This window comes from Mesopusillimonas faecipullorum, assembly GCF_020539505.1.
Lineage (GTDB): Bacteria > Pseudomonadota > Gammaproteobacteria > Burkholderiales > Burkholderiaceae_B > Mesopusillimonas > Mesopusillimonas faecipullorum.
Genome location: NZ_JACDXW010000006.1, coordinates 56,483 through 113,112, shown reverse-complemented (window position 1 = coordinate 113,112; position 56,630 = coordinate 56,483). Strand labels below are relative to the sequence as shown.

The window sequence follows — 56,630 nt, the reverse complement described above, 5'->3', positions numbered from 1 at the left end:
ATTCGGCGAAGATTTGGCCGTTCTGGAAGCCCAGCAGAAAAACCTCGAGGTTTATCCTGATCGGCGGCTGCTCATGCTGAACATCGATACCGGTGGGGTGCAATCTCGCCGCGTCCTTGACCGGCTGATCAAAGCAGAGCAAGCTACGAGCGTCGAACCTGCCTGACTCATGAACTGAACATGCCAAGGTGGGCCGACATGTTTTACGGCCCACCCCAGTTTGGGCATTTCTCAAAGTGTAGAAGATCAATGAGTCAAATTACTGTCAAAGTAGTCCGTAAGGCGCAGGAGGCCGAAGACATCGTCAGTCTCGAACTGGCAAGTGTAGATGGCAAGCCGTTGCCGGCATTCAGCGCCGGCGCTCACATCGACTTGCATATCCGCGATGGACTGATTCGCCAATACTCGCTGCTTAACGACTCCACCGAGCAAACGCGTTATGTCATTGGTGTGTTGCGCGATCCCGATTCGCGTGGGGGTTCCGTTGCCGTTCACGACGACATCAACGAAGGTGATGTCGTCCAGATCAGCGAACCGCGTAACCATTTCGAACTAGTACCCGCGCCACACAGCTTGTTGCTGGCGGGCGGTATTGGTGTTACGCCCATTTTGTGCATGGCCCGTCGTCTCAGCCATACGCAGGGCAGTTTCGAGATGCATTACTGCGCTCGTTCGCCTTCGCGCATGGCATTCCACGACGAGATAAAGAACGCCAATTTTGCCGATCGCGCGCACTTCCACTTCGATGATGGCGACGCCTCTCAAAAGCTGGATTTGCCTGCTGTACTCGCCTCGGCGCCGGCTGGTAGCCACATCTACGTCTGTGGCCCTACGGGCTTTATCGACTACGTGGTTCAAAGCGCCAAGCAAGCTGGTTGGAGCAGTGATCGCGTGCACTTCGAATACTTCGGTGCCGCCGAGATCGATACCAGTGGCGATAGCGGCTTCCAAGTAAAAGTTGCCAGTACCGGCGCTGTTTACGATGTACCAGCCGATAAGCGCATTACCGAAGTTCTCGACGAGGCAGGCGTATTCGTGCCAGTGTCTTGCGAAGAAGGTGTTTGCGGCACTTGTTTGGTTCGTGTCCTTGAAGGCACGCCCGAACACCGTGACCTCTACCTGACCGATGCCGAACACGAGGCCAACGATCAATTCACGCCTTGTTGCTCACGTTCCAAGAGCCCGATGCTCGTACTCGACCTGTAAGGGTCGGTGCGTTACCAATCAAATCACAAGCCTGTAAAAGGCTATTCACAAAAAAGGGGAAACCATGACTCAACCCGTCAATGCCCAGCGCCGTCAGCTGGTTGTGGGTGGTGCAGCCGTCGCGGCAGCCGGCATGTTGCCGGTCGTAGCCAAGGCAGACGACAAGGTCGTGAAAGTCGGTCTTATCGTTCCGATGTCAGGTCCATTTGCGTCCACCGGTCGTCAAATCGACGCTGCCGTCAAGCTTTATCAAAAGACGCATGGCGACACCGTTGCCGGTCGTAAAGTTCAGGTCATTCTCAAGGACGATACCGGTGTCGCGCCCGACGCCACCAAGCGTATCGCCCAAGAACTGATTACGCGTGACAAAGTCGACGTGCTGGCTGGTTTCGGCCTGACGCCTTTGGCCTTTGCCGCTGCGCCTTTGGCTACGCAAGCCAAGAAGCCCATGGTTGTCATGGCGGCAGCTACCTCGGTCATTGTTGATCGTTCTCCCTACATCGTCCGCACCTCTTTCACCTTGCCTCAGGCGACTGCGCCTTTGGCCATGTGGGCGGCTAAAGAAGGCATCAAAACGGTCATCACCTTTGTGGCCGACTACGGCCCTGGTATCGACGCCGAGAAAGTATTTGCCAAGCACTTCACCGAAGCAGGTGGCGAAATCATCGACAACGTTCGTACGCCTCTGATGAACCCCGACTACGCGCCGTTCTTGCAGCGCGTCAAAGACGCCAAGCCCGAGGCAGTTTTTGCCTTTGTACCTTCTGGTGAAGGCGCCAACCTGATCAAGCAGTTCAACGAGCGTGGCTTGGCACAAGCCGGCATTCGTCTTATCTGCACGGGCGACGTGCTGGATGACGACTTGATGGCAAGCATTGGCGAAGTCTCCCAAGGCGTGGTCAGCAGCCATCACTATTCGGCTGCCCATGATTCGGCCGCTAATAAAGCTTATGTTGAAGCGTTCATGCGTGACAACAACGGCCAGCGTCCCAACTTCATGTCGGTGGGCGGCTACGACGGCATGCACCTGATTTACGAAGCCCTGAAAAAAACCAACGGCGATGCCGATGGCACCAAGCTCTTGGACGCCATGAAAGGCATGAGCTGGGAAAGCGTACGCGGTCCGGTTACTATCGATCCCGAGACCCGCGATATCGTTCAGGACATTTACATCCGTAAGTCCGACAAGGTCGACGGCCAAATGTGGAACGTTGAATTCGACAAAGTTTCGCAATACAAAGACCCAGGCATCTAACTTCTGGGGGCTGTTACGTTTCTGGCTTTGATCGCCGCAGGGGGATCAGGTATGCTGCCCGACTAATGGGCGGCAGCCTGCTCTCCCTTCGCCGTCTGGGCCTTCAAAATTTATCGTTTGTTTAATATTACCGGGAGATTCCTCCAGTGACTCCATCCGCTACGCGTGGCGCGGACTGCCTGGCGATCGGGCAACGCCCCAGGAGAAAGCGTCATGCTTAATAATTTTGTTGGTGTCATCTTTGATGGCATTGCCTATGGCAGCCTGCTGTTTCTGATCAGCGTCGGGCTGTCTGTCACCATGGGGTTGATGAATTTCGTCAACCTTGCGCACGGCGCATTTGCCTTGCTGGGTGGCTACGTCTGCGTAGAGTTGATGCGCCAGATGGGAGTACCGTTTCTTGCAACCCTGCCGTTGGCTTTCCTTGCGTCAGCTCTGGTGGGTTTCATCCTCGAGCGCACCTTGTATCGACGTCTATACCAAGCCGAGGCCCTTGATCAGGTCTTGTTCTCCATCGGTTTGACGTTCATGGTGGTTGCCGGCGCCACGTATATCTGGGGTCCGTCGCAGCAACCTGTGCATATCCCAAGTTGGCTGCGTGGGCAGGTCGTTGTGTTCGGCATAGGACTGGGCATCTATCGACTATTTCTTATTGCCACTGTGGTTGTCGTTACGGCGGCCCTGTTCCTTATCATCGAACGCACTCGCTTCGGCGCGCAAATCCGTGCTTCGGTGGATAATCAGCAGGCTTCTGCAGGCTTGGGTATTAACGTTAGCCGTGTTTTCAGCCTTACGTTCGCGCTTGGCTCTGGCTTGGCAGGGTTGGGCGGTGGTCTGGGCATCGACGTCTTGGGCCTCGATCCAACATTCCCGCTCAAGTACATGGTGTACTTCCTCATCGTTGTAGCAGTGGGTGGTGCCGGCACCATTAGTGGGCCCTTGGTGGCCGCACTGTTGTTGGGCGTGTTCGACGTCGCGGGTAAGTATTACGTACCCGACGTAGGCGCCTTCGTCATCTACGGCATGATGGTCATCCTGCTGTTGTTGTTCCCATCCGGACTGATTGCGAGGCGCTCATGAGCAAGTCGTCCCTGGCTTCCCTGAATATCGTGCAGGCTTTGCCTGCACCCAAAGTCCCCAATGCACGTTGGGCCAAACTTGAAATCCTGTTTTGGCTCCTGCCTTTTGTGGTCTATTTTGCCTTCCAAGGCTATCTGGTTCTTGCCAGCCAAATCATGATCCTGGGCCTGTTCGCCCTGTCTTTGGATCTTATCCTTGGCTATGCGGGTATCGTGTCCCTGGGGCATGCCGCCTTTTTCGGCTTGGGTGCCTACACTGCCGGCTTGCTGTCGGTGCATGGTTGGGGCGAACCCATTAGTGGTTTGCTCGCTGCTGCCGTCGTTGCGGCTATCTTCGGCTATCTCACCAGCTTTCTCGTCGTGCGTGGCCACGACCTGACCCGCCTGATGGTTACCCTGGGCATCTGCCTGATGCTCTACGAAGTGGCCAACAAGGCTTCCTCCATTACTGGTGGGGTAGATGGCTTGTGGGGGATCCAAATGTGGAACCTTCTCGGTATCTTCGAGTTCGACCTGCAAGGTAAAACGGCTTTCTTCTACAGCTTCGTTGTGCTGTTTATCTTGTTCTGCTTGGTGCGGCGTCTCACACGTTCCACCTTCGGGCTTAGCTTGGTCGGTATTCGTGAAGGTGGCAAGCGCATGCCTGCCATCGGTGCCAACGTCAATCAGCGATTGATCGTCGTTTATACCCTTGGCGCCGCGATTGCGGGTGTGGCGGGCGGTCTGTTGGCTCAAACCACGCAGTTCGTTGGCCTGGACGTCTTGGGCTTCACGCGGTCCGCCGACCTTCTTATCGTTTTGGTATTGGGTGGAACCGGTCGTTTGTATGGCGCACTCATCGGCGCAGCCGTTTTCATGATCGCGCAAGATCAAATCGCCAACATCAATCCCGTTTACTGGCAGTTCTGGATAGGCTTTTTCCTGGTGGTTCTTGTCATGCTGGGTCGGGGCGGTATTCTTGGCGCCATCGACAACTATCGTGAGCGCCGCCGTCAGCGTGCAGCTCGCGTAGGCGGAGGACAGCAAGCATGAACACCACTTTGCGTACAGAAGGTCTTAGCAAGCAATGGGGGGCGTTCAAAGCTAATAGCGACGTTTCCCTCACGTTTGAGCCGGGCGGTCGCCATGCGCTGATCGGCCCTAACGGTGCCGGAAAAACGACTTTCATCAATATGTTGACTGGGGCTTTATCCCCTACATCTGGCCGGGTTTATTTCGGCGATCGCGACATCACCAGTTTGCCGCAGCACGAGCGCGTAAAGCTGGGTATGACGCGCACCTTCCAGATCAACACCTTGTTCTTGGGCCTTACCGTTCTTGAATCCGTTGTATTGGCCATCAGCGAACGCGAAGGTTTGTTCAAGGCCTGGTTCAAGACGGTCGAACAGCAAAAGCAAGCCATAGACGAAGCTATGGCACTGTTGGGCACGCTCAAACTAGAGAAAGACGCCAATACCCTTACGCGCAACCTGCCTTATGGCAAGCAGCGCTTGGTCGAAATCGCTTTGGCTTTGGCCACTAAGCCGCGGGTGCTTCTGTTGGATGAGCCTGCGGCAGGCATTCCTTCTGGTGACAGTGCAGAGCTATTCGAGGTTATCGCCGACTTGCCGCGCGACGTCACTGTTGTGTTCATCGAGCACGATATGGGGTTGGTGTTTCGCTTTGCCGAGACCATTACTGTGCTCGTCGGCGGCAAAGTGCTGACGCAGGGCACGCCGGCGGAAATCTCGTCGGACAAGCGAGTCAAGGAAGTGTACTTGGGCGAGGCAGAGCATGGCTGACAAGCAAGAACTATTGGTATTGAACAAAGTCACGGCGGGTTACGGCGAAGCCGTAGTGCTCGAAGACGTGTCCTTGTCCATCAAAGAGGGTGATAGCGTCGCGCTGTTGGGGCGTAACGGTATGGGCAAGACCACCTTGCTGCTTACCATGATGGGGCTGACCCATCTGCATAAGGGCAGCTTGTCCTGGGAGGGTGGGGATATCTCCCACATGCCAACCTACAAGCGAGCCCATGCAGGCTTGGGATGGGTGCCGCAAGAGCGCCATATGTATCCTTCGCTCAGCGTCGAAGAGCACCTCACGGTCGTCGCGCGTCCTGGGGCCTGGACGGTAGATAAAATCTACGAAGTCTTCCCTCGTCTGTTCGAGCGGCGCCAGAACATGGGTAACCAGCTGTCGGGTGGCGAACAACAGATGCTGGCTATCGCCCGTGCCCTGATGGTCAACCCCCGCCTGCTGCTGCTGGACGAGCCTATGGAAGGCTTGGCTCCGATTATCGTGCAAGAGCTCATGGGTGTGCTGCGTCGTCTTATCGATGAAACGGGCTTGTCCGTCATCATCGTCGAGCAACACGCACGCATGACTTTAGGCTTGACCGAGCGTGCCGTTGTCCTCGATCGCGGTCGTGTCATTTACGATGCAGGTAGTCAATATCTGTTGGATAACGACGAAGAACTCAACCGTATGGTTGCGGTCGCCTGATCGTTTAGTGCTCGAACAAAAAAGCTGCGCAGCCAAAAACTGCGCAGCTTTTTTTATAGGTGCAATGCCTTATCGAGGCAGGTGCTTGTCCAGCCAGGGGCCGACGTCTTCAGCGGGCATAGGTCGGGCGATTTGATAGCCCTGCGCATAGTCGCAGCGCATGCGGCTGACCCGACGCAGAATATCGTTGTTTTCTACGCCTTCAGCAGTGACATTGATTTGCAAATAATGTGCCAAGGCGATGATGGAAGTGACGATCGTCATGGTTTCGTTGCTTTGCAGCATCTCTTTGATGAACGAACGGTCTATCTTGAGGTTGTCAACGGGAAGCTTCTGCAAGTAGGCCAAGGAAGAGTGCCCTGTACCGAAATCATCAATGGCAATGCGCACGCCTATTTGATGGATGCGCTCCAGCACGTCCAGGGCACGCCCTGGATCTCGCATGATGGCGCTTTCCGTAATCTCCAACTCTAGGCTGGCGGGAGCGAGCTTATGTCGCTCTAGCACTTCACGCAAGCGCTCGGGTAATTCAACATTTACCAGGTTGCGGGCAGAGATATTGACGGCGATGCTGATATCGAAGCCTTGAACTTGCCATGCCTTGCACTGCTCGACGGCATTTTCGAGTACCCATAGCGTCACAGGATGAATGAGATCGCTGAACTCAATTGCGGTAATGAACTCTGCCGGAGGCATCAAACCATGCTCGGGGTGCCGCCAACGTAGCAGTGCCTCGAAGCCCGTGACACGCCCATCCGGTAAATGTATCTTGGGCTGGTAATGCAGTACGAATTGATCATGGTTCAGGGCATGACGCAGTTCGGACAGCAGCAGGATACGGTTGGACTCTGCTCGTTTGGCGGGCTTGTAGAAGGCATGACCGCGGCCTTCTTGCTTGGCCAACTGCATGGCGCTGTCGGCGTGTCTGAGCAAATCAGACGGGTCGGTGCTGGATTCGGGGTATATGGCTATCCCTATGCTGGCGCTGATACTGACTTGCACACCATCCAGCATGAAGGGGCGGCGAATTTCTTCCAGCAGCGACTTCACGACATCGTCTATAGGGGATTGTGAACGAGGCTCGGGCAATAACAGGGCGAACTCATTACTGCCTGAACGGGCGACATCGCTAATGGTGCCGTATAACGACTGTATACGCTGGGCGACTTGCCGCAGCAGTTCGTCGCCCACGTGATGCCCCAGCGTCAGGTTGATTTCCTTGAAGCCATCAAGCTCTACCAACATGACGAACAAGCGCGTACTGTTCTTGGAGGCCTGGCGCACTGCATGCTTTAGGTGACGGTCGAGCACGTTGCGATTAATCAGGCCGGTAAGGGGGTCGTAGCGCGACTGATAACGCAAGGCGTCGTATTGCCGCCGGTGCTCGATGGCCATGGAGGCCAGCTCGGTCACCATCTCGCTCAGTCGTAAATCTTCTGAGTCGGGAACATGGGGGGTGGGTCGGTAAATGGCCAGACAGCCCAAAATATTGCCGTCTGGTGCCAGGATAGGATGCATCCAGCAGGAGTTCAGCTGATGTTGCCGCGCCAACTGTTTGTAGGGCTGCCAGCAAGGGTCTGCAGAGATATCGGGCACTACAACCAATTGGCGCCGGCTGATAACAGACTCGAAGGGGCTCACGCGCCAATCGGTGATACGCTGCTTCATGGGGCCCAGAAATGAATCGGGCAGGGTAGGCGCAAAACAGGTTTCTATGCGTTTGCCTGTAGTGTCGAGCAAAATGATGCACGCATTGCTTTGCCCCGAGAGGCTATGCAAAAGCTGGGTCAGCGCATTAAGTGTGGCATCTAGCGATAGATTCTGCGCAATCATGCGCAAGATACGGTTTTGTCCGCGTTGGCGGTCTATGGATAGCGCCCATTGATGCTCTTGGAGCGCCAGTTCTTGTGCCATTTCATCGAAACGCCTGCCGATTTCGTTGAATTCCTTACTGTGCAGGGTATGGGCGGTACGAGTATCGAAGCGTCGTTGCGCAAGCTGACGGACGGCCTCGGTAAGTTTTTTAAGCGGGCGCCCCACCACGCCTTGTATGCCCAGCCAACCTAAAGCCACCGCGACAAACGTCAGTAGGGCCGTCAGCAGGCAACCTATCCAGAATGCCCGGTTGACGTCGCGAAAAATAGCGTCGGTAGGGTGCCTGTAAATAATGGTGAGCGCATGCGGGTCGTGAGCGGGCCCAGCCGGTTCGTAGCTGACCAGCCACTCGCCGTCAGTGTGTTCGTGGATGAAGCTCCCGCCGTGGCGTGATTTTGCCAACCGATCGGTCAGGGCCATCTCGTTGAGCGGTTGCCCGGTAAGACCATTGTCGGGGATAGTGCGTAAAACTATGCCATTGCGGTCCAGAATGTCTAGACGAGCTTCGGAGGGCAAAGTGCGCAGCGTACTGCCGCGCCCCAGCACTGAGACATCCATGGAGGCATAGAGTATGGATTGCAGCTCGTCTTTTTCGTTACGAAAACCCAGCGCGGTGACGATAGTGGGACGTTGAGATATCTTGCCGATAAGAAATTGGCTAACAACAATACCGGGTTCGCTTTTGGCTTGTTGTGTATACAGCCTGTCTGCCATGCCTTGGTCTACGGCAGGCAAACCAGAGCAAAGCAGTTCGCCGGAGGGCGAGAGCACGCCAAAGTTGAGATAGCTGGGGTGCTGCTCAAGCAAGGCAGCCAGGTAGGTGTTGCACTCTGCTTTATTCTTATTGCGAACGGCCGCGGTGAGGTAGGTGGTGCGCAGTATGCTTTCGGTGCGATACAGCAGTTGCCTTTCTTCCTGCGCGACTAGGCGGACGAAATGCTGTGCGTTGCTGCGAGTCAGTTCGATGAGATAATCGTGCTGCTGGAACAGATACACGCATAGTCCGATGAAAGTGGGTGCCACCGCTGCGCATATCACGAGAAACATCCGCGTGTATATGCTATTGAATGGTGGGCGGCTAAGCGACATTGTCCAGGTACTCCCCTGTTCTCGGGATACAGGATAATACAAAAATAATGGGGGTGATTACGCCTTTCATGGAATTATTTCTATTAGGCGAGTAAGGCTTAGTGTTTAACGACACCAATCAGCAAGGATTTAACCGAGGTAAGAATGATATTGTGGCAATTAAGGTCCGCTGCGACCCCTGGCAGGCTGGCTAAACTTCAGCCAGTGCCAGTTTCAAAAAGCGGAAACATCAGATGATTGACTGGTTGATATGGCTTCCTTACATCGAGCGCTTGGCGCTCGACTTACTTGTTGCAGCAATGATCATGCTGGGCGGGTGGGTGGCCTCGCATATCGTGGCACGCATGGTGCGCCGTGTGGCTCAGCGTTCCCAAGCGTTGGATCCTACCGTGTTGCCCATGGCGCTTTCGGTGGCGGTCTGGGCTATACGCATCGTAGCCATCGTGGCGGCGCTGGCGCGTCTTGGCGTGCAAACCACCAGTATTATTGCCATGTTGGGCGCGGCCGGCTTGGCTGTTGGCCTGGCTTTGCAAAATACACTGCAAAACATTGCTGCCGGCATCATGTTGCTGGTGCTGCGGCCTTTGCGCACCGGTGAAAGCATTTCCATTGTAGGTAAGGCGGATGGCACCGTAGAAGAGGTGGGCCTGTTTCTGTGCAAATTGCGCCAAGCCGACGGAACCAGCATCACCTTGCCCAACAGTTTGGTATGGGGTAACCCGATTATCAATCTTAGTCGTAACGGTACTCGCCGGGCCGAGGTGCGGGTGGTGGTCATGTATCAAGAAGACCTCAAGGCCGGCCTGAACGCCTTGCTCACACTCGCCCAGCGACAGCCTAACGCACTGGAAAACCCGGCACCCGACGCTTGGGTGGTAGAGCATCGCTTGGATACCAGCGTATTGGGTTTGCGTGTTTGGGCGCTGTCGGCCAATTATGGCGCCTTGCTCAACGAGTTGCAGCGCGACGCGCCCCAAGCCCTATGTGAAGCCGGGCTCAGATTGCCCAGGTCGGAACCCCCGGCCAGTGCCTAGAAACCGCTACGCCTATTCAGTTAGGTGTAGCGCCAGCCGTCTTGATCATGGCGGTGCAAACCCCACGCAGCATGTCGGTCTCGTCGCGAGTCAGGTCGCTGCGGCTAAGCAGATGGCGCATGCGTAGCATCAACTTTTTGGGATGAGCTGGGTCTAGAAAATCCACAGCAATCAAAGCTTGTTCCCAATGTTGAATCAGGTCTTGGACTTGCTGATGGCTGGCTGGCAAACTGCCGGCAGGTGTTTCCGCCTTGCCTGTTTCCGGCAATGCGGGGGCGGCGTCCGGCGTGATCAGCGCATAGCGTAGTTCCCAGGCGGCTAGCTGCAGGGCCTGGGCGACATTCAAAGAGCTGTATTCAGGGTTGGCCGGAATATGACACACGCGTTGGCATAATGCGATATCCTCATTTGCCAGCCCGGTGCGCTCGGTGCCCAAGATGATGGCGACACGATTGCTCGTGTTGCTGCACAAATGGGCGTGGCTCAGGGTGGCGGCCTGGCGAATGTCGCAGCTGGGAGGACCCAGGTCGCGTGGTCTGGCGGTTAGTGCCAATGCCAGCGTGGTAGAGGCCAGAGCGTCGGACAGGGTCTCGAAGCATTGTGCTTGCTCCAGCACATCCGTGGCACCGCTGGCCAATGCGATGGCCTCGGGATGTGCTAGTACATCAGGGTCGCGGGGCTGGACCAAAGCCAAGTACTTAAAGCCCATGGTTTTGATGGCGCGCGCCGCTGCACCGACATTGCCAGGATGGCTGGGGCGGTGCATGATGAACAAAATATTTTCAAACTGATGTGTGACTTTGTCGCTCATTTCGGGATTATGCGCTACGTCATTTAAAATAGGGCTAGCCATTGTTTTTCACGGAACCGTATGCACCCCATGCTTAATACCGCCGTCAAGGCGGCCCGCCGCGCCGGCACCATTATCAACCGTGCCAGCCTAGATCTGGAGCGGCTGCAAGTCGCCCGTAAAGGCCCCCGCGATTATGTCACGGAAGTCGATCAGGCGGTCGAGGCAACCATCATCGATGTCCTGCGTACGGCTTACCCCGACCATGCTTTCTTGGGCGAAGAATCAGGTGTTCACGAAGCGCCTGGTCAGCAGGGTACAGAGGTGCCCGAATACCAGTGGGTGATTGACCCCCTAGACGGCACCACGAATTTCATCCACGGTTTTCCGGCGTATGCCGTATCCATCGCTTTGTTGCACAAAGGTCAGGCCGATCAGGCGGTCATTTACGACCCCAGCCGCAACGAGTTGTTCACTGCCAGTCGCGGTGCGGGCGCTTTCCTGAACGACCGTCGTATCCGGGTTTCGGGTCTGGCGCGCTATCACGATGCCTTGGTGGGGGCCCATGTGCCCGGTTCAGCCAGCACAGTCACCACCTCTACCGCGTTCGGCCAAATGCTGTCCGACTGCGCAAGCGCCCGGCGCATCGGCGCTTGCGTGCTCGATCTGGCTTATGTGGCCTGCGGTCGTTTTGACGGCTTTTGTGGCACCAACCTCAAGGCCTGGGATTTAGCCGCCGGTACCTTGCTGGTGGTTGAAGCCGGTGGGCTTGTCACTGACTTCAGCGGCGAACAAGATTGGCTGAGGTCTGGCCAAGTGTTGGCCGGCAGCCCCAAGATACTCGCCCAGATGTTGGGCTATTTTCAGTCTTGATACCTATGGACGAAGAGCCTAGTACGGGCGCGCAGGCACAGCGCGTCCCATATACCGCTATTGTTCCCGCCTTCTCCAAGGAGCCCAGCTCATGGAGTGGCTGATGGAACCCTCCGCTTGGGTGGGGTTGTTTACGCTTATTGTCCTCGAAGTCGTATTGGGGATAGACAACCTCATCTTCATCGCGATTCTCGTCGAAAAACTGCCGCCCAAGCTACGCGACCGGGCGCGCATAATGGGCTTGTCTTTGGCGCTTGTCATGCGCTTGGGGCTGCTCACGGTGATGTCCTGGCTTATCAAGCTGACAGCGCCCATCGTTTTTCTCGGGCCATTGTCATTTTCAGGGCGCGATCTCATTCTCATCATTGGCGGCTTTTTCCTGCTGTTCAAGGGCACGCTTGAACTACACGAGCGCATAGAAGGCCGCACTCAGCATGGATCCGGCGACAGGTTGCACGCCAGTTTCGGCCTTATCGTCACGCAGATCGTCATCCTGGATGCGGTCTTTTCCATTGATGCCGTCGTAACGGCGGTGGGGATGGTTGAGCACTTGCCTATCATGATGGCCGCAGTGATCATCGCCATGGGGGTCATGCTGTTTGCCTCCAAGCCGCTCACCAAATTCGTCAATGCACACCCCACGGTCGTCGTGCTGTGTCTGTGTTTCCTATTGATGATAGGTTTTTCGTTGGTGGCGGAAGGCTTCGGCTTCCATGTGCCCAAGGGTTATCTGTATGCGGCCATCGGCTTCTCGGTGCTGATCGAGGCGCTGAACCAGGTCGCCAGACGCAATATGCGTAAGGTAGAGGCTCGCCGCCCCATGCGTGAGCGCACTGCCGAGGGCATTATGCGTATGCTGGGTAAGCGACCTCTGGCTGCTTCCGAGCCCGCGACTGCCACCGGTACTGTTGAGGCGGATCAAGAAGTTTTTGGCGATACAGAGCGCAATATGGTCAGTGGTGTACTGACCTTGGCGGATCGCAGCATTCATTCGGTCATGACGCCGCGCAACGACGTTAGCTGGCTCAATCTTGATGATGACCCACAAGCCTTGCGCCAGAAGATCACCAAGGCGCCACACAGCTTTTTCCCTGTTTGCCGCGGGTCGCTGGATGACGTTATAGGCATAGGCCGCGCCAAGGAAATGATCGCCGACCTGATCACCCACGGGGCCATACGTCTTTCGCGTCTACGTGATCCCATCATTGTGCCTGACTCTGTCGAAATCCTGCACGTCATGGAAACGCTCAAGCGCGCCCGAGGTCAACTGGTGCTGGTCGCGGACGAGTTCGGTGCCATCGAGGGTATTGTGACGCCCATAGATGTCTTCGAGGCAATTGCCGGAGAGTTCCCCGACGAAGACGAAACTCCCGACATCGTGGTTTTGGATGAGCATCACTGGCGTGTCGATGGCGGGGCAGACTTGCATCACCTTGAGCAAGTGCTTAACACCGACGGTTTGGTGGATGAGGAAGAAGGCTATTCCACCATGGCGGGCTATTTGCTCGAACGCTTCGGTCATCTACCCGCCATTGATGACAGCTGCGAACTTGTTCAGCCGCATGCCACCTTCCTCTTTACGGTAAAGCAACTTGAGGGCAGGCGTATCGCCTCTGTAGAGATTGAGCGTCGCTTGCACCTGGACGGCGAAGATGAAAACGGTCAGGCAGATTGACGCCTGGTCGGCATAAGGAAACTCATGGAAGCAACGGTAGTGTATTACCTGAAGGCCTTGATACTAGGTGTTCTAGAGGGCTTGACGGAGTTCATCCCGGTCTCGAGTACTGCGCATCTGCTGATCGTGGGCGAATGGTTGAATTTTTCTTCCGACGATCACAAGGTATTCGAGGTGGTCATCCAGTTTGGCTCCATCTTGGCGGTTATCTGGTTGTTCCGTCAACGTCTGTGGCAGCTGGTGCATGGCGTGTTTACAGGAAAGCGCGACGAGCTATTGTTTTGCCGTAATCTGCTTATCGCGTTTATGCCGGCGGTCGTGGTGGGCATGCTCATCATCCAGTACATCAAGCAAGTGCTGTACAACCAGCCTATGGTTTTCGTATTTACCCTGGTGATTGGTGGGCTGATCATGCTCTGGGTAGAGCGCCGCCCCGGTTACGCTAAAGATAGTAACGAGACAGTCAGTGGCCAACGTGCCACTGCGCATCGCCTCGAAGAGATCAGTTGGCGCCAAGCGCTGGCAGTGGGGCTGGCGCAGTGTCTGGCTATGGTGCCCGGCACTTCGCGTTCCGGGGCCACCATCATCGGCGGTATGATGGCAGGTATCCAGCGCAAGACAGCCACCGAGTTTTCATTCTTTCTGGCCATGCCCACCATGCTGGCTGCCACGGTTTATGATCTCTACAAACATGGCTCTGCGCTGTCCAGTGATCAAGCAGGTGCCATTGCCATCGGTTTCGTCGCTGCGTTTCTGAGCGCCTTGGTGGTCGTGCGCGCGGTACTGCGTTTTGTCTCCAAACGTACCTACCGACCGTTTGCCTGGTATCGCATCGCCCTGGGCGGGGTATTGCTGATCTGGTTGTTGGCGCGTTAGGCCTACAAGCCGCCTTCTGCGGGCTGGGTAAAATGCTCGGCCGCGTCCGCGTACCTTAGGGTCAGACCGCTATCGTCTACGCTCAACCAGCCGCTGCGCGTGGGCTTGCTGTGGTCGAATTCCCAGTCAGGTAATACGATGCGGTGCAGACCGTCTGTCGTATTGTGATGAATCGAAGGCCGGTGCGTGTGCCCATGCACCAGCACCGACAGGCCTTGACGCGTCAGTAGGTCGTGCCAAGCCTGCGGGCTGACATCAGTAATCACGCTGTTTTTGTAGCGCCCGGCCTGACGGCTGCGTTGGCGAAAGTAGTTGGCAATGCCGCGTCGCCAAGCCAAGGGGGAAGCCAGAAATAGACCTTGCACCCACGGCTTACGTACGATGCGCCGAAAGCGTTGATATGCCTGGTCGTCCAGGCAAAGCTCGTCGCCATGGGTCAGCCAGAACTCACCAGCGGGCGAAACAATATGCAGCTCGTCTGGTAGCAAGGTGGCACCGACACTGGCTGCAAACGCCTCGCCCAGCAAAAAATCGCGATTGCCTCGCATCAAGTACAAGGGTTTCTTGCTAGAAAAACCCCGCAGAGCCTGGATGGCTGAAGCCAACCAGGGTTCGGGCGAATGAGTTTGATCGTCTCCCACCCAAACGTGGAAGATGTCTCCGCAGAGAATCAAGGTGTCGCACTCTTGTTCGGCTTGTCGTAGAAAGTCGTAAAAGTGCGAAGCAGTCGCGGGGCCTTGCGGCCCCAGGTGGATGTCAGCGGCTATCCAGGTGGTGCCGCTTAAAACCAGTTTACTCAACGACGCTGGCGGATTCGATAACGACGTCTTCAGCAGGCACGTCTTGGTGGAAGCCCTTGCTGCCGGTTTTTACGCTCTTGATCTTGTCGACCACTTCAGTGCCTTCCACGACCTTGCCGAACACGGCATAGCCCCAGCCATTGGGGGTGGGCGCAGTGAAGTTCAGGAAGTCGTTGTCATTGACGTTGATGAAGAACTGGGCCGTAGCGGAATGAGGGTCGCTGGTGCGGGCCATGGCGATGGTGTAACGGTCGTTCTTGAGGCCGTTGTCGGCTTCGTTGTCGATGGCCGCTTTGGTGGGCTTTTGTTTCATGCCTGGCTCGAAGCCGCCGCCTTGCACCATGAAGTTGTTAATGACGCGGTGAAAGACCGTGCCGTTGAAAAAACCGTCATTCACATACTCGAGAAAATTGGCCGTGGTTTTGGGCGCTTTGACGGCATCGAGTTCGAGCACGATGGTGCCGTGGTTGGTCTGGAGTTGGACGCGGGGGGAAGTAGTCATTGCGGTTTCACCTGTCGAAGAAGTGGAAGTGTTAGGAGTGGCCTGCTGAGAGCAGGCGGCCAGCATGGCAAGGCCGGTCAGGGCAGCCAGACAAGCGCGCCGCATGGGCGACGGCTTGCGGCTGGTCATATCAGTGCATGTCATGGGGTTCGGAAATCAAGGTTCAACGGGGTTGCAGAATAGCGTCGATGCGCGTGACGGTGTCGCGAGCCTGGGGTTGACCCTGGTCGACCGCCAAACTGAAAGACTCGCGCGCCAGCATCAGGTAAACACGCCCAAGGTTAATGCGCGCTGCCGCATAGCTTGGTGAAATGGATAAAGACATCAGCAAGGCGTCGCGTGCCAAGTCAAGCTGGTTCTTTTTGACGTACTCGGCCGCCAGGTTATTCCAGGGTTCGGGAAGCTCGGGGAAGCGCACTGTCATGTCGCGATACAGTGCAATGGCCTCGTCGTTACGACCGATTGCCGACAATGCGCGGCCTTTTTGGAACATAAGCTGCACGTCAGTGCCCAGGGCCTCGGGCGAGGCGCCACGTATGTTCTCGTACTTTTCTATCACCTTGAGGGCTTCGGCGCTTTGGCCGTCGTTCAGCATATCGGAAATACGTTCGCTGATTTGGCTGGGGCTAAGGGGCAAGGCGGTATCAGTGCCGGGTTCCATGGCCTCAAGCAGGTGTGCAAGGCCTTTCCAGCCGCCTTCTGCGGGTGGGGGATCATCAAAAAGCACTTGCGATGGCACGGATTGGGCCTGCGCATAGGGCAAAACCAAAGCCAAACACAGCGATGCAAAGTAACGAAAAAATGCGGACACGAGCGAACCTGTGGAGAGAAAAATGGCGGTAAAGCCCAGGCAAGACGCCGTAAACGAGGGCGGTTCATGCCATACGGATGAGGCTTGCTATACTAATCGATTGCCATTTTAGCCTCGAGCCCGTGCGTCAGGAAATGAGCACACTGCACATTTATAACACTCTTTCCCGAGCCAAAGAGCCCTTTCGGCCTCAGGATCCCGCGCGCGTGCGCATGTATGTATGCGGCATGACCGTCTACGATTATTGCCATCTTGGGCACGCCAGGATGCTGGTCGGCTTCGATGTCATACAACGTTGGCTTAAGGCCAGCGGCTATGGTGTCGAGTACGTGCGCAACATCACCGATATCGATGACAAGATCATTCGTCGCGCTGTCGAAACCCATCGCCCCATCGCGCAAGTGACCGAGTTTTACATTGCCGCCATGCATGCTGACGAGCAGGCGCTCAGCGTCGAGCCCCCGTCGGCCGAGCCACGTGCCACCGCGCACGTGGGGCGTATGCTGGACATCATCGGCATGCTGGAAGATAAAGGCTTGGCCTATCGTGCGCCTGATGGCGACGTTAACTATGCGGTACGCCGGTTTCCTGGTTACGGCAAACTGTCTGGCAAAACACTAGACGACCTGCGCGCCGGCGAGCGCGTTGCCGTGGCTGAAGGTAAACGAGACCCGCTGGACTTTGTTCTATGGAAGTCCGCCAAGCCCGAAGAGCCCGAGGACACCAAGTGGGCCTCCCCCTACGGTTTTGGCCGTCCTGGTTGGCATATCGAATGCTCCGCCATGAGCGAAGCTTTGCTGGGCCTGCCTCTGGATATTCATGGCGGTGGTCCCGACCTTAAGTTTCCTCATCACGAGAACGAAATCGCGCAAACCGAAGGCGCGTTCGGGGGGGCATTGGCCAATATCTGGATGCATTGCGGCCCGCTCATGGTAGACGCCGAGAAAATGTCCAAATCCTTGGGTAATTTCCGCACGATACGCCAAACCATCTCGGCCCCGGCATCGCTCGAAAACGAGCGAGCCGCTTATGAGGTCAATCTGCGTGAAGCCGAGATGCTGCGCTTTTTCATTGTGCGCAACCATTACCGCAGTGCGCAGAACTACGCGCCCGATAATTTGCGCGATGCGCAACAGGCTCTAGATAGGCTTTATCAGGCTTTGCTGAATGTGGCACCGGCATCGGTATCCATAGATTGGGCGCATCCTGCCGCGCAGGCTTTCAAAGCGGCCATGGATGACGATTTCAATACGGCGGGTGCTGTTGCCGTGTTGTTCGACCTGGCCTCTGAAACGCATAAAACGGGCTCCAGCGAGCAAGCTGGCTTGTTGCGGGCGCTGGGCGGCGTGTTGGGCTTACTGCAAGCCGATCCTGTCGCTTATATGCAGTCTCCCACCCGCTACCTCGGTAGCAGTACCCAAGCCGGCTTGGATACCGCAGCCATCGAGGCGTTGGTGGCCGAACGTATCCAAGCCAAGGCCGAGCGCGACTTTGCTCGCGCTGATGCGCTGCGTGCCCAGTTGCGTGAAGCAGGTGTCGAGCTTGAAGACCGCCCAGGTGGGCAGACGCAATGGCGTCGTGTTTAATGGAAGGCGCCATGAGTCAAGCAATAACGTCTTCCGACCTGCGACCCGGCTATTGGGATGAGGCCTCGGCCCAGTTGATGCGGCGTGACCGCATCCTGCGCCGCCTGATTCCCCGCCATGCCCAAGACATCCTCGAACCCGCCTCTACGCCTTTCATGAGCCTGGCTCGTGCTATCGTCAGTCAGCAAGTGTCCACGGCTTCCGCCAATGCCATATGGGCGCGCTTCGTGGGTGCTTGTGGGCGTAGGCCCGCACCGGCCAAAATCGCCGAGATGACGCCCGAGCAGTTGCGCGAACTAGGTGTTTCACGGCGCAAGGGCGAATACATCGTTGGTCTGGCCTCTGCGTTTGCTGAAAAGCGCTTGCGGCCTTCTGCCTGGCAAGAGATGGATGACGAAGCCATCATCGCCGAACTGTGCCAGTTGCGAGGCATAGGGCGCTGGACGGCCGAGATGTTTCTTATCTTCAGCCTTGGGCGGCCCGATGTCCTGCCTCTGGACGACGCAGGTCTGCTTAAAGCAATTTCGCTACACTATTTCAGTGGTGAGCCCGTATCGCGCTTCGAGGCCCGAGAGGTGGCCCAGGCCTGGGCGCCTTGGCGTACGGTCGCCACTTGGTATCTCTGGCGCAGCCTTGCTGCGCCATCAGGCAAGTAATATGCTCAGCCGGTGGTATTCAAGTCATCGGCCCAAACTTGCATTTGTCCATTAAAATCAGCCAGTTCCGGATCAGGCACCTTCCTATGCGTAATACCTTCCTAGAATTTGAACAGCCGTTGGCCGAGCTCGAAGCGAAAATCGAACAGTTGCGCTTCGTGCAGGCCGACTCGGCAGTCGATATCTCTGACGAAGTGGGCCGGCTGCAATTGAAAAGCCAGACGCTGGCCAAAAATATTTATGCCAAGCTTACGCCTTGGCAGACCGCATTGGTGGCCCGCCATCCCCAGCGGCCCTACACCATGGATTACGTGCGGGAGATCTTCACGGATTTCCACGAATTGCATGGCGACCGCATGTATGCGGACGACCAATCCATCGTGGGCGGCATGGCGCGTTTCAATGGCCAACCCTGCATGGTTATCGGCCATCAAAAAGGTCGCGACACCAAAGAGCGTGCCATGCGCAACTTTGGCATGCCGCGCCCAGAGGGCTATCGCAAGGCGCTGCGCTTAATGCGACTGGCCGAGAAATTCCAGCTCCCCATCTTCACCTTCGTTGACACGCCGGGCGCCTATCCTGGCATTGGTGCAGAAGAGCGTGGTCAATCCGAAGCCATCGGCCACAATCTGTACGCCATGGCTGAACTGAAAGTCCCCATTATCTCCACCATTATTGGTGAAGGCGGCTCCGGGGGCGCGTTAGCCATTGCGGTAGGCGATGCGGTGATGATGTTGCAGTATGCGACTTACGCCGTCATTTCGCCCGAGGGCTGCGCTTCCATTCTTTGGCGTAGCGCAGATAAAGCCCCTGTGGCGGCAGAAGCGCTTGCCATCACGGCGCCCAAACTCAAAGAGTTCGGGCTTATCGATCGCGTGGTCAACGAACCCATAGGCGGGGCGCATCGCGACCCCGGCACCATGGCGCGCCAGCTTGAGCGTGCGCTCACCGATGCTCTGCGTGACGTGGCCGGCCTTAGCACTCAACAGCTGCTAGAGCGACGTCTCGAGCGCTTGTTGTCCTACGGTCGTTTCCAAGACGCGGCCTAAGTCAGGTATGAACGGGTCAGACCTCGACCCGCAATTGGCGGCAGCGTTGGCTCCGGCGATGCGCTGGCTACCCCATTGCCGTCGGCTGGGGGTGGCGCTCAGTGGCGGCGCCGATTCCGCCATGCTTGCCGTGCATGCGGCTGCCTATGCCCAGCGTCACGGCCTTGATCTTCATTGTCTGCATGTGCATCACGGCTTGCAAGAGGCCGCCGGGCGGTGGCGGGACCGCGCCCGCGATCTCGCGCAACGCTTGGGTGCGGGCTGGCAAGAAACACAAGTGACGGTTGATTTTTCCCATGGTGACGGGATCGAGTCGGCCGCTCGCACTGCCCGTTACAAGGCCTTGATTGAGATGAGTCGCGGTCTTGGATTGGATGGCGTGTTGCTGGCGCATCATCAAGATGATCAAGCAGAGACCGTGTTGATGCGTTTGCTAAGGGGCGCCGGTCCTGAGGGGCTTGCCGCTATGCGAGCCATCAGCGAACGCGAAGGCATGCCTTTTTTGCGCCCCTGGCTGGGGGTGCCACGCAAGCTTATCCTGGCCTGCGCTCAGCGCTATGTCCAGCAGCACGGCTGGGAAGCCGTGCAAGACCCGACCAATATCCAAGAAGATTACACCCGTGGTGCATTGCGGGGCCGCCTGACGCCGCACCTGGACGAGCGTTGGCCCGGTTGGCAGGCGATACTGGCTCGCCATGCGCGTCAAAGCGCCGAGCTGGCCGACTTGTTGACCGAAGTGGCGGCCCAGGATTTTGCGGGCTTGCAGCCTTCTGAAGACAGGCTGTCATTTTCCTTGGCTGATTGGCGCGCCCTGTCGCCGCCGCGCCAGGCACAGGTGTTGCGGCATTGGTTGGCGCAGGCAGGCTTACGCATGCCGTCAGACGCGCGCCTGCGTGAGTTGATGCGGCAAATGCGCCAACTGCACGCCTTGGGTCATGACAGAAGCCTGCAGTTAAAGCATGACGGTTGGGTCATCGCTTGTGTAAAGGGGCGCATGCTGCTTGTGTCTTCAAACACGCTACAATAAACGGTTTTGCTGTTCGATCAACTTACACAGGACGCATCATGTCCCTATTTGTTCATAAGTATGGTGGCACGTCGATGGGCTCGGTAGAGCGCATTCAGAATGTCGCAAAACGGGTGGCCAAGTGGCACGCTGCGGGTCACCAGGTCGTCGTCGTGCCGTCCGCAATGGCTGGAGAAACCAACCGCCTGCTGGGCCTGGCCAAGGAAATTTCCGACCTGCCCGACGGCCGCGAACTGGACATGTTGGCTGCCACCGGCGAACAAGCCAGCAGCGCGTTGCTGGCTTTGGCTTTGCAAAAGCAGGGTATCGAGGCACGCAGCTACGCGGGCTGGCAAGTAGCGGTGCACACCGACTCTGCTTACACCAAAGCACGTATCACCAATATCGATAGTGCACGCGTTCAAGCCGATCTCGATGCTGGTCGCGTGGTGGTCGTTACCGGCTTCCAAGGCGTGGATGACGAAGGCCATATCACCACCCTGGGTCGTGGTGGCTCCGACACTTCCGCTGTGGCCATCGCCGCAGCACTGAAAGCGACAGAATGTCTTATTTACACTGACGTCGATGGCGTCTACACGACCGACCCGCGCGTGGTGCCCGAGGCTCGTCGCCTGAAAGTGCTGTCGTTCGAAGAAATGCTGGAGATGGCCTCACTGGGTTCCAAGGTCTTGCAGATCCGCTCCGTCGAGTTCGCGGGCAAGTACCATGTGCCAGTGCGGGTGTTGTCGTCGCTGACCGACCCTGCCGGTTCGCTCGAACAGGAAATGACTTCGGGCACGCTTATTACTTTCGAGGAAGATAAAAACATGGAATCCGCTGTCGTATCCGGCATCGCCTTCAGCCGTGATGAAGCCAAGTTGACTTTGCTGGGCGTTCCCGACACCCCGGGTGTGGCCTATTCCATTCTGGGCCCCGTGGCGGCAGCCAACATCGATGTCGACATGATTGTGCAGAACCAGTCGGTGCGTGGCACCACTGACTTTTCGTTCACCGTCAATCGCAACGACTTCAAGCGCACCTCCGACTTGCTGCAAAAACAGATCGCTCCCGCCGTGGGTGCTCAAGAGGTAGTGGCTGACGAAAAAGTCTGCAAGGTTTCCATTGTTGGTATCGGCATGCGCAGCCATGTTGGCGTGGCCAGCCTGATGTTCCGTACGCTAAGCGAAGAAGGCATCAATATCCAGATGATCAGCACCAGCGAGATCAAAACCTCCGTCATCCTGAATGACAAGTACATGGAATTGGCGGTGCGTGCCTTGCATAAGGCTTTTGGCCTGGACGGCGAGACGCCGGCCTTCCCCGCCCAATAATCCGGCCTGATGAATTTGCAAGCTCCAAGGGCTTGCAAATTCGTCCAACATTGCCGACAATAGGGTGTCTCCCCGGTTTCCAGGAAGCCGGGGTTTTACTTTGGCGCTAGGCCTATAAGCCTGAAGCAGGCTCAAGGACAAAGGCTTTAAAAAGCCCGCATGAGCTGTTTAGCCTGATACACGCTGCGCCGGCAAGACAATTCACACTTCATAAAGATCTGCCTGGCTATGCCAACCGGGCGGATTGTCATCATGGGGCGCTCCGTCACCGGAGCGTCTTTTTACTTTTAGTAGGAACGACCATGTCCGCGATACCGTTGACAGCAAGCGGCGCTGAGCGCCTGCAACAAGAACTGCACAGGCTCAAGACCGTCGAGCGGCCTGCCATCATCGAGGCCATCGCCGAAGCGCGGGCGCAAGGTGATCTGTCCGAGAACGCCGAGTACGATGCTGCGCGCGAACGCCAGGGTTTCGTCGAAGGGCGTATTCAAGAGCTCGAAGGTACACTCTCCAATGCCCAAATCATCACCCCCGCCGAACTAGAGGTGGAGGGCAGCATTGTGTTTGGCGCGACCGTTGAAATCGAAGAGCTGGAATCGGGTCAACGCCTTAGCTACCAGATCGTGGGCGATGTCGAAGCCGACATCCGCTCTAACCGTATTTCGATCTCCAGCCCCGTGGCACGAGCCCTTATTGGACGTGCTGTCGGTGATGTTGTCGAGGTCAAAGCCCCTGCAGGTGTGCGCGAATACGAAATTCTGGGTATTAGCTACGTTTAAAGCGGGTGAATAGCTTGCGCCGTATCAGGGGCAGGCTAAGAGATGTGTGGCCTGCATCTAAGGCCATGTAAAATATACCGCCCAGGCTGGCTTGGGCGGTTTTTTTGATTTTATTTTTGGCGTGCGCGATTGCGTGCGCGCAAGCTGAGCGCACTGCCTGCCTTGCGCGGAACCCTGTGGCCCGCACCTGCAGCGGCCGGTTTGCGTGTGGGGCGTGCTGTTGCTGGGCCCTCTGCGGGCCGGCGAGGGCGTTTTGCAGGTGCGGTGGCACCGGTTGCCGCTTGTTTCTTAGGGATATGAGGCGCGTTGGGAGCCCTTACCGCACGGGTGGTTTCCGCAGCCGGCGCGGCCTCAGCCTTGGGGCGATAAACGATCAGTGTTTTGCCCAGGTGATGAATCGGGGCACACGATAGTTGGTCGCAAATCGTGACCAGCATAGCTTGGCGGTCGTCACGTTCGTGCCCGGCCACCTTGATTTTTATCAGTTGATGGGCGTCCAGGTGGACGTTGATCTCCTTCAGGACGGCAGGCGTCAGGCCACGGGCGCCAATAATGACGACAGGGTGAAGGGGGTGGGCGGCGGCGCGTTGGGCGCTTCGCTCTTGGGTAGTAAGTTCGATAGCAGGCATAGCGGAATTGTACGGTAATGGCCAAGAAAAAATTTTCTAAAAACTGGATTCACCAGCATATTCAGGACCCTTATGTGAAAATGGCGCAACAAAAGGGCTACCGTGCGCGTGCAGCTTTCAAGCTGATGGAAATTCTAGACACCGAAAAACTGCTGCGTCCAGGCCAATTTGTGGTCGATTTGGGCGCTACGCCTGGTAGTTGGTCCCAAGTGCTGCGCGAACGCATGAAAGATGCTGATGGCAAGGTTCAAGGGCGCATCGTTGCGCTAGACATGCTGCCTATGGAAGCCTTGCCTGACGTCACCTTCATTCAGGGCGACTTTCGTGAAGACGAGGTGCTTGCTCAGTTGCAACAAATCGTCGGAGATCAGCGTCTGGACCTTGTGGTTTCTGATATGGCCCCCAACTTGTCTGGGGTAGAGGCTGCTGATGCGGCTCGCATCCAGCATGTTTGCGAGCTGGCACTCGAGTTTGCCCAGCAGCATCTTAAGCCCGAAGGGGCGCTCATCGTCAAGTCTTTCCACGGCAGCGGGTTCTCCCAAATCGTCAAGGCTTTCAAGGGCGTTTTCGAACGAGTCGTAGAGCGCAAGCCCAAGGCGTCGCGTCATCAATCGTCCGAAACCTTTCTGGTCGGAAGAGGCTTGAAGTCAAGCATTGAGTAGCTTGCAGTGAATTGAAAAACCTTATATGACGCAAGCTGTCCGCGATCGCGGTAGAATCAGGGAAAGTACCCGTTTTGCCACCGTTTTCGCGGGCGAGGGCGGCGGGGTGCCGAGATACTAGGAGGTTGGCTTTGAACAACTCGTTTTCCAAGATCGCCATTTGGATGGTGATTGCTCTGGTGTTATTTACGGTCTTCAAACAGTTTGACGGCCGTGCCGCCACAACTGATGCCGTTACTTACACCCAGTTTATGGCAGATGCCCAGGCTGGCCGTGTCCGCAAGGTCGATATCCAGGGCGACAAACTGTTCGTTACGCCCGATGCCGGGCGTCCGTACAGTATTACGTCGCCCGGAGACCTCTGGATGGTGCCGGAATTGGTCAAGGCCGGTGTAGAGGTTTCCGGCAAGGCGCGCGAAGAGCCGTCCTTCCTGACCAGCATCTTCATCTCCTGGTTCCCGATGCTGCTGCTTATCGGCGTCTGGATCTTTTTCATGCGTCAAATGCAGGGCGGCGGCAAGGGTGGGGCATTCAGCTTCGGCAAGTCTCGTGCGCGCATGCTGGATGAAAACACCAACAACATCACTTTTGCCGATGTCGCTGGTTGCGACGAAGCCAAAGAAGACGTCAAAGAACTGGTCGACTTCTTGCGCGACCCCTCCAAGTTCCAACGTCTGGGTGGCCGTATTCCACGCGGTGTATTGTTGGTAGGCTCGCCCGGTACGGGTAAGACTTTGCTGGCCAAAGCCATAGCCGGCGAAGCCAAAGTGCCATTTTTCAGTATTTCCGGCTCCGACTTCGTAGAAATGTTCGTGGGTGTGGGCGCAGCCCGTGTTCGCGACATGTTCGAGAACGCCAAGAAACACGCACCTTGCATTATTTTCATCGACGAAATCGATGCGGTGGGGCGCCAGCGTGGCGCCGGTTTGGGCGGTGGCAACGACGAGCGCGAGCAAACACTCAACCAAATGCTGGTAGAGATGGACGGTTTCGAAACCGGCCAGGGTGTGTTGGTCGTGGCGGCTACCAACCGTCCCGACGTACTGGATCCCGCTTTGTTGCGTCCAGGCCGTTTCGACCGCCAAGTGGTGGTGTCTTTGCCCGACATCCGTGGTCGCGAGCAGATCCTCAAGGTGCACATGCGCAAGGTGCCTTTGTCGCCCAACGTTGATCCGCACATTTTGGCGCGCGGTACACCCGGCTTCTCTGGCGCCGATCTGGCCAACCTGGTCAACGAAGCCGCTCTGTTTGCCGCCCGCCGCAATGGCCGTACGGTAGACATGAGCGACTTCGAAAAGGCAAAGGACAAAATCATCATGGGTGCCGAGCGCCGCACGATGGTTATGCCCGAAGAAGAGCGCCGCAATACCGCCTTCCACGAGGCTGGGCATGCCCTGGTGGCGCGCTGCTTGCCCAAGACCGACCCGGTTCACAAGGTCACGATCATTCCCCGTGGCCGCGCTTTGGGGGTCACCATGCAGTTGCCCGAGGGCGATCGCTACAGTATGGATAAAGAGCGCTTGCTCAACACCATTGCCGTGCTGTTTGGTGGGCGTATTGCCGAAGAAGTCTTCATGAACCAAATGACGACCGGCGCCTCCAACGACTTCGAACGAGCCACTGCCATTGCGCGCGACATTGTTACGCGTTATGGCATGACGGACACTCTTGGCCCCGTGGTTTATGCCGAGAACGAAGGCGAAGTGTTCTTGGGGCGTAGCGTCACCAAAACCACCCATGTTTCCGAAGCCACCATGCAAAAGGTGGACCAGGAAATTCGCAACATCATCGACGAACAATATGGCGTAGCACGTCGCTTGATCGAAGATAACCGCGACAAAATGGAAGCCATGGCCAAGGCCTTGCTCGAATGGGAAACCATAGACGCAGACCAGATCGAAGACATTATGGACGGGCGCCCACCGCGTCCGCCTAAAGACATAGATTCCGGTGGCAGCTCGCCCGATCAGGCTCCCCCAGCGGCAGGCGTTTCTTCTGTCGATGGCGGCAACACGGCGACCACGCCTGTCTGATTTTTCGGGTTGGTATGGCGCGAATATTGCAATGCGGCCGATTCGAGCTTTCGCTCGATAGGCCTCTTATCATGGGTGTGCTTAATGTCACACCCGATTCTTTTTCCGACGGCGGCCGTTACACAGAGGTAGACCAGGCGCTGGCGCATGCGCGTCAGTTAATTGCCGAAGGCGTCGATATTCTCGACGTGGGTGGTGAATCCACTCGACCGGGTTCCGAAGCGGTCAATGGCAAGGACGAGTTGGCTAGATTACAGCCGGTGCTGGAAGCCTTGCGCGATACCGGCATTCCTCTATCCGTTGATACCTGCAAGCCCGATGTCATGCGTGGTGTGCTGGAACTCGATGTCGACATGATTAACGACATCGCCGGCTTTGAGGATCAAGCCTCGATTCAGGCGGTTGCCGACAAGCCTTGCGCCTTATGCGTCATGCATATGAAAGGCGAGCCCCGCACTATGCAGCACAAGCCTCATTACGACGATGTCGTAGCAGAGGTGCGTGAGTTTCTGCGACAGCGCACAGACCGGCTTTTGCGTGCCGGTGTGGCGGCAACACGCATAGTGCAAGATCCAGGCTTTGGCTTTGGTAAAACAGCTGCTCATAATTACACTTTATTAAGGCGGTTGCCTGAGCTATATTTCGACGATTATCCCTGGTTGGTGGGTGTGTCCCGTAAAACCATGATCGGTCACGTCACTGGGCGTGAGCCGCAAGACCGCCTGGCCGGCAGCTTGGCTGCTGCCTTGGCTGGCGTTGATGCGGGAGCCGCGATCGTGCGTGTGCACGACGTCGCGGCCACCAGGGATGCCGTTGCCGTCTGGCAAGCGGTTAAACAAGGAGTGAGTGAATGACACGTAAGTATTTTGGGACAGACGGCGTTCGAGGAGAGGTCGGCGGCGCCGTCATCAATCCCGAATTTGCCCTGCGTTTGGGTTATGCAGCGGGGCGCGTGTTGTCTCAGCGTCATGGCGGAAAAGGGCGTGCGGCAGTATTGATAGGTAAAGACACCCGCCTGTCTGGTTATATGCTGGAATCCGCGCTCGAAGCAGGTTTATCGGCAGCCGGTGTCGATGTTCTGTTGGCGGGGCCCATTCCCACGCCTGCCGTAGCGTACTTGACGCGTGCCTTTCGCTTGACTGCAGGCATAGTCATCAGCGCTTCCCACAATCCGTACTACGACAACGGTATCAAGTTTTTTTCTGCTGAAGGCATGAAACTGCCCGACGAGCTTGAGTCCGAGATCGAGGCCGCGCTTGATGATCCTTTGGGTTGCGTGTCCTCCGAGGCGCTGGGTCGGGCTCGACGCGTCAACGATGCGGCTGGCCGATACGTGGAGTTCTGCAAAAGCACTTTCCCCAACGAACTGGATCTTGCCGGCATGTCCATCGTGGTAGACGCCGCACATGGTGCCGCCTATCAGGTTGCCCCGCATGTGTTCCGCGAACTGGGTGCCGAGGTGCACGAAATTGGCTGCCGTCCCGATGGTTTGAACATCAACGAAAATGTAGGCGCTTTGCACCCCGAGGGCTTGGCACAGCAGGTGCAGGAACTCGGTGCGGATATCGGTATAGCGCTGGACGGAGATGCGGACCGGCTCATCATGGTCGATGCAACGGGGCGTGTCTATAACGGGGACGAGCTGTTGTATGCCATCGTCATGCAACGACACCAGCAATCCCCGGTGGCCGGGGTGGCCGGCACGCTGATGACAAATTTTGGCTTTGAGCGCCGCATGCGTGAGATGGGCATTGCCTTTGAGCGTGCCAAAGTCGGCGACCGCTACGTGCTGGAAGCCTTGCGTAAACATGGCTGGCTGTTGGGAGGAGAAAGCTCCGGGCACTTATTGTGTCTCGATTGCCACAGCACCGGAGACGGCGTTATTGCTGCGTTGCAAGTGCTGACAGGGCTGCGCCGCAGTGGTCTGACGCTCTCAGAGCAGTTAAGCGAACTCAGCATGTATCCCCAACAAATGGTCAATGTCCCCTTGCTGCCAGGCACAGACTGGAGCACGCACCCAGGGCTGCAAGCTGCTGTGCGCCAAGTCGAAGCGCGCTTGGGTAATACCGGTAGGGTATTGATACGAGCTTCGGGCACCGAGCCCAAGCTGCGCTTGATGGTCGAGGCGGAAGATGCCGGGCTTGCCGAACAAAGTGTCAGGGAATTGGTTGCAGTAGATTTGACAACGCGGTAACGTAAGTATCAAAAACCTGCAACAATCCCAGTGCATAATGGCAGCATAACTAGTGGAGCGTAATCTATGCTAGAGCTTGCACGCGTAAAGGCCCGAGACGGGATCAACACTGGCTGGGCCCAGTCGGATGAATCTGGTTTGGTGCTTGGCTTGGCCCGCACCAACACAGAACTCGAGGCGATTCAGCGTTTGCGATACGACATCTTCACCAAAGAGATGAATGTCGTGTTTCCGGATGCTGTAGACGGCCTTGATGCTGATCGGTTTGATCCGTGGTGCGAGCATTTCATGGTCAAAGATCTTAGTACCGGCAATATCGTGGGTACTTATCGGTTGCTGACGCCTGCAAATGCGATCAAGGCCGGAGGCTATTACTCCGAGTCCGAGTTCGATATTTCTGCGCTCGACGAGTTGCGTCCTGTATTGGCCGAAGTCGGTCGCTCATGCATACATCCCGATTTCCGTCAGGGCTCGGTCATCATGCTGTTGTGGTCGGGAATCGCAGCCCTGATGCAACAGGGTGGGTTCCGCTACGTGTTGGGCTGCGCCAGTGTCAGCTTGCGCGATGACGGTGTAACCGCCGCCGAGGTCTGGCGCGTTGCGCAAAAGAATATGGCTCAGGCTAAAGACAGCGCTGCGCTGGTTACGCCGCGGCATCGTTATCCTGTCGAGCGCCTAGATAGCGAACTCCCCGCGCGCGTGCCGCCACTCATCAAGGGCTATCTGAAGCTGGGTGCCAGCATCTGCGGCGAGCCCGCCTGGGACCCGGATTTCAACACGGCCGACTTCCCTGTGTTGCTCGATATTCAGCAAGTCGAGCCCCGCTACAGGCGCCACTTTGGGCTTGATTAACACGCGGCGGTATATCCACCCATAAAAAATGGCGCTTTCATTAAAGCGCCATTTTTCTGCCCGAAGCCATCATGAAAATTTAGCTGGATTCACGTATGGCGACAGGCTTGATGGGGGCCTCTACCAGCTCCACCCTGAACTCAGCCTTGCGCCACTCCTTAGCTTCTGCGCGTAAAGAGTATTCGGAAAGGGCATGGGTATCCAGCCATTGAGCATCCGCCAGAATGGAAAGCGAATGGCCATCGTGATGCAGTTGAATCGGCAGGGTGGCGGGTTGCTCACGACGGCGGCATAACAGGACAGCCAAGCGCAGACACAGCAGGGTCAGCCATTGGGCGCGTGACGGCTCTGGGCGAGGACTGCTGGCACGTACCACCTTGCCTTGGTGGCCGCTGGCAAACCAGGCCAGCAGCTTTTGGTCGTCGTTGGAAAAACCCGGCATATCGGCATGGCCGAGGATATACGCGCTATGCAAATGATAGTTGGCGCTGGTAATGGAAAGCCCGACTTCGTGCAGGCGAGCCGCCCAGCTAAGGGTGCGCTCCAGCTCTTCGACGTCTTCGCCTTCAAGTTTCATGGAGCGAAACAGCTGCATGGCAATGGTATGGACGCGCTGCGCTTGTTGCGCGTCGATGTCGTAGCGCTGCAGCATCAGCTGTACGGTTTCTTCACGCTTATCGTGCTCAGAGCGGCGGCCCAGCAGGTCGTACAGCACGCCGGCACGCAGAGCGCCCTCACCGGGCAGCATGAAGTCTATTTTGAGTTCTTCGAAGGCTGCCATCATAATCGCCAAGCCGCCTGAGAGCACGCCGGCGCGCGCCGGCTTAATGCCTGGCAGGTGCTCCATGATGACGCGGCCATCGGATACCAGGCGCTTTTGCAAGGCCTCCATGCCTTCCACAGTGATGCCGCGGCTAGACATCCCGCCTTCCGCCAGCATGGCGAGCAAGCCTTTGGCAGTGCCCGACGAACCATAGGCTTGTTCCCAGCCCAGATGGCGATAGGTATCAGAAATACTTTCCAGTTCGCGTCGTGCGGCCAGACGAGCCTTGCCCATACGCTGGGCAGTGATACGGCCATCGGGGAAAAACTGTTTGGTGTAGCTGACACAGCCCATGGGGAGCGATGCCAGGTGTATGGGCTGATGGCCTTTACCCAAAATGACTTCGGTAGAGCCACCGCCGATATCTATGACCAAACGATGGTTGCCTGAAGGAGGGAGTTCGCTGCTGACGCCCGAATAAATCAGGCGTGCTTCTTCTTGGCCTGAGATGACTTCTATGGGGAAGCCTAGAGCGGCTTCGGCTCGAGCCAGGATGGGGCCGGTATCTTTTGCCACCCGGAAGGTGTTGGTAGCCACCGCACGTACCCGGCTGGGATTGAAGCCTTCAAGACGCTCACCATAGCGTTTCAGCACGGCGATGGCACGCTCGACAGCGGCTTCATCCAAGGTTTTATGCGGGGTCAGCCCGGCCGCCAACTGTACGGCGTCTTTGAGCCTGTCGATGGCGTAGATCTGGGCGTGCCCGTTGTGTTGCACGACTCGGGCGATGGTCAGGCGAAAGCTGTTGGAGCCCAGGTCGACAGCTGCGAGTAGATAATCCATGTGGCGCGTCGCTCATGTGGTCTGTGCCGGATTATACGGGTGTTAGGCGGCTCTGCTGAACTTGACGTTCAATACGGCGGCATTTGCAACCATATTGTCGGAATGACGTCGTAATGTCATGATATTGAAATAAAACAGTAGTAAAAATCTGGTTCCTTTTTTTTGTAGCTATCATGCCCCAGGTTCTGCCACCGGACACCCCCTTGCTCATCAACCGAGAGCTATCGCTGCTCAAATTCAACGAGCGCGTCCTTTTTATGGCGGAACAAGCCAGCACACCGTTGCTAGAGCGCTTGCGTTATCTCTGCATAGTGAACTCGAATCTCGACGAGTTTTTCGAGATACGCATTGCCAGTCTGAAAGAACAATTGGCACGCCAGCCACATGTGCTGGGCAGCGACGGTTTCACGCCTGCCCAAGTGTTCGAGCTACTTCAGTTATCCATCCATGACCTCGTCGAGCGTCAATATGGGTTGCTGAATGGCGTTTTGCTACCCGCGCTGCAAGCCGAAGGCATTGTGTTGTACGACGATGTCCTGAACGAGGAGCAGTTGGCCTGGGCGGCATCGGTGTTTGCGACTGAAATCATGCCCATGTTGACGCCCATAGGGCTGGATCCAGCACATCCCTTCCCTCGGGTTTACAACAAAAGCTTGAGCTTCATCGCGTCTCTTTCCGGTGAAGACGCTTTTGGTCGTCGATCCTCCATCGCCATTGTTCAAGCGCCTAGGGCGCTTCCGAGGGTGATGCCCATGCCGCCTGAGGTCTCCGGTGTGCCGCATGGCTACATCCTGCTCACTACCCTTATTAAGCGTTTTGTCGGCGAGCTTTTCCCCGGCATGGAAGTGCGGGGCTGCTATCAGTGGCGGGTTACCCGTAACAGTGACCTGTACGTAGACGAAGAAGAAATCACAAATTTGCGTCAGGCGCTGCAGGGTGAGCTTTCTCAGCGTAATTTCGGTGCTGCGGTTCGACTCGAAGTCGATGCGCACATTTCCGAGTCTTTGGTGCAGTATCTGCAAAAAGAGTTTTCGCTCGCCCCTCAAGATACCTATCGCGTCGACGGCCCGGCTAATTTGTCGCGGCTAATGCATTTGTGCAACGTCACCGATCGCCCCGACTTGCTGTTCCCTGCTTATGTTCCGCGTTTGCCGGCGCCCTTCGACGAAGTCAGCGACGATCCTGCGGCACTCTTTGCCGCCATCGCCGAAAAAGATCATCTGTTGCATCACCCTTATCAGTCTTTCGACCCGGTGCTCAGCTTTTTGACGGCTGCGGCTGCCGACCCCAACGTCGTTGCCATCAAGCAAACCATTTACCGTACCGGTGAAGATTCCAAGTTGATGAGTCTGTTACTGGCTGCCGCGCGCGCGGGTAAAGAGGTGACTGTCATCGTTGAACTGATGGCGCGTTTCGACGAACAAACCAACATTAATTGGGCTGCTCAGCTAGAAGAAGTCGGTGCGCACGTCAGTTATGGTGTAGTTGGGCACAAAACCCACGCCAAAATGGCCCTTGTGCTGCGCCGAGAAAAAGGCAAGATACGTCGCTACGGGCACCTTGGAACAGGCAATTATCACCCTCGCACGGCCCGGCTTTACACCGACTTTGGCTTGCTGACAGCCCATCGTGTCATGTGTGAAGACATGGATAAGGTGTTTTCTTTGTTGACGGGCCTGGGGGCAAGGCGCCCACTCAAATTGCTCTTACAGTCGCCTTTCACCTTGCACGACGGAATGGTGGCCATGATTCGTGCCGAGGCCGAGCATGCGCGTGCCGGCAAAAAGGCGCGCATTATGGCCAAGATGAATTCCCTGCTCGAGCCCACCGTCATCCACGAACTCTACATTGCCAGTCGGGCCGGAGTTCGTATTGACCTTGTCGTGCGGGGTGCCTGCGCCTTGCGGCCGGGCGTTCAGGGTTTGTCCAGCAATATTCGGGTGCGCTCGATTGTGGGGCGCTTCCTAGAGCACTCTCGTGTTTTCTACTTTTATGCCGACGGCGAAGAGAAGGTTTATCTGTCCTCGGCCGACTGGATGGATCGTAATTTTTTCCGAAGGGTAGAGTTGGGTTTCCCTGTGTTAGACCCAGTGCTCAAAAAACGCGTCATTCGCGAATCTTTCTTGATTGCGCTGCGCGATAACCAGCTTGCCTGGCGGGGCTTGGGTGACGGCAACTACGTTAAGGTGAAGGCTCGCGGAGCCCCTTGCAATATGCAAAAAATGCTTATGCAAGGCTAGGGAAAACCACGAATTGCTGCGCTGCGAAAAATATTATTGCCTAAGGAATGCAGTGTAACGAACCTGTCATATTGCTTGTTTAACATTCAGTTCGTGCAGGCAACATCTGCCTGATTTGTCCAATCATCAAGAGGATGACCTGATGTTCAAACGTGCCATTTTGCGAGTTTCCCTGGGTCTGGCGTTGGGTACCGTCGCCCTGGCAACCCAGGCTGCCGATATCACCGGTGCCGGTGCCTCCTTCCCTTATCCCATCTACGCTAAGTGGGCTGCCCAATACCATCAGGAAACCGGTAACCGCGTCAACTACCAATCCATTGGTTCGGGCGGCGGTCAACAGCAAATCATCGCCAAGACGGTTGATTTCGGTGCTTCCGACGATCCCATGAAGGCTGAAGCGCTTGAAGAAAGCAAGCTTCTGCAGTTCCCCGCCATCATCGGCGGCACGGTGCCTGTCGTGAATATCGACGGTATTAAACCTGGCGAACTCAAGCTGTCCGGCGCTGTGCTGGCCGACATTTTCCTGGGTAAAGTCAAGAAGTGGAATGACAAGGCTATCGCCGACCTCAACCCCGGCCTGACCCTGCCCGCCGCTGACATCATCGTCGTTCACCGCTCGGACGGTTCGGGCACGACCTTCGGCTGGACCAACTATCTGTCCAAAGTCTCCGCTGACTGGAAAGAAAAAGTCGGCGAAGGCAAAGCTGTCAAGTGGCCCACCGGCCAGGGCGGCAAGGGCAACGACGGCGTGGCCGCTTATGTCCGTCAGTTGAAAAACTCCGTCGGCTACGTAGAGTACGCCTACGCCAAGCAGAACAACCTGGCTTGGACGCAGTTGCAGAACCAGGCCGGCAAGTTCGTCCAGCCTTCCCAGGAAGCATTCGCAGCCGCTGCTGCTAACGCCGACTGGAACAGTGCTCCTGGCATGGGTGTTGTGCTGACCAACGAGCCGGGTGATGCATCCTGGCCTGTGACGGCAGCTTCCTTCATCCTGGTGCACAAGACGCAAGCCAAGCCTGAAAATGGCAAGGCAGTCCTGAGCTTCTTCGACTGGGCTTTCAAGAACGGCGCCAAGATGGCTGCTGAACTCGACTACGTGCCTATGCCCGAGACGGTTGTCCAGCAAGTGCAAAACGCTTGGAAGAGCGAAATCAAGGCGGCTGACGGCGCCGCTGTGTGGAAGTAATTGCTACACTCGGGCCTGTCTTGAGCAGGCCCGCTTGAGCCACACCGGGGCGCGGCGGTTTGTCGCGCCCCGGTGTGGCTCCGGAACGGGCAGGCTTGCACTATTACAATACGGGCACCTGCCATCCAGGCAGCACCAGTCAATCACTAAGAGCGGTCATGAAACAAAACCAAAGTGTCTGGATGGACGTTGCGTTCAAGAACCTGACGCGGTCGTTTGCCTTTCTGGTCTTCATCCTGTTGGCGGCCATCATGGCGTCGCTGATCTACGGTAGTCGCGAGTCCATCAGCGTACACGGCTTGTCCTTCCTCTGGACCAACGAGTGGGACCCGGTCCGCAACGAATACGGCGCTCTGGTACCCATCGTCGGCACCGTCCTGTCATCGTTCATCGCTCTGTTGATCGCCGTACCTATTTCCTTCGGTATCGCGATGTTCCTGACAGAGTTGTCGCCCACGTGGCTGCGTCGCCCACTGGGCACCGCCATCGAGATGTTGGCAGCGATTCCGTCCATTATCTACGGCATGTGGGGCCTGTTCGTCTTCGTTCCCATCTTCCAGCAGTACATCCAGCCCCACCTCATCAGCTTTTTCGCCAATATACCGGTGCTGAATCAAGTGTTCTCCGGCCCGGCTTTCGGTATCGGCGTATTCACTGCCGGTCTGATTCTGGCGATCATGGTCATCCCTTTCATCACCGCCGTGATGCGCGACGTCTTCGAGCTGGTACCCCCCATGCTGAAAGAGTCTGCGTACGGGCTGGGCGGCACCACCTGGGAAGTCATGTGGCGTGTTGTGCTGCCGTTTACCAAGAACGGCGTCATCGGCGGCATCATGCTGGGCCTGGGGCGCGCACTGGGTGAAACCATGGCGGTCACCTTCGTGATCGGCAACGCCTTCAATCTGCCTAACTCCATCTTTGCCCCTTCAAACTCTATCGCTTCGGCGCTGGCCAACGAGTTCAACGAGGCAGGCGGCATCCAAAAAGCGGCCCTGCTCGAGCTTGGCCTGATCTTGTTCCTGATCACGACGGTGGTACTGGCGTTCTCCAAGGTGCTGTTGATGCGCCTGGCCAAGAGCGAAGGCACTACGCGATAACCGGTACACAGGCACGCAAACATGTTCAACTCCACTAAATCCGTCGTCAATCTCAGCAATCCGGTTTACCGTCGCCGCAATATGGTCAACCGCCTCATGCTGACCTTGTCCATGGCGGCCCTGTTGTTCGGCCTGTTCTGGCTGTTCTGGATCATCGGCACCCTATTGTTCAAGGGCGCCGGCGCGCTCTCGTTCACCCTGTTCACGCACAGCACGCCGCCTCCCGGTGTGGCTGGCGGCTTGTTGAACGCCATCCTGGGCAGCATCATGATGGCGCTTGTCGCCACTCTGGTGGGCACGCCCATAGGCATACTGGCCGGTACCTACCTGGCTGAGTACGGCCAGCGCGGTTGGCTGGCGCCCGCCACGCGCTTTCTCAACGACGTGTTGTTGTCCGCACCGTCCATCGTCATCGGCTTGTTCATCTATGCCGTGTACGTGGCCCAGGTCGGCCATTACTCCGGTTGGGCCGGCGCTTTCGCCCTGGCCATTTTGGTGATACCGGTCGTCGTGCGCGCCACCGACAATATGCTGTTGCTGGTGCCTAACAGCTTGCGCGAAGCCGCAGCAGCGCTGGGCTGTCCGCAATGGCGCGTCGTGTCCTTCATCTGCTACCGGGCAGCCCGTAGCGGCATCATCACCGGCGTGCTGCTGGCCGTAGCACGTATTTCCGGCGAGACCGCACCGCTGCTGTTCACCGCCTTGAGCAACCAGTTCATGTCCATGAACATGAATGCGCCCATGGCCAACCTACCGGTCGTCATCTTCCAGTACGCAGCCAGCCCCTTCGAGGACTGGAACCGTCTGGCCTGGGCCGGCGCCGTACTGATCACATTGCTGGTGCTGGGGATCAACATCCTGGCCCGTTCACTCTTCCGTAAATAAATCACTGAGCCGCGGCCATCTCAAGGCCGCGACCGGGAACCGACCATGACCACGACGCCATCCAACGACCGCGTAAAGCTCGAAGTCAAAGACCTGAACTTCTACTATGGCAAGTTCCATGCCATCAAGAACGTCAACATGTCCATCATCGAGAACAAGGTGACGGCTTTCATCGGCCCGTCGGGCTGCGGCAAATCGACTTTGCTGCGTACCTTCAACCGCATGTACGAGCTGTATCCCGGCCAACGTGCAGAAGGGCGCATCATGCTGGACGGCCAGGACGTTCTGACCTCCAAGACTGACATCTCCCTCATTCGCGCCAAGATCGGCATGGTTTTCCAGAAACCTACGCCTTTCCCCATGAGCATCTACGACAACATCGCCTTTGGCGTACGTTTGTTCGAAAGGCTCAGCAAAGCGGAAATGGATGAGCGCGTCGAATGGGCGCTGAGCAAGGCCGCTCTATGGAACGAGGTTAAAGACAAGCTGGGCCAAAGCGGTAACGGTTTGTCCGGCGGTCAGCAGCAGCGTCTGTGTATCGCGCGCGGCGTCGCCATCAAGCCCGAGGTTCTGCTCTTGGACGAGCCTTGCTCGGCGCTGGACCCGATTTCCACCGCCAAGATCGAAGAACTGATCAGCGAGCTGAAGAACGACTACACGGTTGTGATCGTGACCCACAACATGCAGCAGGCCGCCCGCTGCTCAGACTACACCGCCTATATGTACCTGGGCGAACTGATGGAATTCGGCGAAACAGACAGCATCTTCGTGAAGCCGCAGCGCAAGGAAACCGAGGACTACATCACCGGTCGTTTCGGCTGATTTCTCGTGTATGCCGAGCCTTGCCAAGTTATTAGGGTAGGGTGAGGCAACGAGGTGTGAGTTCGTGGTATTATTGCGGTCTGCCTGAATTGGCAGAAACATGGCGGGGCGTAGCGCAGCCTGGTAGCGCATCTGGTTTGGGACCAGAGGGTCGTAGGTTCGAATCCTATCGCCCCGACCAAAAAATTAAGGGGTTAGCAGCGTACAGCAGCTAACCCTTTTGTTTTTTGGGCTATTAAGCCTGTTACCTCCTTAGCCCAACCCAAGGCAATGCTGCAGCGCCGGGCGGACTTTTTGGACACGCTGGAGGCTGACAAAATACCCAAGCTCGCGGAAAATGCTCTCTGGCTCAAGCGGGCGTATAGTTCACGGCTGCTTAGTTTTCAATAGTAGTCTTGAACATCCCAGAAATGGTATATTTGCATGAGGCCTTCCACTCTGAAGCCACTATTCTGGCTTGGAAGCAGCAAGAAAGATCTATTGGCCCTGCCGGTGGCCATACGAAAACTCTTCGGCCATGCGCTTGACACCGCCCAGCGCGGTGAGCAGCATGAAGCGGCGAAAGTACTAAAGGGTTTTGGCAGTGCTGGCGTACTCGAAATTGTAGAAGACGATACTTGTGGCACTTACCGGGCTGTCTACACTGTGCGCTTTGCTGAAGCTGTCTTTGTTCTGCATGTCTTTCAAAAGAAGAGCAAGCGAGGTATTGCAACGCCCAAACCGGACATTGACATTATTCGTCAGCGTATGAAAGCCGCTGCGATTGTCGTACAGGAGTTGGGAAATGAGTAAACGTATCGTCGAAGGGATTGATGTCGAAGCCAGTTCTGGTAATGTGTTTGCCGACCTGGAACTGCCCGATGCCGATAAACTCCAAATCAAGTCTGGGTTGACCGTCGAAATTGCCAAAGCAATTTGCGAGCGCGGATTGACGCAGGCCGAAGCGGCAAAACAGATGGGTCTGACCCAACCCAAGGTATCGAGCCTACTGCGCGGTGAGTTTTCGAACTTCTCCGAACGTAAGTTAATGGACTGCCTGAACCGTCTGGGCTACGACATTGAAATTCGTGTGCGCGAGACCGCAGAGCCAATCGGACACTTGGTGTTGACTCACGCCTAAGTCGTGGCCCGGCCCGTGGCTATTGCAACGCGCCGTTGGCGCAATTCCACCACCTGCTCCGCACCGACGGCGCGAGCGCGTAGCTGGCCACAGCCGCCGTCCACATCTTGCCCAGCGCTATTCCTAACCTTGGTCAGCACACCCCGGCTGTGCAAAGTGCGGACGATCTCGCGGATGCGTTCGGCATCGGGACGCCGGTAGTCGTCCCCTTCAAGGCTATTGAAAGGGATGACGTTGAGCACGCCGTATTTGCCTTTGAGCAGGCGCACGATGGCATCCAGCTCATCGTCACCGTCATTGATACCCTTGAGCAACGTCCATTGATACTGGATGGGATAGCCCGTGTCGCGCGCGTATCGTTCGCCCAATTCGATGAGGGCTTCCGGCGCAATTTTTGGCGCGCGTGGTAATAGGTGTTCGCGCAGCTGAGCTTTGGTTGTGTGCAGCGACAGCGCCAGCGCGGGTTTTACGCGTTGTTGGGGCAGGGCTTCGAACACGCGCAGGTCGCCCACGGTAGAAAACACAAGATTCTTGTGGCCGATACTGCCTTCGGTGCCAAGCAGGTCGATGGCTTCGAGCACGTTCTCAAGGTTATGTGCCGGCTCACCCATGCCCATGAAGACGACTTTCTTCACCGTACGCTGGCGCCGCGCCAATACGACTTGAGCAAGTATTTCCATGCTCGAAACCTGACGGATCAGGCCACTCTTGCCGGTCATACAGAAGCGGCAGCCGACCGCGCAGCCGACCTGGGTTGACACACAGAGGCCGTCGCGTGGCAACAGCACGCTTTCCACCATTTGCCCATCGGCAAGTTCGACGAGCAGGCGCGAGCCGTCGTTGCCGGCATGCTCGGAGCGGATGCGGGCGAGACCGTCTAGTTCTGCAGTCAAGGCGGGTACGGCTTCGCGTAGTGCGAGTGGCAGAAAATGCTCGGAGCTGCGCCGGCGGGTGCCGGTGTCGATTGCTTGTCCCTTTAGCCATACACGCATGACCCGGCCACGATGGACGGGCAGGGCACCGAGAGCGATGAGGCGTTGATCGAAGTCGGAGAGGCGCATGGGGCGAAGTTTACTCTACCCCCTGGTGGCGGTTGTTGAGAACGCAAACCTTTATGGCGTTATTCTGCAATACGAAATAAGTTAGCGCCGCAGGCCTGCACCAGTTCGTGGTCGTGGGTGGCGAACAAAACGACGCGATCTTGTGCCCAGGCTTGAAAGTACTTGGCGAGTACGGTACAGGCGCCGGCATCCAGACCATTGCTGGGGCCGTCTGCCACGATGACTTTTGGGTTGCCCAACGCAGCCGCCGTCAAAAATACCTTGCGGCGTGTGCCGGTGGACATTTGCTCGAAGCGTTTGTCCAGGTGGGGTTCCAGCCCCAACTCGTAAGCAAACCCAAGTATGTCGTCGTTAAGGGCCACCTGCTTTTCGGTGGCCACCTGTTCCAGCAATCCGCGCCCTGTTTGCATAGGAAAGAGCAAGCAGTCCTCTGGTACATAAGCGACATGGGCTTTGAATGGCTGAGGAGCCTGGCTGAGCGAATGCTCGTCTATCCAGACGTCGCCTGTCGTGGGAGCGAGCACGCCGGCAATAATGGCCAACAGGCTGGATTTGCCTGTACTGCTTTCTTCACATAGTGCGACGCAACCGGGCTGGAAGGTGTGAGTCAGCCCCTGGAAAACAGGGTGGTCGTCGTAGCGCAGGCTCAAGTTTTCTACACGTAACATGGTTTGCCGTTATGCCTTGTCGGTAAGCGCAGCAAGGCCAGCCTGCGCGATTTTTGCGTCGTCGCTGGATTTCACCCCCGAAACGCCTATGCCGCCGATGACGTGCCCATCGAAGAGAATGGGCAGACCGCCCTCCAGCATGCCGCCAAGATTGGGTGCCGATAAAAATGCCGTACGGCCTTGGTTGATCATTTCTTCAAAAATGAGGGTTTCTTTTCTGCCTATAGCGGCCATATTGGCTTTGGCGCTGGCCAGGCCGGCTGTCATGGGAGCGGCGCCATCTAGGCGCACCATGCCCAATAGGTGGCCGCCATCGTCAGTGATGGCAATTGACACTTTCCAGTCGTTTTGCAGGGCATAGGCTTTTGCGGCGGCAAGAATGTGCTGGGTTTGGTCACACGATAAAACAGGCTTGGTTTGCATGGCGGACTCGGTCAAAAATCTGAAGAAGGTTCGCCGCACAGGATACCTCGACCTGTCCGCATTCGTCTCGTGTTTTGCCATCAGGCGCCGCAGGACTTCAATTCCTATACAATTCTTCGGGCAATGCACGCATATTCATGCCGCTAGCTTGGCGGCCATTCAGGCGCTGTACATGTCCGATATTTCCCCACGCAATAAGGCCGCTCCTAGCCAGGACGGTCCCGACTACGATTTCTCCGAGCAAGTCGGGCATTTGTTGCGGCGCGCTTATCAGCGCCACACGGCCCTGTTCCAGCAGCTCATTCCCGATACCCAACTGACCGCCGCTCAATTCGTGGTGCTGTGTTCCATTCGCGATGTGGGGCCTTGCTCCATGAGCGAAATCGTCAAGCGCACCGCTATAGATCAGGCTACCGTGCGCGGCATTATCGAGCGGTTGAAAACACGCAAATTATTGGTGGTTCGTCACGACGAATCCGATAGGCGCAAGGTGTTGGTCAGTCTTACTGACGAAGGGCAGGAGCTGGTCACGCACGTCGTGCCGTTTGCCTTCGAAATCAGTGAGCGCACGTTCGTGGGCTTTAATCCTGCCGAACGTATGGCTTTACTGTATTTGCTTCGTAAGATGTGTGAGGGGGAAGAGGGTGCTTGAGCTTGCGGCTTGCAAGGGTAGTCGAAACGTTTTTCAATGCCTTCAAGAAAGAATATTTGAAGCGTACACACTCGGTTTTTGAAAAGGCCTCCTCACGGAGGTCTTTTATTTTTTTAACGAATTTTTTAATTGAGTGTTTACTCAATAGCGTAATTTATAAGGGGAAAGCTGTGAAATGTAAAAATCTGCTGAACAAGGGTTAATCCTATGTGTAACCAGGTTTACGCATGTTTTTTACATGCGTACACTTGAATTGGTGTATTTCTTATAGACGTGGCGCCACGCCCGCTTGATGGCAAAAAGCGCCTTGAAGAGGATAGATCATGAAAAGTATTCAGTTCTATTCCGCACTTATCGGTGCGGCATGTTGTGCCTCCTTCGCTACCGCCGCGGTAGCGCAGGAGACAATCAAGATCGGTGAAATCAACAGCTATAAAACGCAGCCTGCCTTCCTAGGGCCCTACAAAATGGGCATGGAACTTGCCATCGATCAAATCAACAAGGCCGGCGGCGTTAACGGCAAGCAGCTCGAACTCATCATTCGCGACGACAACTCCAACACGGGCGACGCAGTGCGCGCTGTTGAAGAGCTCTACACGCGCGACAAGGTCGACGTCCTTACCGGTACGTTCTTGTCGCATACGGGCTTGGCCGTTACCGACTACGCCAAACAGAAAAAACGCTTCTTCCTGGCTGCCGAACCGCTCACCGACAAGATCACCTGGGCCGACGGCAACCGTTATACCTTCCGTCTTCGCGCCTCCACCTACATGCAGGTGGCCATGTTGGTGCCCGAAGCCGTAAAAATGAACAAGAAGCGTTGGGCGGTGGTCTATCCCAACTACGAATACGGTCAATCGGCAGTTGCCACCTTCAAGAAACTCATGAAGGAAGCTCAGCCTGACATCGAGTTCGTTGCAGAACAAGCGACGCCTTTGGGTAAGATAGACGCGGGTAACGTGGTGCAGGCCCTGGCCGATGCCAAGCCCGAAGCACTGTTCAACGTGCTTTTCGCCGCCGACTTGGCCAAGTTCGTGCGGGCAGGCAATCAGCGCCACTTCTTCAAAGATCTTGATGTGGTCAGCTTGTTGTCTGGCGAGCCCGAGTACCTTGACCCCCTCGGTGCCGAAACGCCCGTAGGGTGGGTGGTCACCGGTTATCCCTGGTATGCCATCGACACCCCCGAGCACAATGCCTTCTTGAAGGCCTACCAAGAGAAATTCAACGACTACCCCCGTCTGGGTTCGGTCGTGGGCTATGGCGCCATTCTTTCTCTGGCTGAAGGCATCAAAAAAGCCGGCTCGACCGATACCGAAGCGCTGATCGAAGCCTTCCGTGGCCTGGAAGTGCCCAATACGCCGTTTGGCACGGTCACCTACCGCGCTAACGATCACCAAGCCACCTCCGGTGCTTTCGTAGGCAAGTTGGCGGTCAAAGACGGTAAGGGCGTCATGGTCGACTTCAAATATGTCGACGGTGCCGACGTGCAACCTACCGACGAAGAAGTGCGCAAGCTGCGTCCTGCTCAAGACTGATGCTCACCCCTGCCCGGCACGCGCTCCTTCAGCGCGCCGGGCACTCTGGTCTGGAAAGTTATGGATTTCTCTGGTTTTATTGTCCAGTTCATGAACGGGCTGGCCGAGGCGTCGTCGCTGTTTCTTGTTGCAGCCGGCTTGTCTCTTATTTTTGGCGTTACGCGCATCGTCAACTTTGCGCACGGCTCCCTGTACATGTTGGGTTTGTACGTGGCTTACACCATGGTGCAAACGCTGGGCGACTCACCCATGGGCTTTTGGTTTGGCTTAATTGCTGCCGCCTTGCTCATAGGGGCGCTGGGCGCTCTCATAGAAATCGTGCTACTGCGCCGTATTTATCGCGCTCCCGAACTCTTTCAGTTGCTGGCAACCTTTGCCTTGGTGCTGGTGTTCAACGACGCCGCCATGTGGTTATGGGGCCCTGAAGACTTACTCGGCCCGCTGGCTCCGGGGCTCAGCGACTCCTTCCCCATACTAGGGCGTTATTTCCCTAAATACGATTTGTTCCTGATTTTTGTTGGGCCCATTGTGTTGGGCCTGCTGTGGCTGCTGCTCACGCGCACGCGCTGGGGTACCTTGGTGCGCGCAGCCACCCAAGACCGCGAGATGCTGGGGGCGCTGGGTGTCAACCAGGCTTGGCTGTTTACCGGCGTGTTCGCGCTGGGTGCGTTCCTGGCTGGTCTGGGCGGTGCCGTGCAGCTTCCACGCATCCCCGCCAACCTTACGCTAGACATCAGCGTAATTGGCGATGCTTTCGTTATTGTTGTGGTCGGTGGCATGGGTTCCATCCCGGGTGCCTACGTGGCGGCATTGCTTATCGCCCAGTTAAAGGCGCTCTGTATTGCCTTGGGTAACGTCGAAATCTTCGGCATGACCTTTGCCTTCCCGAAACTGACGCTGGTCGTCGAGTTCGTATTCATGGCCATCGTATTGGTGTTCCGTCCGTGGGGCTTGTTTGGCCGCATGCAGGGGCATAGCCGCAACTCGGCCCCCATAGAAGCGCCGCTGCGCCCGGCAGGCTCGGGTTTCAAGATCCTGGCCCTTGCCGTGGTGGCGGTGTTGGCTGTCATACCCTTGCTTAGCGAATGGATGCCTTACGCACCGGTGCTGCTGCTGGACATCATCATTGCCGCACTGTTTGCTGTCAGTCTGCACTTCATGATGGGCCCCGGTGGCATGAACTCCTTTGGTCATGCCGCGTACTTTGGCTTGGGGGCTTATGGGGCTGCCTTGCTCATCAAGGCAGCCGCGCTTTCCATGGGGCTCTCCATTGCGCTGGCGCCTATCGTTGCCGGTATCGCGGCGCTGGTGTTTGGCTGGTTCTGCATACGGCTATCGGGGGTCTACCTGGCCATGCTGACACTGGCTTTCGCCCAGATCGTATGGTCCGTGGTTTATCAATGGGATGACTTCACGGGCGGCTCTAACGGCCTAATCGGCATCTGGCCCGAGCCCTGGCTGCAAGGTAATAACTATTATTACTTCAGCCTGGCCGTGGTCTTGTGCGCCATTCTGGTGTTGTGGCGCATTCTCTACTCACCCTTTGGCTACGCCATGCGAGCCTGCCGCGATTCCGCATTGCGTGCCGATGCACTGGGCATCAACGTCAAGCGCGTGCAGTGGATCACCTTTATTTTGTCCGGTACTTTTGCCGGCCTGGCGGGTGCCTTGTTCGTATTTTCAAAGGGCGTGGCTTCACCCGAGGTCATAGACATCGCGCGTTCGGTGGATGCTTTGGTTATGGTGTTGCTGGGTGGTGTGCAAACCTTGGTCGGGCCTATCGTGGGCGCCGCAACCTTCAAGCTCCTGCAGGATTACTTCCTTGGGCTCACCCAGTATTGGCACGCGCTGTTCGGCGGCGTCATTCTGTTGCTGGTGCTCACGTTCCCGCAGGGTATCGCCGGCTTCTTCCGGCAACTGTTCGAACAACGGCGTAACCGCCGCACGACCGCCTTGCAGGAGAAAGCGGCATGAGTTTGTTGGAAGTCCGTAATCTCAGTAAACACTTTGGCGGCAACAAAGCTGTCGACCAAGTCAACTTCGACATTCAAGAAGGCGAACTGCTGGCCCTGATCGGCCCGAACGGGGCGGGTAAAACCACCACCTTCAATATGGTGGGCGGGCAGTTGCCGGCGTCTTCGGGTTCGGTCAAGTTAATGGGCAAAGAGCTTGTCCGCATGGCGCCACGCAAGATTGCCCATATGGGGGTAGGTCGCACCTTTCAGATCGCCGCTACGTTTGCCTCCCTGACTGTGGTCGAGAACGTGCAAATGGCTTTGCTCTCGCACGAAAAAAAGATTTATTCATTTTTTTCGACGGCCTCTACGCAGTACCGCGATCGCGCGCTGGCGCTTCTGGCGCAGGTAGGTATGGACGAGCAGGCCGACAGACCTTGCAGCGAACTGGCCTATGGCGACGTCAAGCGGGTAGAGCTTGCCATGGGTTTGGCCAATGAACCCAAGCTGCTGCTCATGGACGAGCCTACTGCGGGCATGGCCCCCAAAGAGCGCAACGACCTGATGGCGCTGACCAAGCGCTTGGTTATCGAGCGCAATATGGCGGTGCTGTTCACCGAGCACAGTATGGATGTGGTGTTTGCTTACGCCGACCGCATGCTGGTGCTGGCGCGTGGGCAAATCATAGCCGAGGGCGGTGCCGAAGACATCCGCAATCATCCCAAGGTGCAAGAGGTCTACTTTGGGACAGGTAAAACCTTTGAAAAGAATGCTGAAAAAGTATGACGCAAACTGCTAACACCACTCTGTTGCGAGTAGAGGACCTAAGCGCCTGGTACGGGGCTGCACACATTTTGTTCGGTGTTTCGCTGGATGTCCGACGTGGGGAAGTCGTGGCTTTGATGGGTCGCAATGGGGCGGGTAAAACCACTACCCTCAAGAGCATCATGGGCTTGATGTCCAAGTGGAAAGGCAAAGTCGAGTTCATGGGGCAAACGATTTCGGGCAAGCAACCGTTCGAGATTGCTCGGGCCGGCTTGGGTTTTGTGCCTGAAGACCGCCGTGTTTTTACCGACCTTACCGTTACCGAAAACCTGGAAGTCGGACGCCAGCCGCCACGCACATGGCCTGACGGTAGCCCCGCTCACACCTGGAAGCCCGAAGACTTATACACGCTCTTTCCCAATCTCGGGGCTATGCAAGACCGGCCCGGCGGGCAAATGAGCGGGGGCGAGCAGCAAATGCTCACTGTCGCCAGAACCATGATGGGCAACCCTTTTTTGGTGTTGCTGGATGAGCCCTCGGAAGGCGTGGCACCCGTCATCGTCGAGCAAATGGCGCACATGATTCTGGCCCTTAAAGAACAAGGCGTCAGTATTCTGCTCTCCGAGCAGAACGTGCACTTTGCCGAACTGGTGTCAGATCGCGCATATGTGCTGGAAAAAGGCCAGATTCGTTACACCGGGTCTATGGCCGAGCTGGCAGAGAACGAAGAGGTGCGTCGGGCCTACTTGACGGTGTAAGCCCGCTTTTGTGGGCACATGCTCTATGCAGTACCCCATGACGGCGCCGCTCTCAGGCGCCGTCAGTGTTTTGGTGCCGCGCGCAAAGCCTTGATTTTTTCTGGCAGATCTTCCCAGGCGGGTTGGTCGGGAGCAAAGCGCTGGCGCATGTATACCAACAGGTCTTCAAGCTGCTTGTCGTTCAGGCTGTCCTTGAAGCCGGGCATATAGCCCATGCTGGGCAGTGCGGGTTCTTCCACGCCATGCAGCAGCACCTGGATGACGTTGTCCGGTAGTTGGCTATGCAGATTGGTGTTAAGCGCCAAAGAGGGGCGTGCGCCGAATAAGGGCGGGCCGTCCCGGCTGTCGTGGCAAACGGCGCAGGCGCCTTCGAATAGGCGTTCACCCGGCAATAGCATGACGGCCTCATTTTCCCGACTGCGCTGTTCTAACAGCGCGGCTTGTTGGGCCTGGCTGGCTGTGTTGCTATCGGGGGCGGCTAGCGTTGCCAGATAATGCGCCATCGCCCGCACGTCCTCGTCAGGCAACTGCGACAAACCATGCACCACAGGCGCCATAGGGCCCGCAGCTACGCCGTGCAAAGGCGAATAGCCCGTGCGCAAATAGGCATAAAGGCTGGCTTCCGTCCAGGGAATCGGCGCTTTGGAAAGCGCATTCAGCGCGGGAGCTTCCCATCCGTCAATCACATTGCCGGCCAGGAAATGCTCGCCTGTTTTTTCCGCGCCCAAGGCGTTGCGCGGTGAGTGACAGGCGGCGCAATGGCCAGCGCCCTGCACAAGATAGGCGCCGCGGTTCCACAGCGTGGTTTGCGTTGTGTCAGGCACATAAGGCTTGGGGTCGTGATACAGCAGATTCCAGCCTGCCAGGGTAGGCCGCAAATTGTAGGGAAAGGCCAACTGCGTTTCGGGCGGCTTGTAGGAAACAGGCTCTTGCGTCATCAGATAGGCATACAGGGCTTGCATGTCTGTGTCGCTGATTTTGGCAAAGGCGGTGTAGGGAAAAGCGGGATACAAATGACGCCCGTCTTGGTGGATGCCTTGCCGCATGGCGCGCTCGAAAGCGGCGTAGCTCCAGCTGCCGATACCAGTTTCAACGTCGGGGGTGATATTGGTGGTGTAGACGGACCCGAAGGGCGTATCAAGGGCCAAGCCGCCGGCATTCTCCTGGCCGCCTTTAGCTGTGTGACACACTACGCAATCCCCCGCAATCGCCACCAGGCGGCCACGCGCGATAGCTTGCTCGGAATAGATAGAGGTGTCGACGGCGGCCAATGGTGCAATGGCAGGGCGCCAGGGCATAGCGGTCAGCAGCACGCCCCCAACGGCGGCAGCCGCACCCCCTAGCCAGGCCAAGCTGCGTTTCCAGGAAAAGGCTTTGCTGTCGCCTTGCAGCAGTTGGCGCTGTAAAGCTTGGGTATCGAAAGGCGCCTGCCTGATGCGTATGCCGGTAGCTTGATGAATGGCATTGGCGATGGCCGCCGCCGCTGGCAATTCGGCGCCACGATGCCAGAACAGAGGTTCGGCTGGCGCCGTGGGCACCGATGGCTGAGCCAGTTGAATAGACGTTGATTGAGCGTTTGAGGACGCGTCTTCGGAGGCGCCCCCCCAACTATCGTAACTGGGCGAGGCTTGCAGCCAGCGCGTGGCGCTGCCGCGAATATGGTCTTCCAGCGTTTGTCGGGAGCTTGGCTCGGTGTCCAGGCCGCGTGCATCGTGGCCCACGGTAAGGCCGGTAAGCTGGATAGCGCCGCTTTGCGGGTCTACCGCCACGTCGGCTACCCACGCCGACCAGACTTGGCTGGGGGGCTGTTTGGTGTCGTCAACAATATGCGCATAGGCAAAACCACGGCCTTGGCCTGGTTTGGGTGCCTGCCCTGCCCAGTCGGCGCGTTCGGCGACAGACCTTATCAGTGCGCGTCCCGTGTCATCTTGAAGCTCGTCCAGCCTGGCTTGCAAAGGGTCTTGGCTTTGATCGCGCCAATATTCGTCAAAAAAAGATTCCCGGGCGAATACCTGGACGGCCAGCGTATCGTCGTTGCTGGTGTGTGATGTCAGCGTGACTGAGGTGAGCGCGCCTGAGTCGGCCTGCTCGTTAAGGGTGTCTGGGCTTAGCCTGATGCCGGTAGGGATGGTGTGCTGCAAGCCGCACAGCAAGGCGGCTACCGAAGGGCGCCAGGCTTGGGCGTAAGGGCCTTGTGCCTGATAGAGCGCCGCGCCAGGGGCGCCGCGCGCTGCCCACTGTATTTGGAGATCGCTGGATAAGGTGTCGGCTTGCGCTTGAACCCGTACCGCACGGCCTGTGTGTCGGCTGAGCAGGGCAGCATCGACTGCCGTATCGTAGGCGTCGCCCTCTCTCCAGGCAAAGATATGCACAGCGCTGGGAGCAAGCTCGCACAGTTGCGCGAGTTCGTCGCGTAGCTTTAGGCTGTCAGCTACGCTGGCCCATACGCTCAGTTGCTGGCCGTCGTATTCGGCAATCGCGCAGGCCGGCTTGCCGGCAGCGTTGGCTTGCCACCCGTAGCTACGCTGAAAAGCGGGGGCGCCACTGGATGAAGCTTCAGTAGAGGCGCCTGCGCCGGGCAGTGCTGTGTGTGAGCTTGCCTGAGCATCGACAGGTAGCTGCCAGGTGGCGTCTAGCAGGCTACAGGCGCGTTGTGCTTGTTGGGGTTGAGAGGCGACCACTCCTACGAAGTCGCCATGCCGCACTACGCTGACCACCCCGGTAAGCTGAGCGGCTTCCGTATCGTTCAGTTTGGCTAAACGGGCACCGGTATAACGCGCCCCGTCCCATTGCATCAAAGGTGGGCGCAGCACAGCCCCATGCAAGGTGCGCCAAGTAGCGGGAACAGGGGAGGACGATGATGCGACCTGCAGGCCGGTCGGCGTTGACTTCATGAATGGCGCTCCGCCAGCTGCCTGACTGCCGCCAGGATCTCCATGTGCGTGCCGCAACGGCACAGGTTGTACTTGAGCTCGCGGCGTATCTGTTCTTCGGTGGGGTGTGGGTTGCGATTGAGCAAGGCTTGTACGGTCATGATCATGCCATTCAGGCAGTAGCCGCATTGCGCAGCCTGTTGATCGATGAAAGCTTGTTGCACGGGCCCTGGCGCTTCGGCAGTACCCAGCCCTTCCAGTGTGGTGACTTCGTGCTCAAGCACGGCATGCACGGGTAGCACACAGGAACGCGCGGCGACGCCGTCTACCAGCACCGTACAGGCGCCGCATTCGCCCAGGCCGCAACCGAACTTAGGCCCATTCAAGCCTAGATCGTTACGCAAGACATATAGCAGTGGCGTGCCGGGGCTAACGGTGACGGTATGGGTTTGCTGGTTGACGCTGAGCGTCAGGGGCGTGCTACGGCTCATGGTGGAAGTACCGCGGTAAAGACAGTTTGCCTAGAAATATAGTGTGTACGCTCTATGTGTGGGCAAGGAAGGTCTTGTTTCCCGGCCACTTGCCGGTGTTTTCAATGATAACTTGCTGCAGTGCGTTCATTGAATTAAGTGTTTTCATGGTTTTCCCCTATCTCGGTAGGGGGCTGGTCGATAGGCCTTTATGTGGCGCGTCGATTGGAGTAAGGTGGGAATATCACGTACACATTTGATGCGCGGCGTATGCGCCCACATCAGGGCAGGAATGCCATGCCAACCGAACTTTTACCCAAAACTCTTTTCAGCCGCTTATGGCAAGCCGAAGGCGCCATTTTGGTGCTTAGGCCTGCGGCCAGTGCCCCCAAGCCGGCCCCGCGCCAACCTGGGCTGGCCTCTGAATACCGTCAGCCTTACGACGACATTTTCATCGCCATGCTGGCGCAAGAGCAACGCGTCCTGGCCTTTAATGGTCACGTCGACCTGGGTACCGGGGTGCGTACCGCCTTGGCGCAAATTGTGGCCGAAGAGCTTTATCTGCCGCTTGATGCCGTACAGATGTTGCTGGGCCACACCTCGGCAACGCCCAATCAAGGCCCTACCATTGCCAGTGCCACCATCCAGATTTCTTCCATGCCTTTGCGTCAGGCGGCAGCCGTTGCCCGGCAGTTCTTGCTTGATAAAGCGGCGGCTGCATGGGGGCTGGCGGCAGATACCTTGCTTATAGAAGAAGGCGGGCGCATCTGCGCGCCTGACGGGCGTAGCACGCTTTACTGGCCACTCTTTCAGGCAGAGCATCACCGTCTGCCGCATTCCGATCAGGTTCAGCTTAAACCGGCTGCTAGCTATACCTTGGTCGGGAAGCCCGCCAGCCGTGTCGACATTCCCGCCAAGGCTACGGGTCAGCTGGTCTATGTGCACGACGTGCGCGTGCCGGGAATGTGGCATGCGCGAGTCGTGCGCCCACCCTACGTAGGCCGAGACGCCGGCCCCTTCGTCGGCAAAAGCTTGATTTCGGTAGACAAAACCTCTGTTGCGCATATCGCACCAGAAATAGAAGTCGTGGTGCTTGGCGATTTCGTGGCGGTGGCGGCACCCAGAGAAGAACAAGCCATCGCAGCCGCGCAGGTGCTTAAGGTCGAGTGGCAAGCACCGCCCCCGCTGATCGATCTGCAAGACCTTGACGCAGCCGTGCGCAGCCAACCCTATACCGAACGTGTGCTGCGCGAACAAACGGAAGCACCGCCCGAGGTGCAGGCTGGGGTGCAGTTGCATCGCACCTATATCTGGCCGTATCAAATGCATGCCTCCATTGGCCCATCGTGTTCCGTAGCCGATTACGGCGAAGATGGCGTACGCGTTTGGTCGGGCACTCAAAACCCCCATATGTTGCGCATCGAACTTAGCCGTTTGCTGCAAGAAGACGAAGGGCGCATAGACATCGTGCGCATGGAAGCCGCTGGTTGCTATGGCCGCAATTGTGCCGACGACGTCTGTGCCGATGCCGCGCTGGTTTCACGTGCCATCGGTAGGCCGGTGCGGGTTCAGCTCACCCGAGAGCAAGAACATGGCTGGGAGCCCAAAGGGGCCACTCAACTCATGGACGTGCAAGGGGGGCTGGACGATCAAGGTGGGCTGCTTTCCTACGATTTCACGACGTGCTACCCCTCCAACGATGCGCCCACCTTGGCCCTGCTGCTTACCGGCGTAACCTCTGCCGAACCGCGTATGTTGGAAATGGGCGACCGCACGGCTGTTCCGCCTTATCGCTATCCCAATATGCATATCGTCTGCCACGATATGGCTGCCATTGTGCGCTCTGCCTGGTTGCGGGGCGTCTCCGCTTTACCCAACTCGTTCGCGCATGAATCTTTCATAGATGAGCTGGCCTTCGAGGCGGGCAAAGACCCTGTGGATTTTCGTCTGGCCAACCTAGACGACGCCCGTGCTCGCGACGTGCTGCAGGCAACTGCGCGCCATGCGGAATGGGTGCCCGGCACCCGGGGTTCACGCGGAGAGCCGGATGCACAAGGGTGGATGCATGGCCGAGGGGTTTCATATGCCAGATACATACACAGCCGCTTTCCGGGCTTTGGCGCTGCGTGGGCGGCTTGGGTGGTTGACCTTTCTGTGCATGCCCAGACCGGCCAGGTCAAAGTGCAAAAAATCGTCGTTGGCCAGGATACGGGCATGGTGGTCAACCCCGACGGCGTGCGGCATCAGATTCATGGCAACGTCATACAGATGTTGGGCCGCACGCTAAAAGAGCGAGTCAGCTTTGATGAACAGGGCGTTACGGCACTGGAGTGGGGGGCCTATCCGCTGGCGACTTTTGTTGATATTCCGCCCATAGAGGTGCTGCAGATTCCTCGCCAAGACGAGCCCCCCATGGGGTCGGGCGAGTCTGCTTCGGTGCCGGCCCCCGCAGCTATCGCCAACGCCTTATTCGACGCCACGGGGCGGCGCTTTTATGAAGCACCGTTTACCCCTGATGTGGTACTGATGGCGCTAAGACAGGCTACGTGGCGTCCGGCTTCTACCGCAGTGGCGCATTAAGCCGGCTTACATCACCGAATAAAAAAGCTTATGGCACCAAAGCCAGGCCCACGCGCACCCTGGAACTGTTGTCTTTGTTGTATTCCAGCAGGGTTTCGCCGTAGCCCTTGAAATACTGTACGTACAGATAGCCGTTCATATTCAGCGGGGTGCGGCGCAGGGGCCAGGCGGCTTCAAGCTGCACAGCGTTGCGGCCCGCCTTGCCCTGACGATACATGCCCCCAAGAACCAGGCCATCATCTTGCGCCCACCTCAGTTTCCAGTCGACCCGGCCCGCGTAGTCAGCATAATCAGGGTTCTCTGAGATGGAGAAATAAGATTTTACGCGCGGGGCAAAGGTTAAGGTGCTGCCCCCGGTAAAGCGGTAATTGAATTCGGGCTGAATGAATGCGTTGTTCAGCGAACGTGAGTCATCCCCGCTTTTGCCGTTTGATTTGTGCTCGACACCCGCAGCCAGGCCTAAGAACGCGCGTTCTTGTTCCGAGGCCAGCAGTTTGTCTTGGCGCCAGAACAAAGAGGGGTTGTAAGTGGTGTCGACAAAGGGCTTGGATGTGCCCTCCAGATCCCATAGTGAAGTCTGCGTGTAGCCCAGATAAAAGTGATCTATGAACCTGGGCTCGGCGTCTTTGCCGGAGTTAAACAGACGGTACTTGAAGCTGATCTGGAAGCGGGCGTGAGTGCCCTCCGTGCTGCCCAAGGCAAAGTAAACGGGGTCGAGAGTAGAGATGGCGTTGCGGAAATTCTCGAAGGCGGGATTAAGCGCTGATGGAGTTTTGGTGCCGCCACCGTCTACAAGAGGCGGTTTGTCTTGTACTGGGCTGCTGGCCGCAGCATAGGCTAATTCAGAGCTGGCAGCTGTGGTGTCCAGCGCCAGCAAATGATCTTGCCCGGGCACGCGCACAGTAAGCAGGCCACCCAATTGCTCGGGTAGTTGGGTTTCCCAGCGCAGCGCCGCAAAATTATTGACAGGCAGTTCGATCAAGTCGGGCGAAGAAACCAGCTGTGCTTGGCCCTGGGCGGTACGACCATCGGGGGATTGCCAAACCAGGGGTAGGGTGGCCTCTGGTTTCCACGAAAGTGCGTCGGTGCCGTCGTTGAAAAGAATGGCTTTAATCACGACAGGCTTGCCGGGTTCGGGGGTTTCTATTTGATAGGTAATGCCGGCTAAGGCTGGCGGCGCACTGCCCAACAGGCAGGCACCTAGAAAGAGAGTGCTAAGGCGCAAAGCTGGCATGAATGTCCTCGTGGCTGGCTCGGCAAACTAAAGCGACAACTTTAGCATTGCGAGTAGAAAGCGTGCACTGAGGGCCCTGTAAGCGCTTGCTTAACAAAGACTGTGCCGGCCGGGCAACACAGATGCCGCGAGCAGGGTAAAATGCGGTGCCTCGCTATCGCAGCGAGGCTTGCGCGTCAGTAGCTCAGTTGGATAGAGCACGGGCCTTCTAAGCCTGAGGTCGGGGGTTCGAACCCCTCCTGACGCGCCACTTTCTCTTGCATATCGAGCCTTTGATCTTGCTCAGGGGCAGGTAGCAAAAGCCAAGCTCAATCCCGTTGCTTATTAAGCCGCCGAAATTTGAGCTTTAAGGGGTAGTATCTATGACCGCCTTGAGTTGGCTCAGGTTTTCTTCGAGCACTCGCAAGGATTCATGAAGCCCCACAGCCTGATTCTTCTTGACTTCGATTCGCTCTAGAGCATGTAAGCCAAAGTCCGCCAGAATCTCGGCGATTTCATCAGTCGTTTTTGCGCCATCGGCCTTAAACCACCACGCAGTCCAGTTGCACATGCCTATGATGGCAAACGCAGCGACCCGGGCATTCACAAGGCGAAAGCGACCAGAATCCACGCCGCGCTGAATCACATCTGTGAATTTTTGAAGCAAAATACGACGTGCAGACTCAGCGATTTTTCGTTGATTATCAGGTAAGGAGCCTTCGGCTTGATCCACCACTCTGAATTGAACCGGATGCAGCAGAATCAGTTTTGCGTGCTGACGAACCAGTTCACGTAATGCTTCTTCCGGTTCCTTGCTTTTTTCCACGACTTGCGATGCTAGTCTTTCTGCGACGATGGTCAAACCTTCGGTGAGGCTGCCAAGGATCTCTTCTTTGTTCTTGAAATAGTAATAGAGAGCCGAGCGCGAAATTTCCAGTTCCTGGGCGATATCCTGCATCGAGGTGCCTTCGTAGCCACGCTTGATGAATAGATTCGATGCGGCCTCAAGAATTGCCTGCGGCACAACATTCGTTTTTGACGATGGTCTAGCCATAATCGTGTCCGGGAAAACTAAAATTTTAACATAAGTGTCAAATTTCCGACAAAGTAACAGTTAAATGTGTCTGCCGCTCAGTATGTTTACGACCTTGCTTGATGGGAGATTGCAAGACACGCGAAAAAATTTTTATCCCAAACTGACACTTATGTCAGTTTTTAGTCTATTATGTAAAAACGTTCTGCAAAGACAGAAAAATCGCGAGAAGCCAGTAGTGGAACGCCCACCAGCTGCTATGAGCTTCAAGAAAATTTTTATTTCAGGAGATGCTCGTGGATCGCCAACAAACTCTCAGCCAGCTTCGGCTTCAAGGTGTTGATCACACTGCTAGGCCAACTTGGAAGCTCCGGGAAACGGTCGAGTTCTATCGCGACACGCTCGGTCTGCCTCTGATTCACACGATTTCTGCGCGTGGTTGGGGGCCGGTTGGTCACCCCGATTTTCTGCACTTTTTCTTTGACAGCGGAAACCGAAGCACGATTGCGTTTTTCTACTACCTTGGTAGCGACGAGCCCGAAACCATGAAGGATAGGCCGGGCCAACCACCAATACCTTCTGACCATTTGTTCGATGCCACCCATACATCATGGCTGGTCGACACGAAAGAAGAGCTCGCTGCTTGGAAGAAAAAGCTGGAAGAGAAAGGGGTGGATGTCACCGCGGAAACGGCTCACGAAGTCATCGAGTCTATTTATTTTCGTGACCCTAACGGCTACTTCATCGAAATCACTCGTAAGTTAAGGCCCGTGGGCCCGGCAGATGCGCGAGACGCCAATCTGACGCTTGAAGCTGCTATTCAGCGAGAAGCGCAGGCTTCAAGCCAAGGTACCAGGGTGGAGTCTATTGATTCGATTTGGAACACCAAGGCCGGCTTGCTGGATGCCGGGCGGGAGCAAAGCAGTAAAGGTGAGTCTGCCATACGCATCTATGTGCTTGACGTACCAGAATTCGCATCCCTGGTCGAAGCTGCCCGAAAGTTGCCCGAGTGTACGGTGAGCCGAGTCGCACAAGACTATCTGCTGCTTGAGGCAAACGAGCCCATTGAGTTTCATCGCAAAGAGCTCAAGCTTAAGCCCGCTGTCTGGTATGGCCTATTCACAGGGGGATTGCGCGGGCGTATTGAGTCTTTTGGCCGCGACACGGTTCGTATTGTGCCTGCCTAAGTTCCCTGCGAGTTACAGCAATGCCCCAACACGGAATGGATCATGACAAACGCACAGAAAGGTAAAGGCCCATCTTTGGGTATCGATTGGTACCCGCAGTCGCTGCCTGGCGGCACGCAAACCGAAATGCTCACCTTGCGCACAGCCGACGGCGCTGCCGTATTGGGCACACTTTACACGCTCGGTCGGCCACGTAATGTTGCTTGCTTGATGCATCCACGCGAATACTTTGGCGCCCATTACTTGGTGCCCAGTTTGCTTGAAAGCGGTATGGCGGTCTGGACGCAGGGCGCGCGTTCCGTAGGCAACGACTTGCGACTGGAGCACGAGCAAGCGGTTATCGACGCGGCAACCGGCATCCAGTTTTTGCGGGAGCGCGAGTTCGAAAAGATTGTGCTGATTGGTAACTCGGGTGGTTCGGGCGTTTATAGCTATTACATTCAACAGTCAGTGCTGGAGCCAGACCAGCGCTTGGCAAAGTCTCCCGTTGGAAAGACAACCCGGTTTGAAAGCATCAGTATGCCGCAGGTAGACGGTATGGTGTATTTGGCCCCTCATCCGGGTCAGGGTCGTTTGCTTATGGGTTGCATTGATCCTTCCGTAAGCAACGAAAATGATGCTTTGTCGGTGGACCCGCAACTTGACCCGTTCAATCCTGACAATGGATATGTGGCTGAACCGGGGCAATCGCGATATTCAACTGACTTTATCCAGCGTTATCGCGATGCGCAGCGTCTGCGTGTTGAACGCATAGATGCCGTGGCGCACGGCTTGATAGCGCGCAGGCAAGCTGCTCGTCGCCAAGTCAAAGAAGGCGCTATAGATCGGGGCTTGCGACTGCAGGCTGCTCACACGCCCATCATTACGGTTTGGCGCACGGATGCCGATCTACGCTGCCTGGATCTTAGCCTTGATCCGTCTGATCGCTCGCCTGGCTCTATCTGGGGCAACGATCCGCTGGTTTCCAACTATGGTGCGGTGGGCTTTGGCCGGCTGTGTTCACCCGAGTCGTGGCTTTCCTCATGGTCAGGGGTGTCGTCGCAGGCAGCGCTCGAAAAAACAGCACCTGCAGTACGCGTGCCGACGCTATTGGTGGAGTACACGGGCGATCAAACCACTTTTCCGCTGCAGATTGAAGAAATTTTTTCTTGGATCGGTGCCTCCGACAAGCAGCATGTACGCGTACCAGGCGACCACCATGGCAGGCCCTTCGCGGGCAATGAGCTGTCAGGTCGTATCGCAGCTGCGGGGCAGATCACCGATTGGCTGGCTAGTCGTAGCTTCGTCTAACGGCGTTGCCAGCCCATAAAAAAATACATCAGGAGACAGAGCAATGATAGGGCCCATACATTCCATCGAAGGCGTGTTGTATACC

At 56.9% G+C, this 56,630-nt stretch carries 52 protein-coding genes and 2 tRNA genes (2 of these 54 running past the window's edge); 40 read left to right on the top strand and 14 right to left on the bottom strand.

Annotated features, from left to right (window positions below; all coding sequences use genetic code 11):
• The 7 genes from H0484_RS12255 to H0484_RS12225 form a co-directional block, all read left to right on the top strand.
• Window positions 1-166, top strand: partial view of an aromatic ring-hydroxylating oxygenase subunit alpha gene (locus tag H0484_RS12255; protein ID WP_226954924.1) — the end only. The gene continues 881 nt to the left of window position 1, outside the view; 166 of the gene's 1,047 nt are visible here — the last part of the coding sequence; its start codon lies off the left edge, out of view; it ends in the stop codon at window positions 164-166.
• Between the two features lie 83 nt (window positions 167-249).
• Entirely contained in the window at window positions 250-1,206 is a 957-nt protein-coding gene (locus H0484_RS12250; RefSeq protein ID WP_226954923.1) for a PDR/VanB family oxidoreductase, read from the top strand.
• A 64-nt stretch (window positions 1,207-1,270) separates the two neighbouring features.
• Window positions 1,271-2,461: an ABC transporter substrate-binding protein gene (locus H0484_RS12245; RefSeq protein WP_226954922.1), complete on the top strand. Its 1,191-nt coding sequence runs from the start codon at window positions 1,271-1,273 to the stop codon at window positions 2,459-2,461.
• Between the two features lie 213 nt (window positions 2,462-2,674).
• Window positions 2,675-3,541 (top strand): branched-chain amino acid ABC transporter permease, encoded by an 867-nt coding sequence (locus H0484_RS12240; protein ID WP_226954921.1) that lies wholly within the window; start codon window positions 2,675-2,677, stop codon window positions 3,539-3,541.
• Window positions 3,538-4,572, top strand: coding sequence for a branched-chain amino acid ABC transporter permease (locus H0484_RS12235; RefSeq protein ID WP_226954920.1), 1,035 nt, complete (start codon window positions 3,538-3,540; stop codon window positions 4,570-4,572). Before H0484_RS12240 ends, H0484_RS12235 begins: the two co-directional genes overlap by 4 nt.
• Window positions 4,569-5,321: an ABC transporter ATP-binding protein gene (locus H0484_RS12230; protein WP_226954919.1), complete on the top strand. Its 753-nt coding sequence runs from the start codon at window positions 4,569-4,571 to the stop codon at window positions 5,319-5,321. Before H0484_RS12235 ends, H0484_RS12230 begins: the two co-directional genes overlap by 4 nt.
• The gene (locus H0484_RS12225; RefSeq protein ID WP_226954918.1) at window positions 5,314-6,024 is read left to right on the top strand and encodes an ABC transporter ATP-binding protein; all 711 of its coding nucleotides are present in this window, start codon (window positions 5,314-5,316) and stop codon (window positions 6,022-6,024) included. The genes H0484_RS12230 and H0484_RS12225 overlap by 8 nt, the downstream gene beginning before the upstream one ends.
• Before the next feature lie 69 nt (window positions 6,025-6,093).
• Here H0484_RS12225 and H0484_RS12220 read toward each other — a convergent pair whose 3' ends face one another.
• Window positions 6,094-8,937, bottom strand: a complete 2,844-nt coding sequence (locus tag H0484_RS12220; protein WP_226954917.1) for a bifunctional diguanylate cyclase/phosphodiesterase — start codon at window positions 8,935-8,937, stop codon at window positions 6,094-6,096.
• A gap of 284 nt (window positions 8,938-9,221) precedes the next feature.
• Here H0484_RS12220 and H0484_RS12215 point away from each other — a divergent pair, with 284 nt between their 5' ends.
• On the top strand, window positions 9,222-10,022 hold the full coding sequence (locus tag H0484_RS12215; RefSeq protein WP_226954916.1) for a mechanosensitive ion channel family protein: 801 nt from the start codon (window positions 9,222-9,224) through the stop codon (window positions 10,020-10,022).
• 16 nt (window positions 10,023-10,038) lie between these two features.
• Here the strand turns inward: H0484_RS12215 and H0484_RS12210 are convergent, their stop codons facing one another.
• Window positions 10,039-10,833 (bottom strand): RNA methyltransferase, encoded by a 795-nt coding sequence (locus tag H0484_RS12210; RefSeq protein WP_226954915.1) that lies wholly within the window; start codon window positions 10,831-10,833, stop codon window positions 10,039-10,041.
• Window positions 10,834-10,893: 60 nt separating this feature from the next.
• Here H0484_RS12210 and H0484_RS12205 point away from each other — a divergent pair, with 60 nt between their 5' ends.
• The 3 genes from H0484_RS12205 to H0484_RS12195 all read left to right on the top strand — a co-directional run bounded on the left by H0484_RS12205 (window position 10,894) and on the right by H0484_RS12195 (window position 14,236).
• The gene (locus H0484_RS12205; RefSeq protein ID WP_226954914.1) at window positions 10,894-11,685 is read left to right on the top strand and encodes an inositol monophosphatase family protein; all 792 of its coding nucleotides are present in this window, start codon (window positions 10,894-10,896) and stop codon (window positions 11,683-11,685) included.
• 91 nt (window positions 11,686-11,776) lie between these two features.
• Window positions 11,777-13,360 (top strand): TerC family protein, encoded by a 1,584-nt coding sequence (locus H0484_RS12200; RefSeq protein ID WP_226954913.1) that lies wholly within the window; start codon window positions 11,777-11,779, stop codon window positions 13,358-13,360.
• 24 nt (window positions 13,361-13,384) lie between these two features.
• On the top strand, window positions 13,385-14,236 hold the full coding sequence (locus tag H0484_RS12195; RefSeq protein ID WP_226954912.1) for an undecaprenyl-diphosphate phosphatase: 852 nt from the start codon (window positions 13,385-13,387) through the stop codon (window positions 14,234-14,236).
• A 2-nt stretch (window positions 14,237-14,238) separates the two neighbouring features.
• On the opposite strand, the gene H0484_RS12190 is transcribed toward H0484_RS12195, so the two are convergent.
• The 3 genes from H0484_RS12190 to H0484_RS12180 all read right to left on the bottom strand — a co-directional run bounded on the left by H0484_RS12190 (window position 14,239) and on the right by H0484_RS12180 (window position 16,349).
• Window positions 14,239-15,036 (bottom strand): UDP-2,3-diacylglucosamine diphosphatase, encoded by a 798-nt coding sequence (locus H0484_RS12190; RefSeq protein ID WP_226954911.1) that lies wholly within the window; start codon window positions 15,034-15,036, stop codon window positions 14,239-14,241.
• Window positions 15,029-15,538 (bottom strand): peptidylprolyl isomerase, encoded by a 510-nt coding sequence (locus H0484_RS12185; RefSeq protein WP_226955029.1) that lies wholly within the window; start codon window positions 15,536-15,538, stop codon window positions 15,029-15,031. Before H0484_RS12185 ends, H0484_RS12190 begins: the two co-directional genes overlap by 8 nt.
• Window positions 15,539-15,701: 163 nt before the next feature.
• Window positions 15,702-16,349: a hypothetical protein gene (locus H0484_RS12180; protein WP_226954910.1), complete on the bottom strand. Its 648-nt coding sequence runs from the start codon at window positions 16,347-16,349 to the stop codon at window positions 15,702-15,704.
• 134 nt (window positions 16,350-16,483) lie between these two features.
• Here H0484_RS12180 and cysS point away from each other — a divergent pair, with 134 nt between their 5' ends.
• From cysS to greA, 6 genes are all read left to right on the top strand, one after another.
• On the top strand, window positions 16,484-17,935 hold the full coding sequence (gene cysS / locus H0484_RS12175; RefSeq protein ID WP_226954909.1) for a cysteine--tRNA ligase: 1,452 nt from the start codon (window positions 16,484-16,486) through the stop codon (window positions 17,933-17,935).
• Between the two features lie 23 nt (window positions 17,936-17,958).
• Window positions 17,959-18,591 (top strand): DNA-3-methyladenine glycosylase family protein, encoded by a 633-nt coding sequence (locus H0484_RS12170; RefSeq protein ID WP_226955028.1) that lies wholly within the window; start codon window positions 17,959-17,961, stop codon window positions 18,589-18,591.
• 86 nt (window positions 18,592-18,677) lie between these two features.
• Window positions 18,678-19,640: an acetyl-CoA carboxylase carboxyltransferase subunit alpha gene (locus H0484_RS12165; protein WP_226954908.1), complete on the top strand. Its 963-nt coding sequence runs from the start codon at window positions 18,678-18,680 to the stop codon at window positions 19,638-19,640.
• A 7-nt stretch (window positions 19,641-19,647) separates the two neighbouring features.
• A complete protein-coding gene (gene tilS / locus H0484_RS12160; protein WP_226954907.1) occupies window positions 19,648-20,667 on the top strand; it encodes a tRNA lysidine(34) synthetase TilS in 1,020 nt (339 codons plus the stop codon).
• Window positions 20,668-20,705: 38 nt separating this feature from the next.
• Window positions 20,706-21,977, top strand: a complete 1,272-nt coding sequence (locus H0484_RS12155) for an aspartate kinase (RefSeq protein ID WP_226954906.1) — start codon at window positions 20,706-20,708, stop codon at window positions 21,975-21,977.
• Between the two features lie 302 nt (window positions 21,978-22,279).
• Entirely contained in the window at window positions 22,280-22,756 is a 477-nt protein-coding gene (gene greA / locus H0484_RS12150; protein WP_226954905.1) for a transcription elongation factor GreA, read from the top strand.
• 110 nt (window positions 22,757-22,866) lie between these two features.
• On the opposite strand, the gene H0484_RS12145 is transcribed toward greA, so the two are convergent.
• On the bottom strand, window positions 22,867-23,385 hold the full coding sequence (locus tag H0484_RS12145) for a YhbY family RNA-binding protein (RefSeq protein ID WP_226954904.1): 519 nt from the start codon (window positions 23,383-23,385) through the stop codon (window positions 22,867-22,869).
• A gap of 17 nt (window positions 23,386-23,402) precedes the next feature.
• Between H0484_RS12145 and H0484_RS12140 the strand changes: the two genes are divergently transcribed.
• The 5 genes from H0484_RS12140 (at window position 23,403) to H0484_RS12120 (ending at window position 29,126) form a co-directional block, all read left to right on the top strand.
• Window positions 23,403-24,047 (top strand): RlmE family RNA methyltransferase, encoded by a 645-nt coding sequence (locus H0484_RS12140; protein WP_226954903.1) that lies wholly within the window; start codon window positions 23,403-23,405, stop codon window positions 24,045-24,047.
• Between the two features lie 131 nt (window positions 24,048-24,178).
• Window positions 24,179-26,080: an ATP-dependent zinc metalloprotease FtsH gene (gene ftsH, locus H0484_RS12135; RefSeq protein WP_226954902.1), complete on the top strand. Its 1,902-nt coding sequence runs from the start codon at window positions 24,179-24,181 to the stop codon at window positions 26,078-26,080.
• A 14-nt stretch (window positions 26,081-26,094) separates the two neighbouring features.
• Window positions 26,095-26,934, top strand: a complete 840-nt coding sequence (gene folP / locus H0484_RS12130) for a dihydropteroate synthase (protein ID WP_226954901.1) — start codon at window positions 26,095-26,097, stop codon at window positions 26,932-26,934.
• Complete coding sequence (gene glmM / locus H0484_RS12125; RefSeq protein ID WP_226954900.1) at window positions 26,931-28,274, top strand: phosphoglucosamine mutase; 1,344 nt, start codon at window positions 26,931-26,933, stop codon at window positions 28,272-28,274. Before folP ends, glmM begins: the two co-directional genes overlap by 4 nt.
• A 66-nt stretch (window positions 28,275-28,340) precedes the next feature.
• Entirely contained in the window at window positions 28,341-29,126 is a 786-nt protein-coding gene (locus H0484_RS12120) for a GNAT family N-acetyltransferase (protein WP_226954899.1), read from the top strand.
• Between the two features lie 79 nt (window positions 29,127-29,205).
• Here the strand turns inward: H0484_RS12120 and H0484_RS12115 are convergent, their stop codons facing one another.
• The gene (locus H0484_RS12115) at window positions 29,206-30,732 is read right to left on the bottom strand and encodes a Ppx/GppA phosphatase family protein (protein WP_226954898.1); all 1,527 of its coding nucleotides are present in this window, start codon (window positions 30,730-30,732) and stop codon (window positions 29,206-29,208) included.
• Between the two features lie 173 nt (window positions 30,733-30,905).
• Here H0484_RS12115 and ppk1 point away from each other — a divergent pair, with 173 nt between their 5' ends.
• The 8 genes from ppk1 to H0484_RS12075 all read left to right on the top strand — a co-directional run bounded on the left by ppk1 (window position 30,906) and on the right by H0484_RS12075 (window position 38,082).
• On the top strand, window positions 30,906-32,972 hold the full coding sequence (ppk1, locus tag H0484_RS12110; protein WP_226954897.1) for a polyphosphate kinase 1: 2,067 nt from the start codon (window positions 30,906-30,908) through the stop codon (window positions 32,970-32,972).
• A gap of 142 nt (window positions 32,973-33,114) precedes the next feature.
• Window positions 33,115-34,158, top strand: coding sequence for a phosphate ABC transporter substrate-binding protein PstS (gene pstS / locus H0484_RS12105; protein ID WP_226954896.1), 1,044 nt, complete (start codon window positions 33,115-33,117; stop codon window positions 34,156-34,158).
• 158 nt (window positions 34,159-34,316) lie between these two features.
• Complete coding sequence (pstC, locus tag H0484_RS12100) at window positions 34,317-35,255, top strand: phosphate ABC transporter permease subunit PstC (protein ID WP_226954895.1); 939 nt, start codon at window positions 34,317-34,319, stop codon at window positions 35,253-35,255.
• A gap of 21 nt (window positions 35,256-35,276) precedes the next feature.
• Entirely contained in the window at window positions 35,277-36,140 is an 864-nt protein-coding gene (gene pstA, locus H0484_RS12095; protein WP_226954894.1) for a phosphate ABC transporter permease PstA, read from the top strand.
• A gap of 45 nt (window positions 36,141-36,185) precedes the next feature.
• Window positions 36,186-36,962 (top strand): phosphate ABC transporter ATP-binding protein PstB, encoded by a 777-nt coding sequence (gene pstB, locus H0484_RS12090; RefSeq protein ID WP_226954893.1) that lies wholly within the window; start codon window positions 36,186-36,188, stop codon window positions 36,960-36,962.
• Window positions 36,963-37,066: 104 nt separating this feature from the next.
• Window positions 37,067-37,143, top strand: a tRNA-Pro gene (locus H0484_RS12085).
• A gap of 242 nt (window positions 37,144-37,385) precedes the next feature.
• Window positions 37,386-37,754, top strand: a complete 369-nt coding sequence (locus H0484_RS12080; protein WP_226954892.1) for a type II toxin-antitoxin system RelE/ParE family toxin — start codon at window positions 37,386-37,388, stop codon at window positions 37,752-37,754.
• Window positions 37,747-38,082 carry a helix-turn-helix domain-containing protein gene (locus H0484_RS12075; RefSeq protein ID WP_226954891.1) on the top strand — a complete coding sequence of 112 codons (336 nt, stop codon included), beginning with the start codon at window positions 37,747-37,749 and terminating at the stop codon, window positions 38,080-38,082. Before H0484_RS12080 ends, H0484_RS12075 begins: the two co-directional genes overlap by 8 nt.
• Here H0484_RS12075 and H0484_RS12070 read toward each other — a convergent pair.
• The 3 genes from H0484_RS12070 to H0484_RS12060 are packed head-to-tail and all read right to left on the bottom strand — an operon-like array spanning window position 38,079 to window position 40,234.
• The gene (locus H0484_RS12070; protein WP_226954890.1) at window positions 38,079-39,143 is read right to left on the bottom strand and encodes an RNA methyltransferase; all 1,065 of its coding nucleotides are present in this window, start codon (window positions 39,141-39,143) and stop codon (window positions 38,079-38,081) included. The two genes, H0484_RS12075 and H0484_RS12070, sit on opposite strands and share 4 nt — an antisense overlap.
• Before the next feature lie 59 nt (window positions 39,144-39,202).
• On the bottom strand, window positions 39,203-39,811 hold the full coding sequence (locus H0484_RS12065; protein ID WP_226954889.1) for an ABC transporter ATP-binding protein: 609 nt from the start codon (window positions 39,809-39,811) through the stop codon (window positions 39,203-39,205).
• A 9-nt stretch (window positions 39,812-39,820) separates the two neighbouring features.
• Complete coding sequence (locus tag H0484_RS12060) at window positions 39,821-40,234, bottom strand: GlcG/HbpS family heme-binding protein (RefSeq protein WP_226954888.1); 414 nt, start codon at window positions 40,232-40,234, stop codon at window positions 39,821-39,823.
• Window positions 40,235-40,406: 172 nt separating this feature from the next.
• Between H0484_RS12060 and H0484_RS12055 the strand changes: the two genes are divergently transcribed.
• From H0484_RS12055 to H0484_RS12035, 5 genes are all read left to right on the top strand, one after another.
• Entirely contained in the window at window positions 40,407-40,886 is a 480-nt protein-coding gene (locus H0484_RS12055) for a MarR family winged helix-turn-helix transcriptional regulator (RefSeq protein ID WP_226954887.1), read from the top strand.
• A gap of 323 nt (window positions 40,887-41,209) precedes the next feature.
• Window positions 41,210-42,421, top strand: a complete 1,212-nt coding sequence (locus H0484_RS12050) for an ABC transporter substrate-binding protein (protein WP_226954886.1) — start codon at window positions 41,210-41,212, stop codon at window positions 42,419-42,421.
• 60 nt (window positions 42,422-42,481) lie between these two features.
• A complete protein-coding gene (locus H0484_RS12045) occupies window positions 42,482-44,395 on the top strand; it encodes an ABC transporter permease (protein WP_226954885.1) in 1,914 nt (637 codons plus the stop codon).
• Window positions 44,392-45,162, top strand: a complete 771-nt coding sequence (locus H0484_RS12040) for an ABC transporter ATP-binding protein (protein ID WP_226954884.1) — start codon at window positions 44,392-44,394, stop codon at window positions 45,160-45,162. Before H0484_RS12045 ends, H0484_RS12040 begins: the two co-directional genes overlap by 4 nt.
• Window positions 45,159-45,899, top strand: coding sequence for an ABC transporter ATP-binding protein (locus H0484_RS12035; protein WP_226954883.1), 741 nt, complete (start codon window positions 45,159-45,161; stop codon window positions 45,897-45,899). The genes H0484_RS12040 and H0484_RS12035 overlap by 4 nt, the downstream gene beginning before the upstream one ends.
• 62 nt (window positions 45,900-45,961) lie before the next feature.
• Here H0484_RS12035 and H0484_RS12030 read toward each other — a convergent pair whose 3' ends face one another.
• Window positions 45,962-48,793 carry a molybdopterin-dependent oxidoreductase gene (locus H0484_RS12030; RefSeq protein ID WP_226954882.1) on the bottom strand — a complete coding sequence of 944 codons (2,832 nt, stop codon included), beginning with the start codon at window positions 48,791-48,793 and terminating at the stop codon, window positions 45,962-45,964.
• A complete protein-coding gene (locus H0484_RS12025; RefSeq protein WP_226954881.1) occupies window positions 48,790-49,263 on the bottom strand; it encodes a (2Fe-2S)-binding protein in 474 nt (157 codons plus the stop codon). The genes H0484_RS12030 and H0484_RS12025 overlap by 4 nt, the downstream gene beginning before the upstream one ends.
• Window positions 49,264-49,539: 276 nt before the next feature.
• Between H0484_RS12025 and H0484_RS12020 the strand changes: the two genes are divergently transcribed.
• Window positions 49,540-51,822 carry a xanthine dehydrogenase family protein molybdopterin-binding subunit gene (locus H0484_RS12020; protein WP_226954880.1) on the top strand — a complete coding sequence of 761 codons (2,283 nt, stop codon included), beginning with the start codon at window positions 49,540-49,542 and terminating at the stop codon, window positions 51,820-51,822.
• A gap of 28 nt (window positions 51,823-51,850) precedes the next feature.
• On the opposite strand, the gene H0484_RS12015 is transcribed toward H0484_RS12020, so the two are convergent.
• A complete protein-coding gene (locus tag H0484_RS12015; RefSeq protein WP_226954879.1) occupies window positions 51,851-53,056 on the bottom strand; it encodes a phospholipase A in 1,206 nt (401 codons plus the stop codon).
• Between the two features lie 173 nt (window positions 53,057-53,229).
• Between H0484_RS12015 and H0484_RS12010 the strand changes: the two genes are divergently transcribed.
• A tRNA-Arg gene (locus tag H0484_RS12010) sits at window positions 53,230-53,306 on the top strand.
• A 96-nt stretch (window positions 53,307-53,402) separates the two neighbouring features.
• Here H0484_RS12010 and H0484_RS12005 read toward each other — a convergent pair.
• Window positions 53,403-54,089 (bottom strand): TetR/AcrR family transcriptional regulator, encoded by a 687-nt coding sequence (locus tag H0484_RS12005; protein ID WP_226954878.1) that lies wholly within the window; start codon window positions 54,087-54,089, stop codon window positions 53,403-53,405.
• A gap of 269 nt (window positions 54,090-54,358) precedes the next feature.
• On the opposite strand from H0484_RS12005, the gene H0484_RS12000 reads away from it, so the two are divergent.
• The 3 genes in view from H0484_RS12000 to H0484_RS11990 are tightly spaced (at most 43 nt apart) and all read left to right on the top strand, a layout consistent with a single transcriptional unit that may run on beyond the window.
• On the top strand, window positions 54,359-55,255 hold the full coding sequence (locus H0484_RS12000; RefSeq protein WP_390624836.1) for a VOC family protein: 897 nt from the start codon (window positions 54,359-54,361) through the stop codon (window positions 55,253-55,255).
• A 42-nt stretch (window positions 55,256-55,297) separates the two neighbouring features.
• Window positions 55,298-56,545: an alpha/beta hydrolase gene (locus tag H0484_RS11995; protein ID WP_226954876.1), complete on the top strand. Its 1,248-nt coding sequence runs from the start codon at window positions 55,298-55,300 to the stop codon at window positions 56,543-56,545.
• Window positions 56,546-56,588: 43 nt separating this feature from the next.
• On the top strand, window positions 56,589-56,630 hold the beginning of the coding sequence (locus H0484_RS11990; RefSeq protein ID WP_226954875.1) for an AMP-binding protein. It continues 1,632 nt past the right edge of the window; the window shows 42 of its 1,674 coding nt (coding positions 1-42); it begins with the start codon at window positions 56,589-56,591; its stop codon lies off the right edge, out of view.

Coding starts and splice junctions, on each gene's coding strand:
- H0484_RS12250 (WP_226954923.1), top strand. CDS start 250: ATGAGTCAAATTACTGTCAAAGTAGTCCGTAAGGCGCAGGAGGCCGAA.
- H0484_RS12245 (WP_226954922.1), top strand. CDS start 1,271: ATGACTCAACCCGTCAATGCCCAGCGCCGTCAGCTGGTTGTGGGTGGT.
- H0484_RS12240 (WP_226954921.1), top strand. CDS start 2,675: ATGCTTAATAATTTTGTTGGTGTCATCTTTGATGGCATTGCCTATGGC.
- H0484_RS12235 (WP_226954920.1), top strand. CDS start 3,538: ATGAGCAAGTCGTCCCTGGCTTCCCTGAATATCGTGCAGGCTTTGCCT.
- H0484_RS12230 (WP_226954919.1), top strand. CDS start 4,569: ATGAACACCACTTTGCGTACAGAAGGTCTTAGCAAGCAATGGGGGGCG.
- H0484_RS12225 (WP_226954918.1), top strand. CDS start 5,314: ATGGCTGACAAGCAAGAACTATTGGTATTGAACAAAGTCACGGCGGGT.
- H0484_RS12215 (WP_226954916.1), top strand. CDS start 9,222: ATGATTGACTGGTTGATATGGCTTCCTTACATCGAGCGCTTGGCGCTC.
- H0484_RS12210 (WP_226954915.1), bottom strand. CDS start 10,833: ATGAGCGACAAAGTCACACATCAGTTTGAAAATATTTTGTTCATCATG.
- H0484_RS12205 (WP_226954914.1), top strand. CDS start 10,894: ATGCACCCCATGCTTAATACCGCCGTCAAGGCGGCCCGCCGCGCCGGC.
- H0484_RS12200 (WP_226954913.1), top strand. CDS start 11,777: ATGGAGTGGCTGATGGAACCCTCCGCTTGGGTGGGGTTGTTTACGCTT.
- H0484_RS12195 (WP_226954912.1), top strand. CDS start 13,385: ATGGAAGCAACGGTAGTGTATTACCTGAAGGCCTTGATACTAGGTGTT.
- H0484_RS12185 (WP_226955029.1), bottom strand. CDS start 15,538: ATGACTACTTCCCCCCGCGTCCAACTCCAGACCAACCACGGCACCATC.
- cysS (WP_226954909.1), top strand. CDS start 16,484: ATGAGCACACTGCACATTTATAACACTCTTTCCCGAGCCAAAGAGCCC.
- H0484_RS12165 (WP_226954908.1), top strand. CDS start 18,678: ATGCGTAATACCTTCCTAGAATTTGAACAGCCGTTGGCCGAGCTCGAA.
- tilS (WP_226954907.1), top strand. CDS start 19,648: ATGAACGGGTCAGACCTCGACCCGCAATTGGCGGCAGCGTTGGCTCCG.
- H0484_RS12155 (WP_226954906.1), top strand. CDS start 20,706: ATGTCCCTATTTGTTCATAAGTATGGTGGCACGTCGATGGGCTCGGTA.
- greA (WP_226954905.1), top strand. CDS start 22,280: ATGTCCGCGATACCGTTGACAGCAAGCGGCGCTGAGCGCCTGCAACAA.
- H0484_RS12145 (WP_226954904.1), bottom strand. CDS start 23,385: ATGCCTGCTATCGAACTTACTACCCAAGAGCGAAGCGCCCAACGCGCC.
- H0484_RS12140 (WP_226954903.1), top strand. CDS start 23,403: ATGGCCAAGAAAAAATTTTCTAAAAACTGGATTCACCAGCATATTCAG.
- folP (WP_226954901.1), top strand. CDS start 26,095: ATGGCGCGAATATTGCAATGCGGCCGATTCGAGCTTTCGCTCGATAGG.
- glmM (WP_226954900.1), top strand. CDS start 26,931: ATGACACGTAAGTATTTTGGGACAGACGGCGTTCGAGGAGAGGTCGGC.
- H0484_RS12120 (WP_226954899.1), top strand. CDS start 28,341: ATGCTAGAGCTTGCACGCGTAAAGGCCCGAGACGGGATCAACACTGGC.
- H0484_RS12115 (WP_226954898.1), bottom strand. CDS start 30,732: ATGGATTATCTACTCGCAGCTGTCGACCTGGGCTCCAACAGCTTTCGC.
- ppk1 (WP_226954897.1), top strand. CDS start 30,906: ATGCCCCAGGTTCTGCCACCGGACACCCCCTTGCTCATCAACCGAGAG.
- pstS (WP_226954896.1), top strand. CDS start 33,115: ATGTTCAAACGTGCCATTTTGCGAGTTTCCCTGGGTCTGGCGTTGGGT.
- pstC (WP_226954895.1), top strand. CDS start 34,317: ATGAAACAAAACCAAAGTGTCTGGATGGACGTTGCGTTCAAGAACCTG.
- pstA (WP_226954894.1), top strand. CDS start 35,277: ATGTTCAACTCCACTAAATCCGTCGTCAATCTCAGCAATCCGGTTTAC.
- pstB (WP_226954893.1), top strand. CDS start 36,186: ATGACCACGACGCCATCCAACGACCGCGTAAAGCTCGAAGTCAAAGAC.
- H0484_RS12080 (WP_226954892.1), top strand. CDS start 37,386: ATGAGGCCTTCCACTCTGAAGCCACTATTCTGGCTTGGAAGCAGCAAG.
- H0484_RS12075 (WP_226954891.1), top strand. CDS start 37,747: ATGAGTAAACGTATCGTCGAAGGGATTGATGTCGAAGCCAGTTCTGGT.
- H0484_RS12070 (WP_226954890.1), bottom strand. CDS start 39,143: ATGCGCCTCTCCGACTTCGATCAACGCCTCATCGCTCTCGGTGCCCTG.
- H0484_RS12065 (WP_226954889.1), bottom strand. CDS start 39,811: ATGTTACGTGTAGAAAACTTGAGCCTGCGCTACGACGACCACCCTGTT.
- H0484_RS12060 (WP_226954888.1), bottom strand. CDS start 40,234: ATGCAAACCAAGCCTGTTTTATCGTGTGACCAAACCCAGCACATTCTT.
- H0484_RS12055 (WP_226954887.1), top strand. CDS start 40,407: ATGTCCGATATTTCCCCACGCAATAAGGCCGCTCCTAGCCAGGACGGT.
- H0484_RS12050 (WP_226954886.1), top strand. CDS start 41,210: ATGAAAAGTATTCAGTTCTATTCCGCACTTATCGGTGCGGCATGTTGT.
- H0484_RS12045 (WP_226954885.1), top strand. CDS start 42,482: ATGGATTTCTCTGGTTTTATTGTCCAGTTCATGAACGGGCTGGCCGAG.
- H0484_RS12040 (WP_226954884.1), top strand. CDS start 44,392: ATGAGTTTGTTGGAAGTCCGTAATCTCAGTAAACACTTTGGCGGCAAC.
- H0484_RS12035 (WP_226954883.1), top strand. CDS start 45,159: ATGACGCAAACTGCTAACACCACTCTGTTGCGAGTAGAGGACCTAAGC.
- H0484_RS12030 (WP_226954882.1), bottom strand. CDS start 48,793: ATGAAGTCAACGCCGACCGGCCTGCAGGTCGCATCATCGTCCTCCCCT.
- H0484_RS12025 (WP_226954881.1), bottom strand. CDS start 49,263: ATGAGCCGTAGCACGCCCCTGACGCTCAGCGTCAACCAGCAAACCCAT.
- H0484_RS12020 (WP_226954880.1), top strand. CDS start 49,540: ATGCCAACCGAACTTTTACCCAAAACTCTTTTCAGCCGCTTATGGCAA.
- H0484_RS12015 (WP_226954879.1), bottom strand. CDS start 53,056: ATGCCAGCTTTGCGCCTTAGCACTCTCTTTCTAGGTGCCTGCCTGTTG.
- H0484_RS12005 (WP_226954878.1), bottom strand. CDS start 54,089: ATGGCTAGACCATCGTCAAAAACGAATGTTGTGCCGCAGGCAATTCTT.
- H0484_RS12000 (WP_390624836.1), top strand. CDS start 54,359: ATGCTCGTGGATCGCCAACAAACTCTCAGCCAGCTTCGGCTTCAAGGT.
- H0484_RS11995 (WP_226954876.1), top strand. CDS start 55,298: ATGACAAACGCACAGAAAGGTAAAGGCCCATCTTTGGGTATCGATTGG.